Consider the following 57,671-nt stretch of genomic DNA (forward strand, 5'->3'; position numbering starts at 1 on the left):
CTTATTTAAAATAATTATCTCCCATTTCCTAACCTGCTCCCTTTCTTATCATTAAAAAAAGTCCTTTAGATGGACTTTTTTACCTTATTCTATTCGAAATATTTCTTTAATAAATATTTTTCTATTATTTCGGCACTGTCATGAACACATCCGTCACAGCTTCTGATTGGAGGTCTGTCCATACCTACGCTTTTTAATTCCTTACATCTAACTGTAGTATTCATTTCTTTAAACTTGTCAGCCAATTCCTTACCTAATGTAAGTGATTTGATTTTTGTTTTAGGTTCTTTTAAATTCTTATCGCTGTTTAAAAGTCCGGCAAGCATGATCATACCGCACACACTTCCACATGTTTCCTGCATCCTTGCAATACCCGTTCCGAAAGCTTCAGACATAGCAAAGGCTGTTTCTTCATCAAGCCCAAGCAAATCACAATATGTACATACTACCGCCTGCGCACAGTTATAACCGCTTTTAAACTTATCTACCGCAATATCAACTCTTGATTTTTCCATAAACTTTTTACTCCTTTTCAATTGCCCTTTTTAATATTCTATACCTATTTAATAAAATCTTCAAATATTTTATAATAATAATTTTTGTATTTACTGTTTTTTCTCCAAATCAAATTAAAATCATGTTCTATCTTAAAGTCTTTGATATGTAATTTAACAAGTTCATTATTCTTGAGTTCATTTTTGACAGCGGCTTCATACAAAAAAGTTATACCAATATTACTTTTTACTAATTCTTTTATTGTATTAATGTTATTAATCTCAATCGTATTACTAAAATCATTTATACTTATACTTCTGTTTTCCAAATATTTTTCAATCAGTTCTCTGCTCCCCGAACCTGTTTCTCTTATTATAAGTCTTTGATTTAATAAATCCTCCAAAGATAAGTTTTTACTATATATTTTATTCTTTTTACTGCAAACTCCTATATAGTTTTCAGCAGATACTTTTATATAGTCAAACTCATTTTTCGGAAAATTACCTTCGATAATCGCAAAATCAATATTTCCATTATTGATATAATTTAAAAGTTCATTCGTATTAGCAACGAGAACCTTCATATTTACATTATCATTATCCTTTAAATACTTCCTTATCTTATCCGGCATAAGATATTCGCCGATTGTCAAAGTTGTACCAAAGTTTAATTGTAAATTTTTATTACCAATCAAACCTATTTCACTTCTTAATTTCAAATCATCATGCTTAAGAGTTGTTATATAATTTAGGAATACTTCCCCTTCTTTCGTTAAAGAAAGCTTTTTAGATTTATAGTTAAATAGTTTAATATTATAACTGCTTTCCAAAAATTTAATATGCTGAGTAGCCGCAGGCTGAGTGATATTCAAACTTTTAGCCGCCTTGGTTATGTTCATTTGTTTGCAAACTTCCAAAAAAGTATCAATCCTAAAATCTAACATTTTATATAATTCTCCTTTAAAATATCATAACATATTTTTATATATAAATAAATATTTATAATTTTAAATTATTTATAAATAATGGTAAAATATCAAAGTAAATCAAAAATCATATTAAAATAATCAAAGGAGAAAATATGGCATTTATAAAACAAAACATCAAAGGAATAATTTTATGTCTGATCATTGCTGTTCCCGCCTGGTTTTTGGGAAAACTTGTTCCCGTAGTGGGAGGTCCTGTATTTGCAATACTTATGGGAATGGTGATAAATTATGTTATAAAAGACAAATCTTCATATAAGTCGGGAATAACTTTCACATCAAAGAAGATACTTCAGTACGCGGTTATACTGCTTGGATTCGGCATGAACTTAACGGATATATTAATGAAAGGAAAACAATCCCTTCCAATCATTATAGCAACTATCACAACTTCACTTGTCATTTCATATGTAATATGCAAACTACTGAAAATACCTTCAAAAATATCTACTTTGGTAGGTGTGGGTTCTTCCATATGCGGAGGTTCTGCAATTGCTGCAACGGCACCTGTAATAGATGCAAACGACGAAGAGATAGCCCAGGCTATATCAGTAATATTTTTATTTAATGTGATAGCTGCCTTGATATTCCCAGCACTGGGGTCATTTTTAGGCTTATCCAACGAAGGGTTCGGATTATTCGCAGGTACCGCAATAAACGATACATCATCGGTAACCGCGGCTGCCGCAGCATGGGACGGGATACACATGAGCAATACTTTGGAAGCGGCAACGATAGTGAAACTAACAAGAACGCTTGCAATAATTCCTATAACATTAGTACTGGCTTTTATAAGAACGAGAAAAGAAGAAAAAGCAGAAGGCGGAAATGTAAGTCTAAAAAAAATATTCCCATTTTTTATTCTTTACTTCGTTTTAGCAGCTGTTGTTACCACTGTGTTCAATCTATCTCCGGTAATAACAACTCCTCTGAAAGAACTAAGCAAATTCTTTATAATAATGGCTATGGCTGCTATAGGGATAAATACAAATATAGTACACCTAATAAAATCAGAAACGAAGCCTATTTTCATGGGTGCCTGCTGCTGGGTAGGAATAGCTGCAGTAAGTCTTATTATGCAGCATATACTGGGTATTTGGTAAAATAAAAAAGACGCTAAAAGCGTCTTTTTTATATATAATCTTTTATAAATCCTTCAAATAACGTTCCCGCTTCTTCCATAACTTTAAGACATCCTCTTACCGGATCCATATATCTCGGTCTTATGTATGAACAGTTTATGGAACCGAATTTTTCAGTGTAAACTTCAACCCACTTTTTTACTATTTCTTTCATCTTTTCATTTGTGGAAGGTTTATCTTCGGTAAACATAAGTCCTATTGCGGCTACTCCTCCGGCAAAAGCACCGCAGGTATTTCCGGTCTGAATACCAAATCCGTAAGGAGCAAGCATTTTAAATACCTTATCGTCAATATCCAGTTCATACTTTATTTTTAAAGCCTCAATCAAAGTCTCACCGCAGTTTTTATGATATAAAGCTTTTTCACTATCCGATTTTAAATTTTCCTCTTTTTTGATGTCAGCAATGACATCGACCATACTTTTATCTATCATATTTTACTCCTACATTTTTTCGGGAGCACTTACACCTAATATATCAAAAGTATTTTTAAGGACATCCCTTGCTCCGGTAATGAGAGCAAGTCTTGCATTCATTAATTTTTCATCATCTACTATGACTCTGTGTGCGTTATAGAAAGAATGGAACGAACCCGCTAGATCCATTGCATATTTGGTAATTTTACTTGGATCTAGATCCTTGCTTGCTTTTAAGATTTCATCGCTGAAATTAGAAATTAGTTTAAGCAAGTTTATTTCTTCTTTTTTATCGAGAAGTTCAAAGTTTTCTGTTTTAACTTCCTTACCAATATTTCTTATGATACTGCAAATCCTTGCATGAGCATACTGCACATAGAAAACAGGATTGTCGCTGGATTTCTTTATTGCAAGGTCGAGGTCAAAATCCATATGAGTATTAGGCTTATTATAATTAAATACAAATCTTGCGGCATCTTTGCCAACTTCGCCTACCAAATCGGAAAGAGTATAAATATTTCCCTTTCTCTTTGACATTCTGAAAGCTTCATTGTTCTTAACCAAATGTACAAGCTGCATTAAAATCACATCCAGTCTGTCTTCGCTTACGCCCAGTGCAACCATTGCCTTTTTAAGTCTTGCAACGTGACCGTGATGGTCTGCTCCCCAAACATTTATTGCATAATCAAAATTCCTCTTGACTAATTTATCATAATGATAAGCTATATCCGCAGCATAGTAAGTAGGCACTCCGTTTTGTCTTATAAGTACTTCGTCTTTTTCAAGTCCGTAATCAGTACCTTTGAACCATAACGCTCCCTCTTTTTCGTATACACTGCCATCTTTTTTCATCTTAGAGATTACGTCATCTATCGCTCCCGAATTATGAAGAGTTCTTTCGCTGAAGAATACATCGTAATCAATTCCGTAATCCTTAAGGTCATTAACCATGTTCGAAACATTTTTATCAAGAGAATATTCCACGAGTTCGTGCTGTCTCTCTTCTTCACTTACATTTAAAAGCTTATCTTCGTTTTCTTCGATATAACTCTTTGCAAGTTCTGTGATATCCTCACCTTTATAGCCGTCTTCGGGGAATGTGACATCTTTACCAAGCTCCTGTAAATATCTGGCTTCCAAAGACTGACCGAATTTAATTATTTGATTTCCCGCATCATTCAAATAAAATTCCTTTGTAACTTCACATCCTGCCCATGTAAGGATATTGCTTATCACATCACCTATAGCTCCTCCTCTGGCATTCCCTATATGAAGAGGTCCGGTAGGATTAGCACTTACATATTCAACATTTACTTTTTTAGGATTTTCTTCTATGATTTTTCCATATTTATCTTTTAAAGTAATAACTTTCTTTAACTCGTCATAAAGCCATTTATTATCCAAAGTAAAATTAATAAATCCGGCACCTGCAATAGAAATATCTTTTACATAAGAATTTTTCGTATCAATATTTTTAATTATATTTTCGGCAATAATTCTTGGGTTGCATCTGGCAGCTTTTGCAAGCTGCATAGCAGTATTTACACTAAAATCCCCAAACTTTTCTTCCCTTGGTACTTCGACCCTGATTTCAGGCACATCTTCTTTTTTTATTTCAAGCAGCCCTTGTTCAATACATTTATCTATCGCATCATCGACTAATTTAATAATTTCTTTTTCTCTTGTTATTTTCCCGAACATTATTTTCTCCCATATTATTCTTTTATAGTTAATCTATGTTTTATTTCATATCTTTCAAAACCTAAGTCAATCAGTCTTTCAATCAAATCTGAATAACCAATGCCCATATAATCCCACATTTTAGCATACATACTTATATTTGTAAAACCGGGAAGAGTGTTAGCCTCATTTAAATAAATATCTCCGCTATCTCTGTCAAGGAAAAAATCAACCCTTGATAAACCGCCGGCACCTACTGCTTTAAATGCTTTTACCGCATAATTCCTTATCTTTTCGATTATCTTATCATCTATTTTTGCGGGGATATCTATCCTGCTTCCGTCCCCTGAAAGATATTTAGCTTCATAATCATAGAATTCTTTACACGATACGATTTCTCCCGGATAAGAAGCTTCGGGATGAGAATTACCCAGTACCGCAACTTCGATTTCCCTTGCGTTTATACCTTTTTCAACTAATATTTTAGTATCAAATTTAACTGCTTTTAGAAGTGCTTCTTTAAGGCTGGCTCTATCTTTAGCCTTTGATATACCAACACTTGAACCCATGTTAACCGGCTTTACAAACATCGGATAAGGAAGGGTTTCTTCACATCTGTCAAGAGTATCCGTAAGCAGTTTATCTGTTTCTATATCCGTGTTAAAAACAAGAACATCGTCTACGACGGGAATACCAACGCTTCTGAATATCCTTTTTGCTATATCTTTATCCATACATACGCTAGAAGCGAGGACTTCACAGCCTACATAAGGCTTATCCATCATTTCAAAAAGACCTTGTATCCTTCCGTCTTCTCCGTTTTGTCCATGCAAAACAGGGAAAATAATATCAACTTTATTTATTATATCTCCGTCAAACAATGAAAAATCGCTTATTAAATTTTCACTGTCGTTTATCCATTCGTTAGTCTTTATTTTCTCAACATCACCTTTATAAATATAAAATTTCCCTTCCAATGTGATACCTATCATAGTAATATCGAACTTTTCCTTGTTTATGCCCTTTATTACATTATAGGCAGATAAAAGGGAAACATCATATTCTCCGGATTTACCTCCGAATACGACGCCTACATTTTTTTTCTCACTCATAAAACGTTCTCCTCTTAAATTATTTTTGTACCGATGCAAGTAAATCTTTCTTTATATCAAATAATTTATCAGAAACATCTACATGATATTCACTTGGATTTATAAGTCTTAAGAATTCAGGCCAAAATGTACTTCTGGCAACCATGTGGTTTTCTCTGATTTCAGAAAGCTTAGGTGAATAATATACTTGTTTTCCATCTACAAATATAGGTTTTAACAATTCTTTTACATGAAAATTTTCTATCGTTCTCTTTTTCCAGGTGTGAACAGGATGATATATTGTAAGCGGTTTTGTATCGTCGATTACTTCATCATTTAATGTTATTAAATCCGCTATGGCAACATTCGTAAGATTGTCATAAAATCTTAAAACTTTTTTATATCCCGGGTTAGTAATTTTTATTGGATCATTGGAAACTTTTATTTTAGGAGATAATTTGCCGTCTCTCTCTATTGCTGCAAGCTTATATACTCCGCCTAAAGCACTGGTACCGTCAGCGGTTATCATTTTGGTACCTACTCCGTACATACCTATTTTTGCCCCCTGATTTCTAAGGTCGGAAATAATGAATTCGTCAAGATCGTTTGAAGCACTTATAACGGCACTTTCAAATCCCGCCTCATCAAACATCTCTCTGGCTTTTACGGATAAATAGGTAAGGTCTCCGCTGTCAAGACGGATACCGTAACTGCCTTTCAATCTCCCCGCTTCTCTTTCTTCATTAAATACTTTTATAGCATTTTTTATCCCGCTGCCTAAAGTATCATAGGTATCAGCAAGGAGTATCAAATTATCGGGATTATATTTTGCATATGCTCTGAAAGCTTCAAGTTCACTGTCGAAGGCCATAATAAAAGCATGAGAAATAGTACCTTTTGATACGGTATCCCACTTATATTCAGCCTCAACGTTACTCGTACCTACACATCCGCCTATTATACATGCTCTTGAACCGTACAGTCCGGCTTCCGTTCCGTGAGCTCTTCTAAGCCCGAAGTCAAGCACCGGTGCATAAGTACCTGCGGCGGAAACTATCCTAGAAGCCTTTGTAGCTATAAGACTTTGATGATTGATTATTGCGAGTATCGCAGTTTCGATTATCTGCGCTTCAATCAAGTTTGTCTTTACTCTAAGTACAGGTTCCGATGGAAAAAATATTTCTCCTTCTTCCATTGCATATATTTCACCGCTGAATTTAAATTCTCTTAAATAATCTAAAAATCCGTTTGTAAGTTCGGGATGATTTTCTCTAAGTAAAGCTATATCATCTTCTTCAAATCTTAGATTATTGATATATTCTATTACCTGCTCAAGTCCCGCAAAAACAGAATATCCTCCTTCAAAAGGATTTCTCCTGATAAAGACATCAAATACGGCTTTTCTGTCTTTAAATCCTTTTTCGAAATATACATTGCTTACGCTCAACTGATAAAAATCAGTAGCTAATTGAAGTTTCCTTTGCTCTTCCATTTGTTACTCCCAATCATTACTTTTAAATGTTATATTCAATTTATTATTATAACACTTTTTACAGAAAAATCACTAAAAATAGTATATTTTTCCTCATTATACCAATACTTATAATATGTTTAGAGATACTTTAGAAAAAAGAATTAAAATGTTATCTATTTTTATAATATTTCTATTTATATTACTTACAGCTTTTGTGATAAAAGCATTCATGTTTCAAGACGAGGATAACATAAAAAAACTTGCATCGCAATACGAAAAGACAATACAGACATATTATCCGAGAGGAGCAATACTGGACAGGAACGGCATCAATTTTGCGGATAATTCCGCAAATAAAAAGCTGAATGTAAGTCTTCAAAACAATACTTCTTTTAATGTTGGAAAAACCTTTATAGGAAACATAAGAATAAATGAAGACACCACTACAAAAGATGCGGTAGAAGGGCTAAGCGGTCTTGAGTTATATTATAATGAACTTCTAAACGGAGGGACACCGATAAATATAATTTCAAGCATAGACGCCACAGGAAGTATAATCAACGAAGAAAATTATACTGCGGTTAATGACCATTTAAATGAAGGGAATACTGTAAATACAACCGTGGATTATCATCTTCAAAAATATACAGAAGAATATTTAAAGAAGTTCCTAAAGGAAAATAACTTTAAAGGCGGAAGCGTGGTAGTAACCGATGTTAAAACCGGAGAGATACTAACCATGGTATCAAGTGACGAAACGCTAAATAAAAATGTTCTATCTTATCAGCCGGGAAGTGTGTTTAAAATACTTACTTTGGCACAGGCACTTGAAAATAACGCAGTAGATTTAAAAGAAGAATTCAACTGTACAGGAAAAATCAAAATCGACGGAGTTACAAGATATTGTCATGAAGGAGAAGGTCACGGGAAAATAACCGCATTGGAAGGCTTAAGTAAATCATGTAATGAAGTTTTTTACAGACTTGCAAAAAGATTAAATATTAAAGATGATAAAGGAAATATAATTTCAAACAAAGTAATCGATTATGCCAAAGAGCTCGGATTTGGAAGTAGTGACGATAAAACAAATAAGAACAAAAAATTTATTTTGGAATACGATGACTATTATTCCTTTGTTCCGGATAATATTTACAATAACTTAGATACTTTCAACTTGGCTTTGGGACAGGGAAAAGTCCAGGCTACACCTTTAATGTTAAATACTATAATGAGCGCCATAGCAAACGGAGGGATAGGTTATCAGCCTTATATCGTTGAAAGTGTAAAAAACACGAGTGATGATATAGTTGATATAAAACAAAACCAAATATTTGATTTAAAACTTAAAGAAAGTACAGTAAAGACACTTCAAAAGGCGCTTAGAATGGTTTGCGTCGACGGTACGGCAAAAAGTAATTCACTGGACAGTTACGGAGGACTTGCCGGTAAGACGGGAACAGCAGAAAATCATGAAAAAGAATCTCCTCATGCATGGTTCTCGGGATATTTCCCATATAACAATCCCAAATATGCTATGACTGTTTTCATAGAAAACGGAGGATACGGTTCGGGACCTGCCCTTAAAGTATTTGACAGCGTCGCCCTTGAAATGATGAATATAGAAAATGATAAAGGAATTTAAATGAACGAAAAAAAGAAGGGGATCCCCTTCTTTTTTACTCTTCCTTAATACCTGTCATCAAGTACATAAGATTTTTAACGGCTTTTACTTTTTTTCTTGAACAAACACTGGTAGCATAATTAGTTTCTTCGGCTATCTTAACCATACTAATTTTTTCTATATAATTAGATTCAATAATATTCTTATCCATATCTTCAAGTGAATCTAATGCACTTTCAAAAAATGAAAGTTCTTTGGAAATCCTATCTCTTTCGTTTAAAATTTCCTCATCTAAAGAATCCAATTGTTCAAGAAGAGATAATCTTTTCTTTTTAGAATTTACATCTTTTAATTTTCGTTCAAAAATCTTATAATTTTCGCTTTTTGCCATAAGTCTAAATCTCCCCTTAAAAATTAAAAAGATTAAGTAAGAATATTAAAGATCAATACTTTCAAATTCTTTATGTATCAAATAAAAATAATACTTTTAAATCAGGTCCCACATCCAGTCATATACCCTTTAATATCCCTACTATGCAAAAAAGGATATCCTTAAAGTTAATGTAACTTAATCATCAAAAACAACAAACAACAAATATAGTTACAATAATTTAAAAAATATTCTTTTCCTACATAATCCTGTAACTAATATTATATATAATAAAAAGAAAAATACAAGGGTATATTTCCAAAATTTTCATACTATTTAATACGACATTATATTATATATATGGTATATAACATATGTTAATTTACATATAATTTTATTTTATGTTTCAAATAAAAAAGAAAACCCTTATGAAAGGATTTTCACATCATCACATATTCTTTTAAATAGGTTTGATATATTTAGTAATGTTTTTCTGTTCGGAGCCTTAAATTCATATTCTCTGATTTTACCAAGCAGTCTGTACATATATTCATTGGTATTATTATAACCCTTAATGATTATGCCCTCAAGTTCAAGTTTTGAAAGAAGAGATACAATAAGTTTAAGTTCATCCATATTGCAGTTTACTTCGCTTACGAATGTAACATTTACAATAACCTTCGACATACTGAAGGATACCTTTTTTAAATTTTCTATGATAAGCTCATTACTGACACCGGTAAATCTCTTATGTACATCATCATTTACCAAGTCTAAATTATATAAAAAATAATCCGTATAAGGTATCAATTTTTCAAATACTTTATAATCGACATAACCGTCTGTCTCTATTGCAACATTGACATCATTTTCTTTTAAAAGCTTAATCACCTCAAGTAAAAAATCAGCCTGCATCAAAGGCTCTCCGCCTGAAAATGTAACACCTCCCCCGCTTGTTTTATAATACTCCATTTCAGGCATTATTCTGTCAACAAGCTCCTTCGGAGTAATATATTCACCTATCAGCTCTCTGGCTCCGTTTGGACATGCTTCTACACATTTACCGCACTTTGTACATTCAAATACCTGATGTTCAGCTTCTGCTACTATCCTTTGATTACATGCCTGTGTACATTTATAGCACATTTTGCATTTTTCTTTATCAAAAAGCATCTCTATATCATTTTCCTGTGCTTCGGGAAATTCGCACCATGGATACTCAAGAGGTGTACCTTTCATATATACGACGGTCCTAAATCCGGGACCGCACTGAGTGGTATATTTCTCTATTTTATATATTAACCCTTTCATTTTATCTCCTTACAGTATTATGTTCATTTATTGATTATTATTTTTATTATTAATATCGATCATTAAACATAGATCATTTTCAAAATTATTATTCTTTTATTTAAATTATATTGCATATTCCATACTATTATAATACATTTCGGGAAAATATCAAATAAATTAACTAAACTACTTATTTATTGCAAAAAAATGTTTTAAAATATATTCCATTTCAAAAAATCTATTACCAGAACTATAAAGTAATAAATGTCTAAAGTCCATATCATATAAATACCTCACCTTTTCTATAATGTCCAGAATATCTTCATTTCCAGCATTATTTAAATTAAATCCCGCTACAACTTTATTTTTATCAAAAACAGAGATTTTATTTAAAAATGAAAGATATTCATCCTTTGAAGTATATAAAACATCACTTATAAAATTTGGCAAAACAAATACTTTATTTGCATTTTTATTTATAATTTTTATTATTTCTTCATTATTTGAAATACCGGAAAATAAATATTCATCCAGCAATATATTTGTTTTTATATTTTTGCTGTTCAATATGTCAAAAAGTAAATTTAAATCTATTCCCGCTAAATCATAATATAAAGTAACGTCGTCATAATAAATACTTTCAGTTATATTCTTACATATATAATCAGCCAAAAATTCATAAGTATCACATTTTATGCTATTGATAATCAGACTTGTAGAGACTTTATCCACATCATGAATCATCCTTAAATAATAGTCCTCTACATACAAGGGAGCATCCTTATTTCCAATCCCATTATACCCAAGTACGGAATTTACATATCGGCTTTCCAAATCCAGCTCTATAAAAGCATTGCTCTTTAAATTTAAATCTACAAGAGAATACACTTCAAGATCCTTCTTATGCGTATCTATCCTTAGCCTTATACTCCCGTCATTAAAACATAAAGGATTTATATTATTTTTATAAATTTCTTCCTTTGAAATATTGAATTTTTTTCCTATGTCTTCCAAATTTTCTTCCTTTCTTTTAAAATAATAAAAATCATCGATGGGGATTATTATTTTCTGTCCTACTTGGATTTTACTATTCTCATTCATTCGATTTATTTTTAAAATTCTTTCCTTGCTTATCGAATACAATTTACATAAATCTTCTATATTTTCATTTTTTCTAAGTATATGAACTAACATTTTTCCTCCTAAATAAAAAAGACTACTCATAAATACTTATGAATAGTCCTAATATTTTATTTAACTTATTTTGTTATAACAGGTCTTCCTCCTCCGAATTCACACCCTCCTTCGCAAGGAATGACGCAAAGGAAATTGTATTCACTTTCACCGTCCAATATTCTTTTAACTTCCTCTTTGGAAGCCTTAAGTCCGTTTACAACGGCACATTTGATTTCCTTACCGTCGGATAAATCAAATGAAAATTCTTTGATATTTCCTTTATCATTTTTTATTGACGCTCTTTCACCAAGCCTTATAATAGCATATGCGGTATTTACGCTCAAGAAATATGGATTGAATACCCCCGTATAATCCAGGTTATCAAGTGGTTTATTATCAGCCTTGTTCAAATCAATACCGCTTGTTTTAATAAGTTTTGCAAGCTGTCTTGTAGTTATCGAAATATCGATACCCGATGTCTCATTGGTTTCGGGGAGAAAAGCTGTACAGTTTTCAACTCTCGTTAAATGAACGTCCTTGTCGATATTCCTGTCCAGATAGCCTTCTTTAAACCTAGTATTTATATCCTTTCTTATTTTAGAAAGATTAACAAAAAGATTATCAGCCTCAGGATAAACATCTTCGATTTCTCTACGTATGCCGGATGAGCAGGAATAAATCAACGGTTTTCCTTCAAGCATATTTTCTTTAAGCAAATATGCAACGGCATTCATTTCCTTTATCAAATACTCTTCATAATCTATTACTTCAGAAAATCCCAGCTTATTTAAAACATCTACGACCTTTGCCTTCATAAGCGCATTATCTACACCAACACCTTTAGCTAACGTTTCATATGCACCGTGTGACAATAAACAGATATTATAATATGTATCTTCACCAAGTAAATCGTACAATTCTTCCGTAGTACCTCTCTCAATCAAAGCACCCGTAGGGCAAACCGTTATGCACTGTCCGCAGCCGATACAATCACTGTGAATGATAGGCATATTGAAAGGAGTTGCAACAGTGGTTTCTTCACTTCTGTTAATAAGTGAAATTGCTGACGCACCAACCTTATCTCTGCACATGCTGACACATCTGTTACATTTTATACACTTGCTTAAATCCCTAGTAACAGCACTTGAACTGTTATCTATCCCCTTTTCGAACTCTGTTTCGAACTCACTTGGACCTGTAAGATATTTATTTGCCATAGTCTGAAGCTTGCAGTTCCCGCTTTTTTCACAAGTCGTACATTCACAGTTATGATTGGCAAGAGTAAGTTCAATTATAGTTTTTCTTATATTTCTAAGCCTTTTGGTATGCGTCTTTACATTCATACCTTCCGCAGCATGAGTTACACATGCGGGGAATAATTTACCTCCCACATCTACCATGCACATCCTGCATGATGCGGGTCTGTTAAGATCTTTTAAATAGCAAAGTGTAGGGATTTCAATTTTGGCTTTTTTTGCGGCGTCTAAAATCGTCGCCCCTTCCTTTACTTCTACTTTTATATTATCAACAGTTAAATTAATCACTTTTATTCCTCCCTCTTAAGTGCATTTTTGAATTCTTGAGAAAAATTCGTATACGCACTGATAAACGGAATTATTTGAGTTTTGCCGCTGCCGCATAAAGAAGCGTCAAGGGCATTTACTATTCTTACATAATTTTTAAGATCCGCTAACGTTCCTTGTTTTATCTTAAATCTATCCATTATTTTCTTTAGTTGTCTGTTACCTTCCCTGCATGGAACGCATTTACCGCAGCATTCATGAAAGAAGAAATCTTCAACGACAGATAAATAATCTATTACACCGTCATCTTCATCCGCTACTACGATTGCTCCCGAACCGATATTTCCTTTTACTTTCTTCATACCGTTATAAGTATAAGGGATATTTAATTTTTCATATGGTACTATTACTCCGCTTGCCCCTCCGATTTGTACAAATTTAGCTTTTTTACCGCCTTTTATACCGCCTGCGATTTTTATTATATTTTGTACGGTGGTTCCGAACTCAACTTCGTAAACTCCCGGATGTTTGACTTTTCCGCTTACACATACCATTTTTGTTCCCGGACAGTCTTCCACTCCGTATTTAAGCACACTTTTAAAACCATTTTGCATCATAGTTGCTATGACACTTACGGTTTCCACATTTATAACAAGAGTAGGTTTATTATGAAGCCCGCATTCCTTTACGTAAGGCGGTTTACTCCTTGGTCTACCGCTCTTTCCTTCAATACTTTCGCACATGGCAAAACCTTCACCGCAAACATAAGACCCGCCTCCTGAAAATAAAGACAAGTCAAAATCAAACCCGCTCGATAGGATATCCTCACCTAAAAATCCTTTGTCATAAACCTGCTTGATTGCAAATTCGATGTCTTTATGCATGAAAGTATATTCTTCTCTTACATATATATAGCCTTTATTTGCTCCCGCACAAAATGCAGAGATTATTATACCTTCTATGACTTTATATATCCCGTTTTGAAGAAGATATTTATCTTTAAATGTTCCGGGTTCACCTTCGTCGGCATTACATAAGATATATCTGTCCCCTGTCCCTTTAGCTTCTCTTGCCTGAGCAAGTTTTACTCCGGTTGGATAATTTGCACCGCCTCTGCCCTGAAGTCCGCTGTCTGAAACATTTTGAACGGTTTTCTCATATCCTTGAAGTATAGCTTTTTTAAGTCCCTTAAAACCGCCTCTTTTTATGTATTCATCTATATTAAAACCGTCATAAGTCCCATAGTCTTTTGTGATATATTTTACCGTTCCCATTATTTAGCCCCCCTCAGCTTAGATAACAAAGCTTTTATTTTTTCTTCGTTCAATCTTCCGACCACATTATCATTCACTCTTACCGCAGGAGCTATATCACATGCACCGAAACAAGGCACAAGTTCGAGAGTAAATAATCCGTCCTCTGTGGTTTCACCTTCTTTTATCCCAAGTTCTCTTTCAAAAATTTCTTTTATCTCATCTTTGCCGTTTAAACTGCAAGATGTCGCATTACAAAGACCAAGAATATATTTCCCTCTTTTTTTAGTACTCAATGCGTCAAAATAAGTAACGACTTCAGAGACATTACTTAGTGGGATTTTCATTTCATCTGCTATGTATTTTGCAATATCGAAATTTATAAATTTCCCGGGGATCTGTCTTTGTATTTTCAAAACTATCTGCAGTAAATCAGATGGATTATTGTCATAATATTCAATGATATTTTTACATACCTTTTTAATTTCTTCTGGTAACTTCAAAATAGTATACCTCCCAGTATATAGTTTAAGTATTATATCAAAAAAGCGTCAAATATTCAATTAATACATTTTGGTAATAAATTATTTTTACTTATAAAAATGTTTAAAAAAGCAAAATACTTAATATAACATTGATTTTTAATTAATTTTACTTATACTTAATATATAAAACAGTTAGGAGAAATATATATGTTAAATATCGGAGCACACATGTCCATAGCAAAAGGTTATGAGGCAGCGGGAAAAGACGCACTAAGCATCGGAGCAAATACATTTCAGTTTTTTACACGTAATCCAAGAGGCGGAAAAGCAAAAGAACTAAGTGAAAAAGATATTGACGGGCTGAGAAAAATAATGGAAGAAAATAATTTTTCTGATATACTTGCTCATGCACCATATACTCTTAATATGGCGTCGGCCAAAAAAGACACAAGAGAATTCGCCAAAGAACTATTCAGAAAAGACCTTGATATAATGAACAAAATACCTTCACATTTATATAACTTTCACCCCGGAAGTCATACCACAGATACTTTGGAAGAAGGTATATCAAGGATACAGGAAACATTGAATGAATGCATAAAGGAAGATGATGACACCTTCATACTGTTAGAAACAATGTCAGGTAAAGGAAGTGAGATTGGAAAAACATTTGAGGAGTTAAGAGAAATTTTAGATAGAGTAAATTTAAAAGATAAAATGGGCGTATGTCTTGATACATGCCATGTTTACTGTGCAGGATATGATATAGTAAGTGATTTGGACGGAGTTCTTACAAAATTTGATAATATAATAGGTCTTGATAAATTAAAAGCTGTACATCTAAATGATACTATGAATGACTTTAACACAAATAAAGACAGACATGCAAAAATAGGAGAAGGATTTTTAAAGACAGAACCTCTTATAAACTTTATTAATCACCCTGCAATAAAAGATTTACCTATTTTCCTCGAGACACCCAACGAACTGGAAGGTTATAAAAAAGAAATAGAACTTCTTAGAGAAAATTATAAATATTAGAGGACCAAATGGATAAAGTAACACTCAGAAATAAGATTTTAAAAATACTTAATAATATCGATACAGACGCAAAAAATAACAAAAATATCGAAATTTATAATAAATTAATTTCCAACGAAGATATCATAAATGCAGAAAATATAATGTGCTTTGTGAGTTTCAAAGATGAGGTCGACACTCATAAATTTATAAAATATTTAATAAAAAACAATAAAAATGTCTATATTCCGATAATAGACAATAAAAATAAAGCAATGCATATTTCTAAACTTAATTCTTTCGATGAGCTTGAAACCGGTTTTTATAATATCTTAGAACCTAAAAAAGAATATGTAAGGATCTGTAATCCCGAAATATTGGATGTGATTATCACTCCGGGAGTTGTATTTGATAAAGATAATTACAGAGTCGGTTACGGAGGAGGATATTATGATAAATTTTTCTCAAATAAAAATCTTGATGCCAAAAAAATCGGACTTTGTTATAAGGAGCAAATAACCCCCAAAGTGCCGAGAGAAGATTTTGATATCCCTGTAGATTATATTATCTCGGATTAAAACAGTTATTTAATATACCAATAAAACAGACGGAAGAAAAAAATTCATGTCTGTTTTATTTTTATTCTATTATTGATTATTTAAGTTCGTAAATCATATATTTACCGGTATTAACCAAATATTAAAGATTTATCCTGCTTTACTGATTTTATCCATTCTTCAATAGCCTCAACCAACATGATTTGTTGGTACAAAACAGCCTTTCCCATTTCGGGTACATTTGAAAGATTTTTTTTAGCTTCTAAATTCTCTCTCAAATATGATTTTAAAGTCGTAACATTTGCTTCTATTCTATTTATACATTCCTTTTGTTTATCTATTGGAAGATTATCTAAATTTACGATTACCGAATTAAAATCTAATAATATATTTATTGGTTTTGAAGAAATATCAAACATCAAATTTTCAAATTCTTCTTCGCCTTTCGATGTTAAAGTATAAACCGCTTTTTCGGGCATATTCCCTTCTTTGGTTGTCTTACCTAAAATGTATCCCTTTTTCTCCAGCTGAATAACCTTTTTGTATATTGAAGGTATACTGATTTTAACCCATTTTGATATATTTCTATATTCCACAAGTTTTTGAATTTCATAAGCACTTAAAGGTTTATCCTTTAACATTCCAAGTACGATTAAATCAATAGTAGCCATAAAAATAATTCTCCAATCTAAAACATTATTGACAATTACTATATTTTATAGTAGTATGTATTATTGTACTATAATTTATAGTAATTAACTTTATACTGATATAAATTATGGTAACTTATATAAATATATTTGTCAAGAAAAGGAGAGTAATAATGAACGAACGAAACAAAAAAACAGAATTACTTGGAAATGCACCAATACCCAAAGCATTATTAGCATTAGGACTACCTACTATGATAGGTATGATGGTCAATGCACTTTATAATCTAGTGGATGCTTATTTTGTATCGGGGCTTGGAACAAGCCAAAACGGAGCTATTGCAGTTGCCTTTCCGTTAGGTCAGATAATAGTAGGACTTGGATTATTATTTGGAAACGGAGCAGCTTCATATATTTCAAGATTACTTGGAAAAGGAGAAAAGGATACAGCAAATAAGGTCGCCAATACCGCGCTGTTCAGCAGTATTTTCGTCGGTACGGCAATTATCATTTTAACTGTTATTTTTCTAAATCCTATATTAAAACTTTTAGGTGCAACAGAAAGTATTCTGCCTTATGCGGTTACATACACGAGTATCTATATAATTTCATGTATTTTTAATGTTTTCAATGTCACAATGAATAATATAGTTACCAGTGAAGGAGCGGCTAAAACGACAATGTATGCACTACTATCCGGTGCGGTTTTAAATATCATATTAGACCCAATATTGATATACACGTTTAATTTAGAGATTGCTGGTGCGGCAATAGCAACTGCCATTTCACAAATGGTTTCAACGTGCGTATATCTGTATTATATATTAAGTAAAAAAAGCAATTTTACTTTTAATATTAAGGACTATTCTTTATCAAAAGATATCATGGCGGAAATTTTTAAAATAGGTATTCCCACATTAGTATTTCAATTATTGACAAGTCTTTCCATTGCACTGATAAGCGCCATTGCAAAAACAAACGGATACGGAGATTCCGTGATTGCAGGAATGGGTGATGTTACAAGGATAGTTTCTATGGGAAGTTTAATGGTATTTGGTTTTATCAAAGGCTTTCAGCCCATTTCAGGATATAACTACGGGGCAAAAAAATATGAAAGGTTATATGAAACTATAAAAACAACCATAATTTGGTCAACAGTATTTTGTGTTATTTTCGGTTCGACTGTAGCAATATTCTCTTCCGGTATCATGTCGGGATTTACAAAGGACGATATGGAGCTAATAAATGTCGGAAGAAAAGCACTAATAGCAAACGGACTTTCTTTCTTTATTTTTGGTTTTTATACAGTTTACTCCTCCCTCTTTCTTGCCTTGGGAAAAGGAAAAGAAGGTTTTATCATCGGTGCATTAAGACAGGGACTATGCTTCCTTCCCGTCATTTTAGTTCTTCCGCTCATTTTCGGTCTTGACGGTATAATTTATTCACAGCCGTTAGCAGATATACTTTCCGGTGCCGTTACGGTATTTATGGCATCAAGACTTCGCAAAGAATTAAATAAAGAAAAAGAAAATTATCTTATAAATGAAATATAAATTAGTCTAATAATATTAATAATTTATAAAATAAAAACCTCTTTGAATATATCTTATTCTTAGAGGTCTTTATTTTTATTAAATCCCTATTTTTAAAAGTTCCACAAATTGCTTCGCAGTCCTTGCACTTCTTCCGTTGTTTCTTATGGCAAATGCTTCTGCCTTTGTAAATAAGTCTTTTTCGTCGATTTCCACTTCGTATTGTTTTGCAAGATTTTTAACTATATTTAAATATTCATCTTTGCTTGGTTTTTGGAACGTTATCGTAAGCCCAAACCTTGCAGCCAGACTCATGGTTTCCTGAAGAGTATCATTCAAATGAAGTTCATCCCCGGTCCTTTCCGACATGGTTTCCTTGACCAAATGTCGCCTATTGCTTGTTGCGTATATAACTACATTACTTCCCAGAGCAGCTACACCGCCCTCCAAGATTGCCTTTAATGCGGAAAAATTATCATCATTCCCGGTAAAACTCAAATCATCTATAAAGATTACAAACTTAAGAGGATTTGCGGAAAGTTCATCTACGATGTTAGGTATCTTATAAAGCTGATTTTTCTTTATCTCCAAAAGCCTTAAACCGTCATTTTTAAAATGGTTGCAAACAGCTTTTACGCTTGAACTCTTCCCTGTCCCCGCATCTCCGTAAAGAAGCATATTGCTTGCACCGCTTCCGTCAAGCAAAGCCTTCGTGTTCTTTATTATAAGATTTCTTTCTCTTTCATAACCATACAAATCATCAATACTTTGTCTGTCCGGATACTTAACGGGAACGATTTTATCATTTTTAAGAACAAATGCATTATACTTCGCATATATGCCATAACCGGTAACGGAAAGAGAGTTTATCTTCTTTTGATATTCTTCTTTTAAATTGAGCATAGTATTTTCCCACGCGGGAAGAAATCCGTCATAATCCATATATTCCTTTATTTCAAGAGGTGTAAGCTTACTTAGATCATCAAGTATATTTAATTCCTCATCTACACATTTTTCAATTAAATCGGGAATTTCCCTTCCGGCGGCTTTTGCCTTAACATAAAAATTTTCATCATTAAGTATAAAATTATATATGTATCTTGAAAAGTCAAAATCATGTTTATATAAACATGAAACGAATTCGCCGTAAGTGTATACTGCCTTATCGTCGGATAGCTCATCCTTTAAAAGTAAATCGAGTAAGCGTCGTAAGCTTTTTATGATATCGGTATTTAGGATATTTCTAAATACCGCAAGTGAATCTAATTTTTCATTCAAACCTTTTAATGTATGTTGCATTTTATTTCTCCTTATATTTGGATTTAATAAAAAGTATATCACTACTAAAGCCTATTTTCAATTATCCCAAATAAAATTAACAATAATTATTTGCAATATTCAGAAAATAGGAATATAATAAAATTTAATAAGTTTCAACCATAAGGAGGGCAATATGTTAACATTAGACAAAGTATATCACGCAGCGTTTACACTTAAAGACGCAATAAGGAAGACGGATTTGATTGCGGCTCCGCCTCTTAGTAATAAAAATAAGATATATTTAAAAACAGAAAATTTACAAACCACCGGTAGTTTCAAAATCAGAGGTGCGTATTATAAAATAAGTCAATTAAATGACGAAGAAAAGAAGAAAGGTATCATTGCCTGCAGTGCGGGAAATCATGCACAAGGTGTGGCATTAGCCAGCGAAAAGAATAAGATACCATGCATTATCTGCATGCCCGACGGCGCTCCTATAAGTAAAGTAGAAGCTACAAAGAGTTACGGTGCTGAAGTATGCCTGGTAAGTGATACTTATGATGATGCATATGATAAAGCAATCGAACTTCAAAAGGAAGAAGGATACACTTTCATTCATCCTTTTAACGACGAAGATGTGATAGCGGGACAAGGAACGATAGGTCTTGAAATATTGGATCAACTATCCGATGTAGATGCTGTTGTAGTACCGATAGGCGGCGGCGGACTCATAAGCGGAGTTGCATATGCAATCAAACATTTAAAACCTACATGTAAAGTTTACGGAGTTCAGGCAGCGGGTGCACCGAGCATGTATAAATCAATGAAGGAACATAACAGGGTTGCCACCGAAACGGTAAATACATTTGCAGACGGTATCGCAGTCAAAGAACCTGGAGATTTGACATATGAACTTGTAAAAGAATACGTAGACGAGGTGATTACCGTTACGGAAGACGAAATAGCTGCGGCTATACTTATGCTGATGGAGAAACAAAAACTCGTAGCAGAGGGCGCAGGAGCAGTTTCTGTTGCGGCGGCAATGTTTGATAAGATACCTCTTAAAAATAAAAACGTCGTATGTATTGTAAGCGGCGGAAATATAGATGTTAACATTTTAAACAGAGTAATAGACAGAGGTCTTGTAATGAGCGGAAGAAAAACATCTCTTACAATAGCTCTTACAGATAAGCCGGGACAGCTCGTAGCGGTAAGTTCCGTAATAAGCAAATGCGGAGCAAATGTTGTAGAGGTACAATACGATAACGGAGACCCTGAAATGCCTATCAACAGTTGCTTCATAAAAATAACCATGGAAACAAAAGACAGCAGTCAAGCCAAAGATATAGAAAAAACTCTAATTGAAAGCGGATTTAGCATCGTAAGCGAAAGAGTTTAAAAAAGTATTATATTAGTTAATGATTAATACTACTTATTATTATTTTATATCACTAAAAAAAGTATATATATATACTTTTTTTATTTTATATGATAAAATATAAAATAATATATTATAATATTATCTTATATTTAATGGAGGTTAATTTGTGTTACGAAAATTAAAAACTAAATTAATAAAAATAAAAGATCAAAAAGAAATTGAACATTTAGAAAAAATTTCAATACCTGATATTGAAGAACAAGATAAAAATAAAGTTTGGGCTTTTAATGCCGGAAATAGATTTTTAGGTAATCCTAAATGGTTATTTATCTACATAAATGAATACAGAAAAGACATTACTTCTTATTGGATATGTGATAGTGATGAAACGATCGAATTGATAAGAAATCTTGGATATAGGGCATATAAATTTGGAACACTGGAAGCTGAAAAAGCAAAAGATAAAACCGGCGTTTTTGTTGTTGAGAATGCAAAAGAGCAATTACCCGCTGGAATGCTCCATGTAAAATATTTAAATTTATTTCATGGTGTTGGATGTAAACCTATTGAAAGAAATTTAAGATATGGAGTTTTAAGTGAAGGCATTGCAAAAAAATATATAAAATACAATCAGTTTTTTAGAAATAATCAATTATTTTTAGTAACATCGCCAATGTTGGAGGAAAATTTTAAGTTTCAATGCGGTATAGATGATGATAAAGTTATAAAAGCAGGATATCCTAGATGCATATATCAAAAATATAACAAAAGATTCTCAACATATGATACATCATTTATTAACGATAAATTTATTAATGATGATACTAAAATAGCTGTATATGCTCCAACATATAGATATAAATCTTTAAATAATTTTTTTAATAAGGCAATTCCAAATATGAGAATGCTAATAAAAAAATTAAAAGAAAATAATATGATATTAATTTTTAAGGTTCATCCTTTTATGGAAGAAGATCCGCAGTATATTAATGCTAAAGAGCAATATAAAGATAATGAAAACTTGATTTTTTGGGATAATGAACTTGATTTCTATGAAATAATGGATAAAGTTGATTTAGCAATTATAGATTATTCATCAATATTTACAGATTTATTGGCAGCCGGAGTTAAATATTTTATAAGATATGTATTCGATATAGATAATAAAGAAAACACAGGTGATCTTATTTATGATTATGATGAAGTTACTTTGGGTCAAAAAGCTTTATCTTTTGATGAATTATTAATAGCACTGGATAATTATAAAGAAGATTACGGGAATAAATTAGATAAAATTTATAATATGTACTGGGAATTTTCAGGTAAAGATACATTTGAAAAAATTATTGATCAAACATTAGATTTTGAAATCGAACAAAGAGAATTACCTAATTTATACTCATTTGACATATTTGACACTCTAATAAGTAGAAAAGTACTTGATCCGAAAGGGATATTTTATTATGTAAAGGAAAGAATGGAAGAAAATAATTCATTCCCGTCCTTTTTAGTTAAAAATTACCCTAATCTAAGAATGCAAGCCGAAGAAAATGTAAGAGAATATTACAGAAAAACGTTAGAAGAAAGAAATTCCGAAAGAAGAGAAATAACTTACGATGAAATATTAGAAAGAATGGAAGACTTGTATGGAATTACGAAAGAGCAACAAAAATTATTAAAAAAATGGGAATTTGAAGCTGAACTAGAAAATGTAATACCTATAGAAGAAAATATAAAATATATTAAATCATTAATAAATAAAAATCAAACTGTAGTTCTGATAAGTGATATGTACCTTCCTAAAGAATTGATCATACAAATGATCAAAAGGGCAGATCCGATTCTTGAAACGATTCCTTTATTTGTTTCAAGTGATATTGGTGTACAAAAAACAACGAAAAAATTATTTTTACATATATATAATAGTTTTGATTTTTATGATTTTAAACATTGGATACACCATGGAGATAATATTTTTGCAGATGAAAAAATGCCTAATCAACTTGGAATACAAACAATAAGACATGAAATACCAAAATTCAATGATTATGAACAAGCACTGGTAAATCAATTAGAAAGTTATGATTCATATTTGGTGGCAGCCAATATGGCAAGATTTAGATTTAATAATCCTTCTAAGAAAGATATTTTTGCTTATTCATATATTTCTATGTACTTTATACCTTATGTTTCTTGGGCTTTAAAAGATGCAATAAAAAAAGGTAAAAAGACTTTATATTTTATATCAAGGGACGGATATCACCTTAAAAGAATCGCAGACAAATTGATTGAAATAAAAGGGTATGATATTAAAACAAAATATATTTACGCATCTAGAAAAGTTTGGAGGATCCCTTCATATATAAATAATATTGATGATGGCTTTTGGGGAGGGTATGGTAATTTTGTAGAAATTGAAACTTTTGATAAGTTACTTCAAGCCCTCGATATGGACGAAAAGGATTTTAATATATATTTCCCCGATTTACAATATCTAAAAGAATTAGAACATATAGAACCTAAAGAATTATCATCTTTAGTAGAAATTTTTAGAAATGATAAAAGTTATCACGATTATTTATTAAACAAAGCAAAAGAAGAAAGAAAAATCGTTAGCAAATATCTTGAGCAGGAAATAAATAAAGATGAAGAATTTGCTATTGTAGAATATTGGGGAAGAGGTTATACACAGGAATGTTTCCAAAGATTATGGGAAGACATAATAAAAAAAGATTATAATTGTGAGTTTTATTATGTAAGAACAGTTTTACCTACCATAGATAAAAACATAAGATATAATTTTACGTCCAATCCTACACCTATTTTATTTATTGAGGCAATATTTGCAAATATTACTTATAAAACAGTATCAGAATATGTTTATAAAGATAATAAAATTGTACCGGTAAAAAATACAGCAGATTGCGATATTGAATTATTTAAATCAATGGAACAATATTTACCAAAATGTGTAGAAGATATTTATAGCGATCGTTTTAGAGATGAAGATACTCTTGAAAAATCACTATACGACTTTGCTCTTGATTATTATTCAAATAATCAAGACAATCAAATATATTCTGAGTGCCTCGCTCATTTATTAGATTCTGTTTGGATGAACGGGCAGGTAAGAGAATTTGCACCGGCATTTACAAATGAAACTATGCAAGAAATATTTGGTGGAAATATACTAGGTAAATATACAAGATCCAGAGAAATGAGCGTAAACAGAACTAGGGGACATGCTTTAGAGTTATATAATAAAATGTATCAAATAGATCCTAATATGGGCTACGATAAATTCGGACCTAAACTAAATGAGAATGATTTAAATAAATGCAATCTTATAAAAGAAGAAATAGATAAATTTGAATCTGTTTCTGTAGAAAAACAAGAAATGTATAATAAAATGTTACATTTCCCTGTTGATGATAATAAAATAGTCTTTATCTCTAAAATTAAAAAAGTTGAAAAAACGGAAACTCTTATTTTAAAAAAATTATTGAAATCACATAAAGGAATAAAAACTGTCGATATAGAAATAAAGGATACAGATATTACAGAATTACAGATGAAAGATTTGGCTACAGCAAAATACATTATTATGTTCTCACCTATGGATCTAATGGCTATGTTAAGTATAAGAAAAGAAACAAAGATTATTCAATTATGCGATTTTGCTTTTGCTTTTACAAAATTTGGATTGAGTAGAAACTTTAAAATAAGATATAATCATGATTTATTAAAATTAAAATTAAGAAACGAATATGATCTTGTTAGCGTTTCTGCAAATTCATTAATTCCTATTTTTGCGGAAGAATGGGACATAAAAAGTTCAATGAACATAAAAGCATTAGGTTCATGTCAAACAGATGTATTTTTTGATGAAGAATTTAAGAATAATTCTTTTACTAAACTATATGAAGTTTTCCCTGAAGCTAGAAATAAAAAAATAATTTTTTATATGCCGCTTCATAGATATAGAAACAAAGCTGCAAAATATGTTGAGTTTTTAGATATATCATTGCTTAGAAAAAAGTTGTCAGATGACTATGTTATTATAATTAATAACAATGCTAAACCAAATGATAACAATTATTTTATACAAAAAGATGATAGAATTTTTGCTAAAGACTTAACTAATATACTATCAATGAGAGAATCAATGATTGTATCAGATATAATCATTGGAGATTACAGAAGAACATTATTTGAAGCTGCATTATTAGATAAACCAATTTTTTTGACAGCTCATGATTATGCAGAAACAACAAGAAGACTTCAAACTAGATTTAAATATTTAGATATAAAGTTAGGACCTATAATAAATAATGCTGAAGAATTAATAGAGCATATCAGTCATTTAGATAAATATGATTATTCATTAATAAATTCTTTCAAAGATAAATATTTAACAATGTGCGATGGAAATTCTTCACAAAGAATTCTTGATTATATTTTAAATGATATGAACCAAAATAAAAAAGACCAATAAGGTCTTTTTTATTTTATATATTTCTTTAATTCTTCTTCGTTTTTAAATTCATATTCCATTCCTACTGAATAGTCCTTTATTATTCCCTTGATTTCATTGTTATCATTAAAAACCATGATCCTTATTAAATAGGACAAATGTGTTGTCATATTTATGATTTCTGACATATTATAACACTTACTTTTCAAATTATAGTTTAATTCCTGATATAGTTTTTTTAATTTAAGTATTAAATCTTCTACTCCATTAAACTCAATATAACTTTTCATATAACAATTAAAAATTTTACCTTTACAGGTATTTTCACCAATATCTATATACATTAAATTTTTATCCCATCCATCATATGAAAAACCAAATCCAACTGTTTTATTATCCATAGATCAACCTCTTTCAGTAAAATTAAGTTAAAATGCATATACATATATTAGTTACGATAATTACACATTTTGTAACAATTATGATATTATAAAATACGAGGAAAATGTTACATATTTATACACAATAATATGTTTTTTTGCGTTTTTTCTTACACAAAGTGACAAATTACAAATTGTATTATATTGTTACAAAATGTGTACTTTTTTTGACAAATTAATATAAAAAAAGACTGCTATTTAAGCAGCCTTTTAATTAAACTAAATAAATTTTTTCTTTAAAACAAATCCAAAACCGCCAAGGCTTACAAGAGAAATCAATATGTAAGGAAGCATACCACTATCACCTGTCTTAGGATTTGATGTAACTTTTGTGTTATCCGTAGCTGAATTCTTATTATCATTTTCTGTATTTTTATCAGGAGCAACCGCAGGTTTATCATCAGGTTTTACAAGCATTGGTATATATTCGATCTTTGTGTGAGTTGGGTCATTAAGACAAGTATATTTTATTTCGCCCTTTTCAGTATATGTAGCTTCTTTTATAACTTCTCCCTTATTCCATTTATGCCCTAGTTTAGGAATGACTTTTTCAGTTACTCTTTCACCGCAAATCTTACATATTCCGACTTTTAATCCATCTTCGGTACAAGTAGCAGCTTTTTCTACTTTAAATTCTATATTACCTTCATGAGTACAAACATCTACTTTGATATTTTCATCGACATTTGTGATTTCACCTTGTTTAAAATCAAGATTTACATTTTCATTATTTGTCATAACTATTTCGGTATTATTGCTTTTACCCGGAGATAATGTTCCTATTTTACCACCGTCAATAGTAGTCTTGATATTAGAAATAGAACCCGTTACATTTGAGTCTCCGGTTTCACCGCCTAAATAAAGGTCTTTTATAGTTCCCCCTGTAACTTCTATTTCTGCACTGTCCATACTTCCTCTATTAACACTTTGAACAACATTTAAGTCTCCGCCTTTAATAGAAAGTTTAGCAGAACCGGTATAGCCGTTAGAACCGCCTGCGGTTACCCATGCACTTCCAAGAGAACCGTCATTAATCGTAAGTGAAGAATTTTTTGTGCAACTTATGCCTTCACCGCCTCCGAATACTAAAGAGGATACACTTCCTCCGTTAATTGTAACATTGGCATTTTCAACTTGGCAAGGAGAGTCCTTTGCATTACCATTATACCATGAAGAATTTGAACATCCACAGTCCTTAGTTAAAGAGCTTGCTCCGCCTCCTTGAACCGCTACCATATTTCCTCCATTTATAACAATATTCGTACTTGAACAATTACTTTTATGTAATCCACCGCCGATAACGTTTCTTACAGTTCCGCCGTTCATAGTTATTGATGTCGAAACGGATGTAGCATCATCATGCATACCGCCAAGGACATTGGCATTCTTACCTACATTCTGCTCTCCTCCGTCCCATTTTATGAGAGCACCTTCACTTCCGTCTTCTCTCGCTTCGATAGTAATAGCTACACCGTTAGCAAAGAAATACTCCGTTCCGCCAAAGGTTTTAAGTTCAGGTTCTACTTTATCAGCCGCAAAAGATACCGGAGCAAAAGATGTCAAAATCATTATACATATCATTGCAATACCGGATATTTTACCCAATGTTTTTTTCATAATTTAATTTCCTTCCTTTAATTGTGATTTTCGACAATAGTTACTTAAAGTTTACTTTTTGTCACAAATTTGATAATATTAAATATATACAAATTTACTAGATTTTCGCTAAACACTAATGATAATTTTTACGCAAATCAACAAAATACATTACATATTATTATTTCTAGTGCACGTTACATAAAGTAAACCTTTTTTAACAAAAAAACACGATAAAGTAGGATTATAATAAAAATTTTAATAAAAAAAGAACCTCACAAATGTGAGGTTCTTTAGGTAAACATTATAAGTCAATGATTTTTATTCTTTTAAATCAAAAATACCATGTTTTTCTTCTTCGTATAATCCGAATGCATCAAGAGCAGCTTTAAGTTCCGGATATTGTTTTACGGTTTCTTCATCATTTAAGTGTCCGCCGTTCATAACTATATCGATACCTTGTCTGAATGCTTTACCGCCTGCAACTGCTCCGTCAGGATGTCCGATAACAGCTCCGCCTGCTGCGATTACTACGTCTGTACCGAATTTAGTCATAACTTCTTCAATATGACCTTGAGTCGTTCCGCCGCCAGGCATTGGAAGTGAACGCTTGATATTATGATATGGAGCCAAGTGAGTCATACAAACTTGTTGGAATTTATCTTCTATCATTGGGAATTTTCCGTATGGGCTAAGTACGATACCCATATCGAAACCCGCAAGTCTAGGTAATTTAGCTTGGATCAATTCAGTAGATAAACCATAATCATGAGATACATACAATGAACCTGTCAAGTCCGGATGGAATAAGAACGGTACATCAAATTCTTTAATGATGTCTCTGCAGGCATCAAGTCCTAATGTCCAGCAGTTGAGCATTAAACCGTTAGCTCCTGCTTTTATTGCCTTTTCTGCATTTCTCTTAGCTTGGTCAGGTGTATCTGTGATATTAAATGTATAGATAGTTTTTTCACCTTTTTTATCATCAGCTCTTTTTAATGCGTCCATTACTGCACTTACTCTGTCTTCGATCTTTGAATATGCAGCATTTGCGATAAGTTCATCGTCTTTGATTAAGTCAACACCGCCGAGTGCTACTTCATATGCGATATCAGCTGTTACTTCAGGAGTAAGTCCGCAGCAAGGTTTAATCATGTTGTTAACCAAAGGTCTTTCTTTTACACCAAGAAGTTCTCTGACACCTTCAACACCGTATTTAGGTCCGTCAAATGCTTCAAGCCAGCATTTAGGGAATGAAATATCTACGAGTTTAAGTTTACCGCCTCCGGAAATGTTACCGACAGTCGCTGTAAGTAACATAGCAAATTGAACTGAGAAGTTTGCAACAGGGAATCCGATTTGGATTATCCATGCTCTTTCCTTTGTATCATCAGGTATGCACCAAGAATGATTAGGAACTTCATATATTCCGCAAACTCTGGCTACGTGTTCTTTTCTTACTTCCGGAGTTTCTTCGGGTACAGGAAGCCATGTTCCCGTTGATTGCTCTACTGCAAGAGCGAATGATTGTTTAAGTGCATTTGTCGTTGTTTTTCCTTGATAAGCATATGTAGCGATAATAAAGTTATCTCTATCGATGTTATCAGATAATTCGAACATTGTTGGGTCATAAGTCATTTTTACATTTGACATAATTTTGTTCCTCCTAAAATTACATATCTTTTCTATGACTTTAGTATATTATCCTTTTTTAATTATCACAATATAGAAAATTTTTGCAGTAGAGTGAAATTTTTTGCACTAAGAAATTAATATGGTTAAATGTATATTATCCGTAAAGTTGCTTTATTTATAGGATTTCTTAAAAAATTTTAGCAAAAACATTATTTATAAATTAATAATCAAATAATAAAAAGAATATTTTTACAATTGCTTTCTTGAAATATTATTTAATAGATTTATAATAAGATATATAAAGATAATTTAAGGAGTGTATATGGATCCAAAAGTATACAGACAGTCAAATTCTCTTATGATGAGGACTACATATCTATATTATGAAATGGGTTATTCTCAAAGTAAAATCGCCAAAAAGTTCAATATTTCCGTTTCAACGGTTTCAAGACTTTTAAACAATGCAAAGAAAGAAAAAATGGTTTCATTTGTAGTTGATGAAAGAGTACTTGAAGTTTCTGACCTTGAAGATATTATTAAAGATAAATACGGACTTAAAGAAGTAATAATAGCAAGGTGGATGGAAGAAAGTTACGAACCGAATAAGGACGATATAAAACAGCTCGTAGCCTTTGAAGGTGCTCAGTACATACAAAGAGTAATAAAAGATAATGATATCTTGGGTATCACATTCGGGAGGACCATGTATCATATGATAAATTTCTTCAATCCCTGCAAAAAAACAGATACTCAGTTTGTAACTCTTCACGGAAGCCTTTCTCAGATACATAGAGACTTTAATGTTGACACTCTAACAAAAAGGATGGCAATGTCTTTCGGAGGCAAAAACTACTGCATCAAGGCTCCCGGACATGCCAAAACAGAATACGAAGCAGACATGCTTATACACAGAATTGATAACAGCGAAGTATTCGATAAATTCAAACACGTGAATATTGCAGTATCGGGAATAGGTTCCTTCTATCCAAACAAAGATTCTTATCTATGCAGTGAAAATTATTTTAACGAAGAAGAACTTAAAGAATTTGATGAGCATAAAGTATATGCAGATGTCGGACTAAGGCTTATAAATAAAAACGGAGAAGAATGCAGCACGAGCCTTAAAAACAGGACTATTGGGATATCTTATGAAGACTTTAAAAATATTCCTACAAAAGTCATAATGGTAAGCGGTGAATATAAGAAGTATAGCGTAAAAGCTGCACTTAACGGGAATTTAGCAGATGTTCTTGTCATTGATTATGAACTGGCAAAGGGACTGTTAAATATTTAAAGTGACTATAATACGGGGCACTACGCCTGCTACGCAGATTCCGCGCCCCTTACATCACATTAACAAAACAAAAAAGAACCTAGTTTATAGGTTCTTTTTTACAATATTTTTATATTTCACATTTTTTATAATACTTTATCTAATCCAAAGTATTAAATTCTCCGCTTTCTTTTGCTTTTTCAATTTCACCTAAAATATCAAGACCTTTTTTTCTCATAAAATATTTTTGTAGATTTTCGGCACTTGCATTGATTATAAGTTCTTCGGGGAAGTCAGCCGCTTCAATAATACCCTGAGCTCTGTCTATTTTACCCACACCGAGACAGAAATGAGCATCGGAATTAACAGAAATTGGCACATCATACTTTTTACAAAGCTTGGCTATTTCGAGACAATTTTCTTTACTGCCCTTTCTTGCATAGAAAGAATTATTATTTACTTCAACAACTTTATCATATTCATTGCATTTTGAGATCAATGTTTCATAATCAAATTTAAAGATAGGAGCCCCTAAATGTCCCAAAATATCTATTCTTGGATTTTCGAGAACCTTTAACATTATTTCAGTGATCCTGTCGGGATCCCTTTCAAGGAATGTTTCATTATGAATAGAAGCTACTACATAATCAAGGGTATCGAGCACATGGTCGGGAATATCAAGCCTGCCGTCAGGCTGTAAAATATTAGCTTCTGCACCTCTTAAAACATATACCCCCTCCAAAATCCTTGGGATAAACATTTCCAGAGACTGAAAATGCCACTGATGAGCACCGTCCTGAAGAGCCGGCCCGTGGTCGGTCGTCCCGAGAGCTATATGACCTGCTTTTTTGGCACCTTTACACATTTCAACGATGGTAGAATAAGCATGATGAGATACGCTTGTATGTGTATGTAAATCCGCTACTATATTCATTTTTATCACCCTACTTTCTTTACGTTTATTTATATTTTAATTATAATACTAATTCATATTTTTCTCAATAAAAGAATTATTCTATTAATGTAATTATCTGATAATAATATATTAAAATCATAAAAAAATTTTTAATTTATTAATAATAAAATGTTAAATCAATATTTATAAATACTACAAACCTAATTAAAAAGCCCTGCATTGGCAGGGCTTTTATAACTTATATACTTTATACTCCTAACAAATCATTCAAATGATTTTCAAAATTAAATGTAAATGTTTTTTAGCCACCGCTTAGGCACCGCGCCCAGCGGAGATTTTTGGTTCTTTTTATCTTTAAAAAGAACTAATCTATTTAACAACAATATTATAAATTCTTCCCTTAACATAAATTTCTTTTACTATTTTTTTATCTTCAGGGATATTTAAAACCGCATTTTGTTTATGAACGATAGCTTTAACCTCTTCCTCACCGGCTTCTTTTCCTACAGAAACTTTTCCTTTAAACTTACCGTTGATTTGAATAGGGATTTCTATTTCATCCGCAACGGTTTTTGCTTCATCGTATTTGGGCCACTTAGCGTCATGAAGATATCCTTCAAAACCCGCTCTTTGCCATAACTCTTCCGTCAAATGAGAAGCTACCGGATTTAATAGAATAAGGAAAGTCCTAAATTCAGCTCTGTTTATTTTACCGTTATCGTAAACATGGTTTGTAAGTTTCATCAACTGTGCAATAGCTGTATTGAATTTTAAAGTTTCAAAATCTTCGCTTACCTTCTTTATCGTTTGGTGCATTAAAGTAACAAGTTCCTTTGAATATTCATCACCGTCAATGAGCATATCTTCCATTTTAGAAACTCTGTCTAAAAATCTCTTACAGCCCTTAACTCCGTTTTCGCTCCATGGAGCTACCTTTTCAAAGTCTCCGATAAACATTTCATAGGTCCTTAAAGTATCCGCACCGAATTCATCTATAACTTCATCAGGATTTACAACATTCCCTTTGGATTTAGACATTTTTTCATGGTTTTCACCTAAAATCATACCATGACTCGTTCTCTTTTGATAAGGCTCTTTCGTATTTACTACACCTATATCATATAAGAATTTATGCCAGAAACGTGAATAAAGCAAATGAAGTGTAGTATGTTCCATACCACCGTTATACCAGTCAACATTCATCCAGTAATCAATAGCTTCTTTGCTTGCAAGCTCTTTATCATTGTCAGGGTCCGTATATCTTAAATAATACCAGCTTGAACCTGCCCACTGAGGCATAGTATCGGTTTCTCTCTGTGCATCCGCACCGCATTTAGGACATTTAACATTATACCACTCAGGCATATTCTTAAGCGGACTTTCACCGTCATCCGTCGGTTTATAATCTTTAACATCAGGAAGTGTCAAAGGAAGTTCACTTTCATCCAATGGGACAAAACCGCAGTGAGGACAATTTATGATAGGAATAGGCTCTCCCCAGTAACGCTGACGAGAGAATACCCAGTCACGAAGTTTAAAATTGGTCTTTCTCTTACCTATACCTTTTTCCTCTACGATTTGAGTCATTTTTTCTTTTGCTTCTTTGATTCCAAGTCCGTCGATCAATGGAGAATTTACAATCTTACCGTCTCCTGTGTAAGCTTCTTTTTCAATGTCTCCGCCGCTTACTACTTCGATTATAGGTAAATCAAATACTTTCGCAAATTCGTAGTCTCTTGTATCGTGAGCAGGAACAGCCATAATTGCACCTGTTCCGTAAGTCATAAGAACATAATCAGAAGCAAAAATACTTATTTCTTTTCCTGTTATAGGATTAATAGCTGATATACCCTCTAACTTGACACCTGTCTTTTCCTTATTAAGTTCGGTTCTTTCAAAATCGGATTTTTTTGCTGCTTCTTCTTTATACTCAAGAACTTTATCTAAATTAGAAATTTTATCTTTTAAAGTATTTATTACAGGATGTTCAGGAGAAATAACCATATATGTCGCACCGTAAATAGTATCCGGTCTTGTTGTGTAAACAGTTAGCTTCTCGTTTGTGTCTTTTATATCAAAATTGATTTCAGCACCGTAACTCCTGCCTATCCAGTTTATCTGGCTCGTTTTGACTCTGTCAATAAAATCAACATCTTCAAGATCATCAATTAGTCTATCCGCATACTCAGTAATCTTTAACATCCATTGATTTTTTACTTTTCTTACTACTTCTCCCCCGCATCTCTCACATACACCGTTGACTACTTCTTCGTTTGCAAGACCTACTTTACAGCTTGTACAGAAATTAATAGGAAATTCTTTTTTATATGCTAAGCCTTTTTTGAATAATTGAAGGAAAATCCACTGTGTCCACTTATAATATTTAGGATCTGTAGTATCAACTTCTCTTTGCCAGTCAAAAGAATACCCCAAAGATTTAAGCTGCCTTTTGAAATTATCTATGTTGTTCTTTGTAACAATTGCGGGATGTACACCTGTCTTTATGGCATAGTTTTCCGTAGGAAGTCCGAACGCATCAAAACCCATTGGGAAAAGTACATTGTAGCCTTCCATCCTCTTCTTTCTCGAAACGATATCAAGAGCGGTATAAGGTCTCGGATGACCTACGTGAAGCCCTTGTCCCGAAGGATAAGGAAACTCTACCAATGCATAATATTTAGGTTTATCTTCCCCCGTCACAGCATGGAAACATTGTTCCTTGTCCCAAATTTCCTGCCATTTTTTTTCTATGTCTTTAAAGTTATAATTTTCCATTTATATCTCCTCATTTATAACTATTTCGAATTTAAATTAACATTTTTATTATAGTTAATTTTAGGTAGTTAAGTCAACCAATAAATTAAAAAAGACAGTTAATTCTGCCTTTTTATTCTATTTATTCATAAACTTATCATATTAAAACTATTTAATAAAGAAAAATCTTAATATAACACTCATCTTATTTTTTTAAGGCTAAACTTTATTTTTTCAAATGTACTGTCAGTTATAATTCTAAAATCATTTTATAATAATTTTTGTCTTGTAAATAAACCAATTTACAATCTTTCAAAATCCTATTTAAAGAATATAATAAACTTTATTTTCTCTTTATTCTAAGATATATATACTTTGTTAGATATAATATATTTCAATGTAAGTAACAAGTCTAAACAACAGTTTTTTATGTGATATTTAATAAAATAAAAAACACCTTTAAAAGTGCTTTTATCATCTGAATATCATTATAAATAATGAGACCGTTTTAAAATTTTTAATTTTAAGAATCCGGTCGAATATTTGCCACCACGGCTAGTGGCGATTTTTGGTGCTTTTAATCGTTTAAATGCACGGTATTTACTTGATTTCATAATCATCATAGCCCAAAGTATTTTTATCAGGCATGATACAAGCAAGTATTATATAAAGCAATAAAAATGGAAATCCCGTGGTTACTACAGCTAGGAAAACATAAATCACCCTTACCAAAGTCACATCAACTTCCAAATATTCGCTGATACCTTTAAGTACTCCGCTTATCATAGCTCCGTTTTTTGTTTTATAAAGTTTTTTATTCATTTCTACCCTCTTTTTTACATAATATCATAATCAGTATATCCGCTTTCATTAGAGCTTGGCATAATAACAGCTAAAAGGATATACAAAATAATCGCAGGAAAACTATGAACAAACAATCCAAGAATTATATAAATAAGTCTCACAACTGACGCATCTACGCCTAAAAAATCCGCAAAGCCGTTTAAGACCCCGCATATCATAGCTCCGTTTTTCTTTTTGTAAAGCTTTTTCTTCATTGACTCCCTAATCCTTATTTATCTTATACTGTCATAATATATAATATACATTATTTGGTGATTATTATATCATTAAAATTTTATTAAAACAAGCATATATTTTGATGTACAAAGTAATAAAGGCATTAAAGCAGAAATATTTTATAATATCATATTAAAACGAATTTAAGTATTCATTTAGTAACTCATAAAATTTACCTACATGGACACCGTCAACAAAAGAGTGGTGAGCATGGACGGACATAGGTATAATTAATTTCCCCCCTTTTAACTCATATTTACCAAAGTCAAAAATAGGTACTGCATTATTTTTATTTCCTGAATTTGTGTGAGATATATTTAAAAAAGAAATCCACGGGAAAGGAGAAAACTGAAATATATCATTCCCCGGAGGAGATACAAAATATTCTTCTTGTTTATTTGCTTTCTCATATGCTTTTTTAACATATTCATCTATTGTATCGGTAAGCTCCATATCTACCATTTTAAATAACTCTGTCTCTTTATTCAAATATGTAAAAGAAGTATCTATTTTATCGTATATGACAACCTTTTCGTCTAAAAATCTATACCTGAACTCTTCTATCTCGTTTGCACACTTTGCCAAAGCATAAATAAAAGCAATGGTAAAAGAATAATTATTACTTTTTACCATACTTAAAAACTTTGTTATATCAACTTCAAAACTAACGCAGAAAAAGGGTTCTACACTGTTTCTAAAAATATCATGATGCATCTTCCTGTCCCAAGTATTTAAATCAACTTCTCTGTAATTATTTGACATGACCTTACCTCTAAAAAATATTATATATTTGATTTTACCATAAAAATAGCTTATGATAAAATATATTTCTATCATAAGCCATTCACTAAATAGTTTATCAAAAAATATCTATTATATCTTTTGCTCCGCCGGTGACACATTCTCCGCCGTTTTTAGTTACTATAAAAGTCTCTTCGACACCGACTACTCCTCGGTTTTCCACTCCGTATTTAGGCTCTGCTGCAATGACCATATTTTCTTTAAGAGGTTCATCAAATCCATTTGCAATGACCGGATAACCGTCAAGGAACAACCCAACGCCATGTCCTAAAAAAGATACTTTTCTATCTTTATAACCCATAAAATTCTTTTTTAAATCATTGCTTATACCATTTATGACTTCATTATAAATCTCGCTTGGTATACTTCCCACGGTAAGAAGTTTACTTACCTTGTCCAGTATTTCCATACATTCATGATGAAGTTCTCTCTCTTTATTTGAAACTTGCCCCTTAAAATTATAAATCTGAGCCTTATCCGTCTGGTATCCTTTATATATCGGAGAGGTATCCACAAAGACGAACTCACCTGCATTCAGTTTATCCTCTGAACCTATAATGGGAATAACAGGACTTAACCCTTTCATTCCTCCCGGACCGTCATGATTTGTATTATAAAGAGAGTTTACTCCAAAACCGAATTGCCCCATAGATCCCTCATTATATGGATTATAAAACCTTAAAAGACCGTGAGAACCTGCCTTAATAAATTCATTATACAACTCTCCCTGAAATTCTCTTTCGCTTATCCCCTCTCTTAAAAGTTTTGGAACCACCTCATTTAAAACATGACCATGGATTTCTCCGCATTTTTTTATACATGCAAGCTCATATTCGCTCTTAACGCTCAGTAATCTTTCCAGTATACTGTCCGCGTCAAAAAGCTTTTCTATATCAAAATATTTCTTTATCCTGTTCATGACTAGCATACTCATTTGAGACATTTCGATATAAGTTACACCTAAATTACTGCCAAAAAATTTAAGTATCCCGCCATATGATTTGATTTTATGAACTTCTTCGATGACCGCTTCATCTTTTGCTCTGTCATAATCTCTTCTGACGAATAAGTACGGCTTTCTTGATTTTTTGTTAAATATCAATAGTCCATCCTGCATCGTCCCCGTAAAGTAATATTGATGAACTCTGTTGATTATAATAACATTATCCCAATCCCCTATTTCATCCATCATATTTAAAAATTTATCTATTCTGTTTTTGCTTTCTTCTTTAGGTAATAATTCGTACATAAATAATCTCACTTCACTGTTTATAATGTTATATTATGAAAATTTTGTTTTATTATAACTATTCTTTTATTTTATTGCAATACCGAAAGTATATAAATAAATTATGAATAATTAAATATTATAGTAAATAAAAAAATGCAAATAAACAAAAAGAACCTCTAAGGTTCTTTAATTTATTTTTTTGTCCATTTAATTTCAAATCCGATAATATCGGCAATTTCTTTGACTTCTTTATATTTAATTGTACCTCTGGTAAGTTTATTTGAAATATTCTGAGGAGTTACATTAACGTCAGGATTTTTCTTATTCATTTCATCCGCTACATCTGTAAGAGTCCACCCACTTGCTGCAATATAAGATTTAATTTCATTTCTTATATTATTTACTTCTTCATTATTCATCTTAGCACCTCTACTAAACTATAGTATATAATTTTATACTTAAACGTATATTTTTATCTATTTAAGTATTGACTTTTGTTTCATTATAGTGTAAGATAAAACTATAAAAAAACAAATATTACTATACCGTGTATTATAACATTTTTTTGATTAATATTACAAATATTAATTATATTTTATTACTTAATTTTAATATAGAGGTAAAATTATGGACACAAACTTAAAAAATATAGGAAATAGACTAAAAGAAATAAGGAAAAGAGAAAGATACACACAAGAAAATATTGCAGAGTTTGCAGATATTTCCACAAGCCATTATAGCCATATAGAAAACGGAACAACAAAACCTTCATTAAATACACTTATTAGAATAGTCAATGTACTAAATGTAAGTATGGATGAAGTATTGGATATTGAATTAAATAAAAAGTCCTTATACATAACGTTGGAAGAAATAAACAAAATATTTAGAAACTGCAATATTAAACAAAGAAATCTATTAATAAACAATATGATTTATTTACAAAACAATAAATTTCCCGAATGTATTATAGAAGAAATACAAAATAGCAGAAAGCCTAAATGGCACAATAGATAAGTAAGTATGTATAATAAATACTTAAAATAAAACTAAACAATAAACTTCTGAGACTTTAGTGACTGAAATTTATAGGATTTTTATTTAGTTAAAACTCTAAATATTAAAATAAAAAAGTCGCTTAAAGAAGCGACTTATAATTTTATCCCCAGCGGTTCTACAGCTCTTTTAAGTATCCCATTCATATATGCAATCAATATCCCGTAGTTAACGATATTCACATCATTATCAACAGCATATTTTATCCTATGCTTCATTTCCTTTTCATTCAGCATACACCCTCCGCAGTGAATGACAAGAGCATATTTACTTAAATCTCTCGGGAACTCCGTTCCGCTTGAAAATTCAAACTTAAGGTCTTTACCCGTAAACTCTTTAAACCATTTAGGTATCTTCTCGCTTCCGATATCTCCGCACTGTCTGTGATGAGTGCACCCTTCGCTAATCAAAATGGTATCTGAGTCATTTAGGTCTTTTACCTTTCTAACCCCGTCAATCAAAACATCTATTTCTCCTTTAAATCTAGCAAAAAGGATTGAAAATGAGGTAAGAGGGATATCTTTTGGGGTATCTTTATCCACATTTTTGAATGCCTGAGAATCTGTTATTACAAGTGCGGGTTTTTCTTTTAGAGAATTAATCGTAGTCTTAAGCTCGTCTTCCTTACACATAATAGAAACCCCGCCTTTATCCAGTATATCTCTTATGGTCTGCTGCTGAGGTAAAATAAGTCTTCCTTTCGGAGCCGCCTTATCTATGGGAATGACTAAAATGACCTTATCTCCTTTATTTATTAAATCCGATACGATTACCTTTTCATTTTCCTTAGGAGTTTTCTTTGCAATCAACTCTTTAAGTTCTTTTATGTTTTCCCCGGTCTTTGCACTTACATATATAAACTCATTATTTTTCTTATCATCACTTAAAATATCCGCTTTATTCATTACGACGATATAAGGGATATTCTTTTCCTTTATGAGATTTAAAAGTTCTTCATCTACATCTGTAAGTCCATATTCGCTGTCCAAAATAAGCAATGCTATATCCGTCTTATTTAAAACCTGATAAGCCTTTTCTATCCTCTTTTCTCCGAGACTTCCAATATCGTCAAGCCCCGGAGTATCGATTATAACAACAGGTCCCAAAGGAAGAAGCTCCATTGCTTTACTTATCGGGTCTGTGGTAGTACCTTTCACATCGGAAACTATTGCCAAATTTTGATTGGTTATTGCATTTATAATGCTGGATTTCCCTGCATTCCTTCTGCCGAATATACCTATATGAATTCTCTCTCCCTTTGGTGTATCATTAAGTCCCATAAAATACTCCTATACCCTAAAGTCTCTTTTGCCTTCTCTTATGTTCTTTAAATTTTTTCTTACTAGTTCTCTCATTTTATCATTTGGGATTTTTTCTATTTCTTTCTTAATAAGTTCATAACCGTCTTTTTTTGTCTTTTCGCTTGCATAATCTTCAAGATACTCGGCTAAAGTCATTATTGCATTAGGCTGACAGCAGTTTGCTATTTGTTTGCTTTTTACAAGCTGCATAAACCTATCCCCTGTCCTGCCCTCTCTGTAACAAGCGGTACAGAAACTTGGGATATAATCCATACCAATAAGCCAGTCTACGACTTCATCGAGAGGTCTGTTGTCGCTGAGTTCGAATTGAGCCGAGTTTTCGTCTTCCTCTTCTCCGTCAGCATACCCTCCTACACTGGTTTTGCTTCCTCCGCTTATTTGAGATATACCAAGATTTAAAACTTTTTCCCTGCATTCCTTGCTTTCTCTGGTAGATATTATCATTCCCGTATAAGGAACCGCTATTCTAAGACACGCCACGATTTTTGCGAATGTATCGTCATCAATTCCGTTATCAAAATCATCAGGGTCTATATCATCAGCACTTCTAAGTCTCGGAACTGATATCGTATGGGGTCCCACTCCTTTATACGCTTCCAAATGCTCTGCATGCATAAGTATTCCGGTAAAGTCATATCTATATAGATTAAGTCCGAAAAGAACCCCTACTCCCACATCGTCTATACCGCCGTCCATTGCTCTGTCCATTGCTTCGGTATGATATGCATAGTTATGCTTCGGTCCTGTCGGATGAAGCTCTTCATAAGCTTCTTTATTGTAAGTTTCCTGAAATAAAATATATGTACCGATACCCGCTTCTTTAAGCTTTCTGTAATTCTCCACGGTAGTAGCGGCAATATTTACATTTACTCTTCTGATAGAACCATTTTTATGCTTTATGGAATAAATAGTCTTTATACTTTCCAAAATATATTCTATAGGATTATTTACAGGGTCTTCTCCCGCTTCAAGAGCAAGTCTTTTATGCCCTAGATCCTGAAGAGCGACCACTTCTCTTTTTATTTCTTCCTGAGTAAGCTTTTTTCTGCAAATATGTTTATTTTTATAATGATATGGACAATATGTACATCCGTTCACACAGTAGTTTGATAAATATAAAGGTGCGAAAGTAACTATCCTGTTGCCGTAAAATTCTTCTTTTATTTCCTTAGCAAGCTTGAATATCTCTTCATTCTTTTCTTCGATATCGCAGTCAAGCAATACCGTAGCCTCTCTGTGAGTAAGACCTTTTTTCTTCCTTGCTTTTTCAAGGATTTCATCAATCAATTTTTCATTATGTTTATTTTCTTCAGCAAACTCAAGAGTTTTTTGAATTTCTTCATCATTTATAAACTCTTCCGCTGTTGGTGACATTACGTCATATTTTATACTCATATTTTTTCTCCTTATTTACATTTAAATATTTACATATTAAATTACAAATTATTTTTTTAACACTGGGAGGGGTAGCAACTGTTCCAAAATTTTCGGGAAGAAAATTTTAGTAAATCCAGTTGCGTTCAAGCCCTAGTGGCGTTTGAACGTAAAGCCTTTTTGGGTTCTTTTGTGGCTTTGGACAAAAGAACCTCGCTCTCTAACATTATCTCCTCTGTCAACAACGACCTCATATCCTATCTTTTTCATACTTTCCTTAAGATGATTTAAACTTTCCGCAGCTTCATCTCCTGTACTTACTTTTCCGTCATAAAGCATATATTTTTTTCTTACATTCATAGGAGATAAGTTCGGCATAACTACATTCGCCCCCGCCAAAATCCCCTTTTCTCTGCCCATTTTATCGATGGTTGCAAGAGAAGTTGTCGCGGGAAGGAGTACTGTAGGTATCATAAGCCTTATAATTCCTAAAAGAAACAATGTAAGTTCAAAACTTCCGTTTTTCTTATCTTTAAAAGGTGTATCTTTGTGTGCTATAAATGGTCCTATCCCTACCATTTCCGGATTTAATTCTTTTATAAACAGCAAATCGTCTGCAAGATTTTCTGCACTTTGATAAGGAGACCCCACCATAAATCCCGTACCGACCTGATAACCTATATCCTTTAAATCATAAAGACATTTTTTTCTGTTTTCTAATGACAGACTTGCCGGATGAAGCTTTGAATAATGATTACTATCGGCAGTCTCATGACGAAGAAGAAATCTGTTGGCTCCCGCGTCATAATATTTTTTATAGCTGTCATAACTCTTTTCACCGATGGATAAGGTTATGGCACAGTCGGGATATGATTTTCGAAGCGTAGATATTATATCTACCATTTTCTCATCGGTAAAATATGGATCTTCACCTCCCTGAAGAACGATAGTCCTAAAACCTAGATTATAACCTTCTTTTGCACAAAGAAGTATCTCTTCTTTTGTTAGTCTGTACCTATCCGCATTTTTATTTGAACATCTTATACCACAGTAATAGCAATCATTTTTACAATAATTGGTGAATTCAATAAGTCCTCTTATGTAGACATCTTTCCCGTAATATTCTTCCCGCCTTTTCCTTGCGAGATTAAATAAATATTCATCTGTCTCTTCATTTCTGTTATTTATAAGATATATAAATTCATCTTTTTTTAAAGTTTGTTTATCATATAATTTATCGATTATTTCTATCAAACATACCTCCGAATAAAAAATCTCATACCTAAAGCATGAGATAAATATACATAAATTATTTTATATAAATTTCATCTTTACCTTTAGAATAACGCTTCGGGTTTAGAACTATATTTAAATGCTCATTATCAGAACTTGTCTTCTAACTTGCAAAAAGATTATAACACATAGGAATTTCATTTACAATGGATATAATTTGGCATAAAAAGAAGAAGCCTTTTATATAAGACTTCTTTAAACAATTTTAATTAAAGGATTTTATTAAAACATATCAAATATGTTTTATTGCACTTATTATTTTTTTAGTGTCCTCTTTATTAAGACACTTTCCGAAACGTATCTTCCTAAGTTTATTTTTCTTATTTAATATATTTAAACTTATCCTTCCTCTGTCGTAATAAAATATATATCTGTTATGCTCCAAGGCATTAAAAAGTATTAAGTCTTCAGAACTTGAAAATATCTTTTTTACTTTTTTTCTATCAACTTTATAAGATGTAAAATTAGATTTTATAATCATTTCACCGTTTGATATCTTTATGTATTCATTTTCGCATACCTGACTTATAAAGCCCTTAAATAAAGGATAAAAAATCACCATAAGCCATATAAAAGCAACAAAACTTCCGGGAGATACAGCCTTTTGATAATTAAAAGACCAGTAAAACAATAAATATATTAACGATATGATTAGTGACATACCAACAATAAATATAAATATCTTCTTTTTATTTCGTTCACTTTCAATATTTATATCCACTTCATTTCCATTGGAAATGATATTTACCCTGCTATTCATGTTTAACCTCCTATTTGACACTCTAAACCATTTTCTTCAAACATCTTTAAAATACTATTCATTTGATCATCTTTAGGAGGAGTTATATCTTTTAGTTCATACTCCTTTTTTAAAACTTCGTATTTATATAAACCAAGTCTATGATAAGGAAGTAAATTCACTTCATATTTATTTTTTAAACTCTTTATAAGCTTTATGATATATAACATATCTTCTTTGCTGTCATTTAAAGAAGGTATGACAGGAACCCTTATAATGATATTTTTATTATGTTCATCAAGATATCTTAGATTATCATGGATTTTATTATTGTCCACTCCCGTCAGCCTTTTATGTTTATCATTATCGACAGCCTTGATATCAAACAAAAATAAATCCACATACTTCATTATTTTATTGATATTTTCTTTACTAACATATCCCGTCGTTTCGATTGCCGTATTTATATCACGGGATTTTAATCTCTTTAAAATTTCATATGCCGCTTCAAACTGAAATAAAGGTTCTCCTCCCGAAAGAGTTACTCCTCCCTTTGAGGTTTCATAAAAAATTTTATCTTCCATACATTTAGTAATGATTTCATCTATGGATAAATTTTTGCCATATACTCTAAGAGCAGTAGCGTAGCAGTTATCTACACACAGCATACATTTAGTACACTTATCCTCATTTATATTTATACCTTCTTTATCAACGGTTATTGCACCCTTGGGACAAACTTTTTTGCAGTTCAAATCTCCGATACATTTATCTTTAAAATAAACGATTTTAGGTTCTAATAATTGTGATTCGGGATTTGCACACCATGGACATCTTAATGGGCAGCCTTTTAAAAATACAACCGTCCTTATACCGGGACCGTCATGTATACTATATTTTTGTATATCAAATATAACAGCCGATTTTTCTCCCATATTGGTTACCTATCCGTATCCAGACCTTCGTCTTGTTTGTATATATCCAAAGCTCCTATAGATTGAATAAACTGCCTTCTGGACCTTGGAGGACATCCGGGGACAAAACCTCCTCCGTAAATATGACTTCCCGCACAATTACCGTAATAAATATGCATCCTTCTGTCAGACGGATGTTTTTTATCTTCAAAATATTTCCCTACATACACATTTATAGGAATTTCCATTTTTTCTATATCATCTTTATGCCTGCTTAAAACATAAGTTATCGTCGATAAACAAGCTTTGCAGTTCTTACATCCGTTTATAACAGTAACGTTACTTGGAATGCCATTAAGGGAAGTATTATAGGACTGATTGATATCAAATTTAAAATCCGATATTTTATCTCCTACTACCTCGATTTTATCTAAGTCTATTTCTCCCATGCCCCTGTTATAAGAGTTTCTTATATGATGAACATCCACTGCATCATGACCTAAGATCTTACTTCCAACACTGTCAATACTTACTCTGTCAGGAGAAGTCATGATCAAATTAGTATTGATTTTATCTCCAAAAAGAGGTGCCCCCTTTCCATGAAGACCATATATGCCGTCGACTACAGTAAGCGTAGTCTTTGTATTCGAGTTTATATCACATATAGCTTGGTCTAACCAAGAACCGTTTTCTTCCATTTCATCGCTTAAAGGAGGATAGAGCCCTATCCTGTGAAGTGAATGCTGTTTATCTTCATCGGAAGAAATCCCTACAGACAAATTTTTAATTCCTATGGTTACTTTAGTCATGGTGTGTGCTTTAAGCACGGGACAGTTTATAACAGCGTCAGCATCACATAATACCTTCGGTATATTGATACTCTTAAGGACCAAGCCGTCAATATCCTTTTTAACGAATTCACCTTTTTTTAAATCCATTAAGACGATTTTTTCTCCGTCAGCAATTTTATCATATCCGCATTCTTTCATTGCTTCCATTGAATCTATTCCCCAGTTGGAACTCTCCGCAACTATAACCTTTTTAGCTCCGACATCAAGACACATATCCGCAATTGTTTTTACCAAAACGGGAGATGTTGTCGCTCCCGTTTCGTGGTCTTGAGCACAAAGAACATTAGGTTTTATAACTACCATATCATCTATTTTAACAAAATCAGAAATACCCCCGAGTAAATCTAATGCTTTATGTACTTTGTCTTTGATTTGGTTCGGTTTACACTTTAGTAATGCTACTTTTCCCATAATTTACCTCTTTATGATTGTTTTTTAGCTAGAAAATTAGTATAATTTAATATATTTCTTTCAATATTCTTATATTGATTGACATAAAGGGAATGTTACGCATATTAACATTTCCTTTTTTATTTAAAAGATACTTGATATACCTTTGAATATATATCCAAGTAATGTACCCCATACACCAAAGTCACTTTCACCCCATGTAAGTCCGGTACCAATACATACGCTTCCCGTTAACGGAATAAGTAACTGTATACCAAAACTTAGGATAAGTGAAGAAACTATTGATGCAATAACAGCACCCTTGACACCGCCTGTCGCATTACCGTAAACAGCTGCAGGTCCGGAACCAAAGAAGTGAGGGATAACACCGGCAATAAGCACATACTGTACGCTTAAAGGTCCCGCAGAAATCAATGTACAAATAATACCTATAGGGAAACTTATCAAGAAACCTAAAAGCCAAGCAGTAGGAGCGTAAGGCATAACTATCGGACAGTCAAGCCCCGGTTTGGCGTTAGGTACGATTTTATCCGCAAAACCTTTAAATGCCGGTACGATCTCTGCAATAAGCATTCTAACACCGGATAACAAAATAGTTATTCCGGCACCAAAGTTAAGACCGTTCATTACAGCCCACATAAACCTGCCTTGTTCGCCTACCTGCTCTAATATGTAATCTTTCGGAGCTATAAAAGCTACGACCAAGAATACCAAAAACATCGTTATTCCGGTAGCAAGTGTTGCATCTCTGAAAATACTCGCCCATTTAGGCAGTTTTAAATCTTCTGTAGATTTGCTTGGATCTCCAAACCTTTCACCTATCCAACCGCCTATAAATGCCTGCAAACATGATGAATGAGCAAGCCCAACTCCGGCATTATTTGTAACTTTATCGGTGTACTTCTGACAAAGAGCAATAGCTAACGGACAGTATATACCGCTTATCAAACCGCTTAACAGTACTATCTGCCATGTGCTTGTAATACCTAATTGTACTTCTATAAGTACACATACCAACATATTTATGAATAGTAACATGTGACCTGTTAAGTATACATATTTAAATTTGGTAAATCTCGCAACGATCAAATTTACCATAAAGCATACTACCATCGATAGAACAGCTACTTTTCCGTAAGTTCCCATTACAGCTGCGATTATTGATTCGTCGTTAGGGAAAAATCCTTGAAAACCAAATACTTCGTTCATTATGCCCCCAAGGGGTACCATGCAGCTTACAAGTATTCCTGCTCCCGTACTTAAGATCAAATACCCCATAGCTGATTTCATCGTTCCCGACAAAATATCAGGCAGAGATTTTTTTTGAGCAATAAGTCCTATCATAGAAACAAGAGCAATCATAATAGCCGGAACGCCCAGAACATAATTTGCCATATAATCTACAAAATTTATTAAAAAATTCATTTTGACCTCCTATTTATATTTTATTTTTCATTTTCTTCTAAAAATTTTTTCACAATAGGTAATACTTTTTCTCTTACGCCGTTTTCATCAAATACACTTTGTACGGCAACATAAGTTTTGCCTGAATCTTCAAATGCACTTATCATATCTACCGAAATTGCAAATAAATCAGCATTTAAAGCTTTAGCCGAACCTAAATCCGAATGAACTACTTCTGCACTCAATCCTTCTTTTTTCAGTACAGATTCGATAGTCATCTTTAAAATCAAAGACGTACCCATCCCCATTCCGCAAACTGTAATAATTTTCATATTTTCAACCTCCTATAATTCATATTCCATTCTGCTTATTATGTCGTCCTGAGTAATTTTGTCCAAAGAAGTAAATAAAGCACTATATCCTGCAACCCTTACAACTAAATCTTGATATTTCTCGGGTTCTTTCTGGGCCTTGATTAAAGTATCCGTGGATATCATGTTAAACTGAACATGCCATCCGTTCTTCTTGAAAAATGCTTCTATCAGTGCATAGAATTTTTCTTCATCTTTTTTAGTCTTTACCGTAGTCGGATTAAATCTCATATTTAAGAGCTGTCCTCCGGTCATCTTTCTTGTTTCCAATTTGGAAACAGAATTGATAACACTGGTCGGACCGTTTTTTTCTGTTCCGTGCATAGGCGACACGCCTTCCGCAGTAGGTTCTTCATCTTTTCTTCCGTCGGGAGTCGCACCTACTTTTGCTCCGTCGGGAACATTTGAAGAAATAGTAACGGTGGAAGGAATGAACATACCCCCTATAGGACCTCTGCCAAATCTGGTATTTTTATATGAAGCTATATTATCTATGTAAGGCTTATAAATCTTTACGACCATATCATCCGCTTCATCATTATCATTTCCGTATTTATCTATTTTGTTTTGAAGAAGCAGCCTTATTTTTTCTCCTTCGATACCTTCATAATTGCTTCTTACAGCATTTTGAACATCTTCCAAAGTCAGCAACTTATCTTCAAAGACAGCTTTCTTTAAAGCATATAGAGAATTACCTACATTAGGTCCTCCGACCAACGCTCCGCTTATCATATCGTAAACGGCACCGCCTTCTTTTATGGTCTTTCCTCTTCCTATACAGTCCTCTACAAGCCCCGAGCAAAACGCATCCGGAACAAGCTCTTCCATAGCAATGTCATTGATATTATCCGCAGTGACCTGAAGACGCATATAATGTATCATTGCTTTACAGTAAGCTTCATACACTTCATCAAAATCAGTAAACTTTGTAAATTCGGGAATACCTTTTATTGTCTTGATACCGCTTTTGGGATCTACTCCTCCGTTTAGTGCAATTTCCATTATTTTTAAAACATTTACTTTAGTCTTACCGTTCGCTCTGTATCCCCATTTACCAGGAACCTGAACTTCAAGACAACCCATTGTGGAATAGTCATAAGCGTCTTCTTTGCTCACACCCCTATCGATTAAAGAATTTATGATAACATCATCATTTACAAGAGCCGGCATACCAAATCCCATTTTTATAACTTTTATCATTAAATCCACAAAATCTTTAGGCATATCTTCATGACACCTTATATAAAAGTTAGGTTCGGATAATTTGATATCTCCCAGAGCTTCGAGGAGTATATACGACATTTCATTCAAATCACTTTCTCCGTCTATATTCTTCCCGCCTATAATAATATTTTGATATGTAGGATATCCGGCAACAAACCTCGTGTGAGACCAAGGTCTTATCTTTATTACTGTGAATAGTTTTAAATAAAAACACTCTATATATTCTTTTGCTTCATCTCTGTTTAAAATCCCTTTATCGATATCTCTCTTGTAAAACGGATAAATATATTTATCTACCCTGCCCATCGACATTGAATGACCGTTTGCTTCTATCTGAGAAATCAGCTGAACGAACCAAAGGAGCTGAACCGCACTTTTGAAAGTTGTAGGAGGATTATATTCAATATTTTCTATAGTTTTCTTTATTTGCTTTAGCTCCTTCTTCCTCTGTTCATCCTTTTCTATAATAATTTTCTCCTGAAGCAAATCTATATATCTTTCAACAAATTCGCTTGAAGCGGAGTATACTATTTTTACAGCCTTATAAAAAGATACTTTTCTTAAATCATCAGGGTCGGTATAGTCAAGGTTTAAAAGTTTATCGTCGGCTTCATTTACTATACCTCTGAATCCAACTTTTAACACTTTTTCAAAGTCCATGATTATATGTCCTTCTCCGGCTGTTACATTTCCCTCCCAACCGAGGACTCCGACTTTTTTATCTTCCAAAACTTCTTTTGTCTGAGTTTTGAGAACTCTGTCTTTTAGTGTCATACCTTTCCATAAAGGTAATATTTCTCTCATTATTTTTTTATTTTCTTCGCTTACATAAAAGACATCGCTTGGTCTTTTTTCAAATTCATCTATTTCTTTAAAAATCCAGTCCCAAGAATATTCGGGAAACAACGGAGCTCTTCTGATTCCCGAGGATTGATTGCCTATGATGAGCTGTTCATCTTCCAGATAAATACTCATATTAAGAAGTATATCTCTAAGTGACAATGCTCTTTTTACTATGATAGGTTCATCTTTGTATTTTTCATAAGACTCCGTTATTATTCTCAGTCTCTCGGTACATACTTCAGGTTTTACACTGACCACACTTTTCTTGATTTTTTTGATTCTGTCATTCATTCTTATCACTCTCCTCACATATTTGTTTAATATATTTTGATATTTCCTTTTTAGACTTAAGTGAAATTAAAGTTGAAAAATTATCTTCATTAACGGCAAACTTTCCAAGATCCGAAAGAGCCCTTAAATGAGTATGATTATCAACGGCACAAAGTCCGAACACCGCCTTTACCGGATCGTTGTTTTTATTACCGAAATTTATGGGATTATTTAATATCACAAGACTCATTGCAACTTTCAATGCTCCGTCTTCAGGTCTCGCATGGGGTAAAGCGATCCCCTTTGTTATTACTATATATGAACCAAGTTCTTTGACGGTATCGATCATTTTATCAACATACCCGTTTTTGGCACATTTGGTATCCACCAATAGTCTCCCGGCCTCCCTCACCGCGTCCTCCCAATTTTTTGCGTCATAAAATGAAATTCTCTTTTCGTCAATCAACTCCGATAGCATAGGTAAAATCTCCTCTCCTGTATTGTTGTTATCTATTAATATTTCATATAAAACATTTTTAAATTTAATTTCATCTAAATTAGTACTGTTATCTTTTGCTGCTTTTACAATTATGTCTATTTTTTTATCTAAATCACCAAGTATTTCATAGTTTGGAACTACCCTTTTTATATCAAGGAAATCTTCTATTTTTTTTATATCTTTACTATCAAGTAAAGGCGTTACCTTTATAATAGGAATCTCGGTTTTTATATAAGTATCTATGGTTGAAATGATTACATCTGCTTTTTTATATTTGGAAGCATCGAATATTGATATTTCTCCTATGATTTCTATCATAGGGAATTCTCTTTGTATCCTGCTGGAAAGCATTTTGGAAGTCCCGAGACCGCTAGCACACATGGTTATTGCTTTTATCTTTTTATTTTTAATAACTCTGGATTTCTCTAAACTTGCCCCGATATGCATCGTTATATAAGCTATCTCGTCATCAGGGATATTATCTATATCATATTTTTCTTTTATGATAAAACATGACTTTTCCACCGCCGAAAATATATCCATATATTTTCCTTTTATGGTATCCAGTATGGGATTTTCAATCATTAAAGAATTTTTAAGCCTTGATATTGCCGGTTTTAAATGAACAGTCAAGTCTTTTATCAAATCATCGATATACTTATCATCAATACTTTTATTTAAAATCTTCTGAACGTTATCTATGATTTTTATTACAACTTCTTTTAACCCTTTGTCATCATTTGCCAAAATAAAAAATCTTCTTGCCCCCATAAGATGTATGGTTATATAGCCTATTTCTTCATCGGGAATATCAATATCGAAAATGGTATTTAAATACTTAGCAAAACTTTTGGAAACAGGATATTCATCTTCATTTTTAAGCTGCTCAAGCTGTTCATTCGACATTAAAATCTTGTTCCCGTTTTTAAGCCTTTTCATTGCTATTGCTAGATGTATCAATAAAGATACATAACTGGAATCATCAAATTTTGTTTCAAGTAAATCTTCTAAATAAGAAATCGAATCTATGATTTTAAATAAATCGTCTTCATCAAATAAAGCTTCTTTATATAGCGGAAGAATGTAATTGGTGGGGTTTAAATAATTATCGTCACTGTCATTGGATACTTTATGAAGAAGACTGTAAAAGTAACCTCGGTGTTCTTTGTTATTGCTTAATTTTATTACCGCCTTTCTCCATCTGTTTTCCGAACAATTTAACAGTATCCCGTAATTGGTTTTACTTATAACATTTATACCTTGTTCATCGAACCATTCATAAACCTTTTTCATAGTCTTATTCAAAGAACTTCTGCTTACGTAAAGTTCTTCGGCTATGGATGAAATCGTTATTGGTTTATTTGCCGTTAGAAGTTTTATAATTATATAATTAAACCTGTCTTCTTCCGTAAGATAAACATCCGTAACCGCAAAATTATTTATCTCTTCTTTTAACTTGAATATATCTTCTTCTTTTATATTTAAAATAAAATTTCCATTTCTATCTTTATCTATAAAAGCATTGATACTTTTAAGAAAATAATTTATATTATCAATGTCATATCTTATCATTCTTTCCGATACCTTGAATTTATTTGTCAAATCCGATATTTTGATACCTTTATCGGCTAACATCAAACTTTTGAGTATCAATAGTTCTCTTCTTTTTAGAAACATTTAAATCACCTTATTTATTGATTCTTCCTTAAATATATCTTAGCATATATTCTCTAAAACGATTTCAACACTTTCTTTCAAATTTTTACTGAAATAATTGTCTAATTAATTTATTATTTTCTTCCCTTTTATGATTTCCAAAATTAAACTGTTGATTGCATAATATTTAAAAATTAAAACGTTTTAAAATATAGTAATAAAAGACTTTTTGTGATAAAATGTGAAAATAATATTTTATATAAACTTATTAAACTTTTAATAAGAATTAAATCTTTAATAAGCTTATATAAGTAAGGAGAATTAATAAATGGGTTACAAATTAAGATATGATAAAACAGAATTTGATGTAAATTTAAAGGATGAAAATATTAAAGAAGTCCTTGAATCCAACGATTTGGGACTAATAAAAAAGACACCCAAAGAACATATAAAAGACGCTTTAAATAATCCGATAGGAAGCGATAAACTAAATGAAAAGATAGATAAAGATGATAAAGTCTGTATTATAATATCCGATATAACAAGAAAGTGGCAGTCATCTAAAATGTATCTTCCAATTTTGGTGGACGAATTAAACAAAGCAGGAGTAAAAGATGATAATATAACCATTTTAAGTGCAACGGGAACACATAGAAAACAGACTGAAGAAGAGCATAAAGAACTTATAGGTGAACTCTACGGAAGAATAGAAATAATAGATCATGTTTGTACTGATGATAAAAACATGGTTTATATGGGAACGACTTCACATGGTACACCAATCAAATTAAATAAAATCGCCGTAGAAGCTGATAAGGTTATTATAACCGGCGGAGTAGTATATCATTTTCTTGCAGGCTTCGGAGGAGGCAGAAAAAGTATAGTTCCGGGGATTGCAGCAAGAGAAACGATAATGAAACACCATTCACTATCATTAAATAATGGACTTGGGAGCGGTTCAAATCCATTTGTCAGAAGTGCAAACATGAGCGAAACAAATCCATTCCATATGGATTTAATGGAAGCGGCAGAAATGCTTAAACCTACATTTTTACTGAATGTCGTAGTGGACGGAGATTTTAATATAATTAAAGCATTTGCCGGAGATTATGTTGAAGCCCATAGAGAAGCATGTAAAATGGTCGATGAAATGGAAGGAGTATATGTAGATAAAAAATATCCTTTTGTTATTGCTACTGCGGGAGGGTTTCCAAAAGACATAAATCTTTATCAAGGTTCAAAGACTCTCTGCAATGTTATGGAAATAATAGAAGACAATGGAACCGCTATCATATTATTTAAATGCGGGGAAAAATTCGGAGATGAAGACTGCGAAAAACAAATTAAAGGTTATGATAACATGTACGACAGAGAAGTTGCACTCAGAAATGATTTTTCCATAGGTGCATACGTAGGATACTTATTCGCCGATTTCGCAGATAAATATAATTTGATACTCGTAACAAGCATACCAAAGGAAGAGTTTAAAAATACAAAAGCATATGTAACAACAACATTAGATGAAGCACTTGAAATAGCAAAAGACTTAAACGGAGGCAGTCTTGATATGGAAACAGTATTACTTCCTCACGGAGCAAATACACTTCCCAAAATAAGAAAATAGTTTTATCCCTGATTAATATCAGGGATTTTTTATATTAATATAAATTTGTTAATTGTCTTTTAGGATATTAAATACTATAATTAATATAATTTTATTAATTAAACATTGAGAGCATAACATTGATAATAAAAAAAGCCGATAAAAGCGATATAAAAGAACTTATAGATATAAGGATTAAATTCCTTAAATACGGATTTAAAGAAACTATTAAAAATAATGAAAGCAATATAAAGAGAGAATTATTATCATATTTTAAAGAACACTTAAACAAAGACTTTTATGCTTATATAGCACTAGACGAAAACAAAATAATTTCATCTGCATTTATTTCCATTTCCAATATTCCCTCAGGAGTAAATTTTATAAACGGTAAAATAGGAACGATACTCAATGTATTTACAGTAGATAACTTCAGAAGGCAGGGAATTGCAAATAAACTTATAGAAAAATTAATAGAAGATGTTAGCTATATGAACCTTGATTATATCGAGCTAAACTCAACAAAAGAAGGTTATGAATTATATAAAAAACTTGGATTTAAAGAAATCAAGACAAACTATGTCCCCATGAGATACGATTTTAGCAACAAATAAGAAAAGGAATTAATAAAAATGAATAAACAGGAAACATACGAATACCTCAATAAATTAAATATAGATTATGAAGCAGTGGAACATGAAAAAGTATATACGATCAATGAAATTGATAATCTTAATATACCGGGAAAAGAAAAAATAGCTAAAAATTTATTTTTAAGAGACGATAAAAAGTTAAATTATTACCTTGTCACATTGCCCGGACATAAAAAAGCCGATTTGAAGAGTTTAAGAAAAGAAATCGGGAGCAGAAGACTAAGCTTTGCAAACAATAAAGATGTTGAAAATATATTAGGAGTGTCGGCAGGAAGTGTGACTCCGATTGCGGTAATAAACGACAAAGAAAATAAAGTGATTTCAGTATTTGACAAAGAACTTAAAAATAAAATAATAGGAATTCACCCAATGGAAAATTCAGCTACGATATTTATTTCTTTTGATGATTTAATAAAGTCAATAAAAGATCATCAAAACAGAATTATTATAAGTGAAATAAGATAAGGGAAACAAATATGATAGGGATTTATTTCAGCGGAACCGGAAATACAAAATATTGCATTGATAAATTTATAAACAATATTGATAATAATTCAGATATTATATCTATAGAAAGCAAAGATATAAAAGAAAAGTTACTAAAAAATAAAGATATAGTATTTGCTTATCCAATATATTACAGCAATCTACCCAAAATAGTCAGAGAATTTATCATAAATAATAAGGGATTATTTAAAAACAAGAATGTAATTATTATTGCAACTATGGGACTATTTAGCGGAGACGGTGCGGGATGTTCTGCCAGATTGCTTAAAAGATATGGTGCGAACATTATAGGAGGACTTCATGTAAAAATGCCGGATTGTATTGCAGATGTTAAGGCATTAAAAAGAAGTGAAGAAAAAAATAAACAAATAATATTAAAAGCAGAAAATAAAATTATCAGTTCAGCTCAAAGATTGAAAAACAATAATCCAACAAAAGAAGGGCTAAATGTATTTTATCATATAGCTGGGTTATTAGGACAGAGACTTTGGTTTTATAATAAAACTAAGGAATATTCATCAAAGCTTAAAGTGGATAATAACAAATGCATAAAATGTAAAAAATGTATTTCTTTATGCCCAATGAATAATTTAGAAATTATTGATAACAAAATAATTACAAAAAACAAATGTACCATGTGCTACAGATGTATAACTAATTGTCCTGCCAAAGCCATAACGCTTCTGGGTAAAAAAGTTATCGAACAAAATAAAATAGATAATTACATAGATTAAAAGAAGGTTTTCTCCTTCTTTTTTATGTACAATTTTATTATAATTTTTATTTGTTTTTTATTTGAATAATAACATAACCTATAATATATCCGATTATTCCGAAACCTATCCCCCATGCTCCCATATTATTTACTCCAAAATCTCGGAATAAAAATCCCAAGACTAACCCTACTCCTACACCTGCACCCGCAATCTTAAAACAAAAACCTTCTTCTGTAGTTTCGATATCTTCTTCATCCCTGATAAGAGAATCGATAGTGACATCAAATATCGAGGCAATCATCTTTAAATTATCCAAATCGGGCATACCGTTTGCATTCTCCCATTTTGCAATGGCTGAACGCGATACATTTAAAAGTTCTGCTAAATTCTCCTGTGACATTTCATTACTTATTCTTAATTTCTTTAACTTTTCTGCAAATTTAATAACAAACCTCCTTAAAACATTATAACAAATTATTTTAAATACTGATGTTACTGCTCGTATCTATATAGTTACTTACAATAAAAAATATTACTTGAAGTTTAATCAAGTAATATTTTCTAATTTGTATCTATATCTTTATTTTTATTTTCGTCTTCAATATAAAGAATTTTACCGTCCTCTATCCCCGCAATATCTCTTCCTTCAATTATATGTTCCAATTTTATTTCTTCTTTAATATTTATATCCAGTATCGGCAAATCAAATATGCTATCTACTTTATATTTTCTTCTTACAATATAGAAAAACAATTGACCTATAAAGAAACAGGCAAGTGCATAAAAAATTATCAAAAATAATAAAAATAGATGAGTCCCATTAAAAATCACCCTTTTAAGAGCATAGAATAAAGATATGAATACTAAAGCTGATTCAAATGAAAAACATATCCCGAGTATTAAGCTTATCATTATACCCTCCTTATTATGTAAAATACATTATATCACATAATTCGACAATATCAAATTTTTTCAAAAAGTTAAACATCACCACCTTAATATATTTTTTCATAAATTTTTAAAAAATACTTTACAAAAAGGTAATTACCTGTTATTATAAAACCATAAAAGATAATGATGTTTATTCATCGGAGGTTAAATAATGAAAAAAGAAGTAGATTTAAAGAAAATTAGCAGAATGATTGATGTCAGTACGGTAAGAACTGATATCGTAATGGATGAAGTTGAAGAAATGATCGATACAGTCATTAAGTACAATTGTATTTGTGCATCACCAATGCCTTGGGTAACCAAGTATACTATCGACAGATTAAAAGATTATCCGGATATAGTAACGACAGGTGTCGTAAGTTTTCCAAGCGGTGCTGCAACAACAGCAAATAAGATAATAGAAGCTAAAGAAAATATTGCTATGGGCTGTGAAGAACTTGACATGGTAAGTAATGTCAGTGCACTTAAATCAGGTAAATACGATTATTTCGTTGATGATATCAAAGCAGTAGTAGAAGCAGCAGACGGAGTACCTGTAAAATCAATTATTGAAATTTGCTATCTTACAGATGATGAAATCAAAAAGGCAAGTGAATTATGCGTAAAAGCCGGTGTTACATACGTTAAAACAGGTACGGGATGGGGACCAAAACCAACAACAGTGGAAACTATCAAACTTATAAAAGAAACTATCGGTGACGATGCGTTAATTAAGGCTGCAGGCGGAGTAAGAGATTTAGATACTCTTATTGCTATGGCAGAAATCGGATGTAACAGATTTGGTCTTGGAGTAAGATCAGCGGGAACAATTTTAGAAGAAGCAAAAAAAAGAGTTAACGGTTAAATTATTTAATTAAATGATACAACTAAAAAAGACCACATATAAGTGGTCTTTTATTTTTTATTATATAAAACTATTTAAGTCCGCCTTTACCTGCACATCCGAATACTTGCATTTTATGAGCAACCATATCCTTAACAGCAGTTCTTGCAGGTTTTAAATATCCTCTTGGGTCAAATACTTCAGGTTCTTCTACGAATACTTTTCTGATAGCAGCTGTCATTGCTAAACGTATATCTGTATCTACGTTGATTTTAGCAACACCTAATTTAGCAGCCTTTGCTAACATTTCTTCAGGGACACCTTGAGCTCCAGGTATTTTTGCACCATATTTATTGTTAAGTTCAACAAATTCCTGAGGTACAGATGAAGCACCGTGAAGTACTATTGGGAAGTTTGGAATAAGTTCGCAAACTTTTTCAAGTCTTGCATAGTCAAGACTAGGTTCACCTGAGAATTTATAAGCACCATGAGAAGTACCGATAGCTATAGCAAGTGAGTCAACACCTGTTTTTTCTACGAATTCGGCAGCTTCTTCGGGATCTGTGTAAGTAGCATCTTTAGCAGCAA

51 protein-coding genes (1 of these 51 running past the window's edge) are annotated in these 57,671 nt (G+C 32.1%); 14 read left to right on the top strand and 37 right to left on the bottom strand.

Annotation, left to right across the window (positions count from 1 at the left end; translation table 11 throughout):
• Positions 1-89: 89 nt before the first annotated feature.
• Positions 90-515, bottom strand: a complete 426-nt coding sequence (locus tag NSA01_RS06995) for a C-GCAxxG-C-C family protein (RefSeq protein ID WP_257480772.1) — start codon at positions 513-515, stop codon at positions 90-92.
• Between the two features lie 44 nt (positions 516-559).
• Positions 560-1,438, bottom strand: a complete 879-nt coding sequence (locus NSA01_RS07000) for a LysR family transcriptional regulator (protein WP_257480773.1) — start codon at positions 1,436-1,438, stop codon at positions 560-562.
• A 137-nt stretch (positions 1,439-1,575) separates the two neighbouring features.
• Between NSA01_RS07000 and NSA01_RS07005 the strand changes: the two genes are divergently transcribed.
• Positions 1,576-2,583: a YeiH family protein gene (locus NSA01_RS07005; RefSeq protein ID WP_257480774.1), complete on the top strand. Its 1,008-nt coding sequence runs from the start codon at positions 1,576-1,578 to the stop codon at positions 2,581-2,583.
• Between the two features lie 28 nt (positions 2,584-2,611).
• Here NSA01_RS07005 and NSA01_RS07010 read toward each other — a convergent pair whose 3' ends face one another.
• Genes NSA01_RS07010 through NSA01_RS07025 form a run of 4 tightly spaced genes read right to left on the bottom strand, consistent with a single transcriptional unit; the run spans position 2,612 to position 7,300 of the window.
• Positions 2,612-3,055, bottom strand: a complete 444-nt coding sequence (locus NSA01_RS07010) for a C-GCAxxG-C-C family protein (protein ID WP_257480775.1) — start codon at positions 3,053-3,055, stop codon at positions 2,612-2,614.
• 9 nt (positions 3,056-3,064) lie between these two features.
• Positions 3,065-4,738, bottom strand: a complete 1,674-nt coding sequence (argS, locus tag NSA01_RS07015) for an arginine--tRNA ligase (protein ID WP_257480776.1) — start codon at positions 4,736-4,738, stop codon at positions 3,065-3,067.
• A 14-nt stretch (positions 4,739-4,752) separates the two neighbouring features.
• Positions 4,753-5,829: a D-alanine--D-alanine ligase family protein gene (locus tag NSA01_RS07020; protein ID WP_257480777.1), complete on the bottom strand. Its 1,077-nt coding sequence runs from the start codon at positions 5,827-5,829 to the stop codon at positions 4,753-4,755.
• Positions 5,830-5,848: 19 nt separating this feature from the next.
• Positions 5,849-7,300 (bottom strand): nicotinate phosphoribosyltransferase, encoded by a 1,452-nt coding sequence (locus tag NSA01_RS07025; RefSeq protein ID WP_257480778.1) that lies wholly within the window; start codon positions 7,298-7,300, stop codon positions 5,849-5,851.
• Between the two features lie 148 nt (positions 7,301-7,448).
• Between NSA01_RS07025 and NSA01_RS07030 the strand changes: the two genes are divergently transcribed.
• A complete protein-coding gene (locus NSA01_RS07030; RefSeq protein ID WP_257480779.1) occupies positions 7,449-8,924 on the top strand; it encodes a peptidoglycan D,D-transpeptidase FtsI family protein in 1,476 nt (491 codons plus the stop codon).
• A 34-nt stretch (positions 8,925-8,958) separates the two neighbouring features.
• On the opposite strand, the gene NSA01_RS07035 is transcribed toward NSA01_RS07030, so the two are convergent.
• The 6 genes from NSA01_RS07035 to NSA01_RS07060 form a co-directional block, all read right to left on the bottom strand.
• A complete protein-coding gene (locus NSA01_RS07035; protein ID WP_257480780.1) occupies positions 8,959-9,294 on the bottom strand; it encodes a hypothetical protein in 336 nt (111 codons plus the stop codon).
• A gap of 405 nt (positions 9,295-9,699) precedes the next feature.
• On the bottom strand, positions 9,700-10,584 hold the full coding sequence (locus tag NSA01_RS07040) for a glycyl-radical enzyme activating protein (RefSeq protein ID WP_257480781.1): 885 nt from the start codon (positions 10,582-10,584) through the stop codon (positions 9,700-9,702).
• 168 nt (positions 10,585-10,752) lie between these two features.
• Positions 10,753-11,760 (bottom strand): LysM peptidoglycan-binding domain-containing protein, encoded by a 1,008-nt coding sequence (locus tag NSA01_RS07045; protein ID WP_257480782.1) that lies wholly within the window; start codon positions 11,758-11,760, stop codon positions 10,753-10,755.
• 65 nt (positions 11,761-11,825) lie between these two features.
• On the bottom strand, positions 11,826-13,286 hold the full coding sequence (locus tag NSA01_RS07050) for a [Fe-Fe] hydrogenase large subunit C-terminal domain-containing protein (RefSeq protein WP_257480783.1): 1,461 nt from the start codon (positions 13,284-13,286) through the stop codon (positions 11,826-11,828).
• 2 nt (positions 13,287-13,288) lie between these two features.
• Positions 13,289-14,539, bottom strand: a complete 1,251-nt coding sequence (locus tag NSA01_RS07055; protein ID WP_257480784.1) for an NADH-ubiquinone oxidoreductase-F iron-sulfur binding region domain-containing protein — start codon at positions 14,537-14,539, stop codon at positions 13,289-13,291.
• On the bottom strand, positions 14,539-15,021 hold the full coding sequence (locus NSA01_RS07060) for an NADH-quinone oxidoreductase subunit NuoE family protein (RefSeq protein WP_257480785.1): 483 nt from the start codon (positions 15,019-15,021) through the stop codon (positions 14,539-14,541). Before NSA01_RS07060 ends, NSA01_RS07055 begins: the two co-directional genes overlap by 1 nt.
• A 189-nt stretch (positions 15,022-15,210) precedes the next feature.
• Between NSA01_RS07060 and NSA01_RS07065 the strand changes: the two genes are divergently transcribed.
• Positions 15,211-16,044, top strand: coding sequence for a deoxyribonuclease IV (locus NSA01_RS07065; protein WP_257480786.1), 834 nt, complete (start codon positions 15,211-15,213; stop codon positions 16,042-16,044).
• Positions 16,045-16,052: 8 nt separating this feature from the next.
• Positions 16,053-16,601, top strand: a complete 549-nt coding sequence (locus tag NSA01_RS07070; RefSeq protein ID WP_257480787.1) for a 5-formyltetrahydrofolate cyclo-ligase — start codon at positions 16,053-16,055, stop codon at positions 16,599-16,601.
• 110 nt (positions 16,602-16,711) lie between these two features.
• Here the strand turns inward: NSA01_RS07070 and NSA01_RS07075 are convergent, their stop codons facing one another.
• The gene (locus NSA01_RS07075) at positions 16,712-17,251 is read right to left on the bottom strand and encodes a PadR family transcriptional regulator (protein WP_257480788.1); all 540 of its coding nucleotides are present in this window, start codon (positions 17,249-17,251) and stop codon (positions 16,712-16,714) included.
• Between the two features lie 152 nt (positions 17,252-17,403).
• Here NSA01_RS07075 and NSA01_RS07080 point away from each other — a divergent pair, with 152 nt between their 5' ends.
• A complete protein-coding gene (locus NSA01_RS07080) occupies positions 17,404-18,783 on the top strand; it encodes an MATE family efflux transporter (protein WP_257480789.1) in 1,380 nt (459 codons plus the stop codon).
• 78 nt (positions 18,784-18,861) lie between these two features.
• Here the strand turns inward: NSA01_RS07080 and NSA01_RS07085 are convergent, their stop codons facing one another.
• The gene (locus NSA01_RS07085) at positions 18,862-20,061 is read right to left on the bottom strand and encodes an ATP-binding protein (RefSeq protein WP_257480790.1); all 1,200 of its coding nucleotides are present in this window, start codon (positions 20,059-20,061) and stop codon (positions 18,862-18,864) included.
• Positions 20,062-20,215: 154 nt separating this feature from the next.
• On the opposite strand from NSA01_RS07085, the gene ilvA reads away from it, so the two are divergent.
• Positions 20,216-21,421 carry a threonine ammonia-lyase gene (ilvA, locus tag NSA01_RS07090; RefSeq protein ID WP_257480791.1) on the top strand — a complete coding sequence of 402 codons (1,206 nt, stop codon included), beginning with the start codon at positions 20,216-20,218 and terminating at the stop codon, positions 21,419-21,421.
• A 148-nt stretch (positions 21,422-21,569) separates the two neighbouring features.
• Positions 21,570-25,898, top strand: coding sequence for a CDP-glycerol glycerophosphotransferase family protein (locus NSA01_RS10095; protein ID WP_257480792.1), 4,329 nt, complete (start codon positions 21,570-21,572; stop codon positions 25,896-25,898).
• 8 nt (positions 25,899-25,906) lie between these two features.
• Here NSA01_RS10095 and NSA01_RS07100 read toward each other — a convergent pair whose 3' ends face one another.
• The 3 genes from NSA01_RS07100 to NSA01_RS07110 form a co-directional block, all read right to left on the bottom strand.
• Positions 25,907-26,278 (bottom strand): hypothetical protein, encoded by a 372-nt coding sequence (locus tag NSA01_RS07100; RefSeq protein ID WP_257480793.1) that lies wholly within the window; start codon positions 26,276-26,278, stop codon positions 25,907-25,909.
• A 258-nt stretch (positions 26,279-26,536) separates the two neighbouring features.
• Positions 26,537-27,934 (bottom strand): LPXTG cell wall anchor domain-containing protein, encoded by a 1,398-nt coding sequence (locus NSA01_RS07105; protein WP_257480794.1) that lies wholly within the window; start codon positions 27,932-27,934, stop codon positions 26,537-26,539.
• A 300-nt stretch (positions 27,935-28,234) separates the two neighbouring features.
• The gene (locus tag NSA01_RS07110; protein WP_117532474.1) at positions 28,235-29,566 is read right to left on the bottom strand and encodes a RuBisCO large subunit C-terminal-like domain-containing protein; all 1,332 of its coding nucleotides are present in this window, start codon (positions 29,564-29,566) and stop codon (positions 28,235-28,237) included.
• 304 nt (positions 29,567-29,870) lie between these two features.
• On the opposite strand from NSA01_RS07110, the gene NSA01_RS07115 reads away from it, so the two are divergent.
• The gene (locus NSA01_RS07115; RefSeq protein ID WP_257480795.1) at positions 29,871-30,842 is read left to right on the top strand and encodes a sugar-binding transcriptional regulator; all 972 of its coding nucleotides are present in this window, start codon (positions 29,871-29,873) and stop codon (positions 30,840-30,842) included.
• Positions 30,843-30,981: 139 nt separating this feature from the next.
• On the opposite strand, the gene NSA01_RS07120 is transcribed toward NSA01_RS07115, so the two are convergent.
• The 7 genes from NSA01_RS07120 to NSA01_RS07150 form a co-directional block, all read right to left on the bottom strand.
• Positions 30,982-31,755 (bottom strand): phosphatase, encoded by a 774-nt coding sequence (locus tag NSA01_RS07120; RefSeq protein WP_117532476.1) that lies wholly within the window; start codon positions 31,753-31,755, stop codon positions 30,982-30,984.
• Positions 31,756-32,106: 351 nt separating this feature from the next.
• Entirely contained in the window at positions 32,107-34,512 is a 2,406-nt protein-coding gene (leuS, locus tag NSA01_RS07125) for a leucine--tRNA ligase (protein ID WP_257480796.1), read from the bottom strand.
• A gap of 579 nt (positions 34,513-35,091) precedes the next feature.
• On the bottom strand, positions 35,092-35,313 hold the full coding sequence (locus NSA01_RS07130; protein WP_257480797.1) for a PspC domain-containing protein: 222 nt from the start codon (positions 35,311-35,313) through the stop codon (positions 35,092-35,094).
• 14 nt (positions 35,314-35,327) lie between these two features.
• Positions 35,328-35,549 carry a PspC domain-containing protein gene (locus tag NSA01_RS07135; RefSeq protein WP_257480798.1) on the bottom strand — a complete coding sequence of 74 codons (222 nt, stop codon included), beginning with the start codon at positions 35,547-35,549 and terminating at the stop codon, positions 35,328-35,330.
• A 154-nt stretch (positions 35,550-35,703) separates the two neighbouring features.
• Positions 35,704-36,333, bottom strand: a complete 630-nt coding sequence (locus tag NSA01_RS07140; RefSeq protein WP_257480799.1) for a CatA-like O-acetyltransferase — start codon at positions 36,331-36,333, stop codon at positions 35,704-35,706.
• A gap of 97 nt (positions 36,334-36,430) precedes the next feature.
• Positions 36,431-37,621: a M24 family metallopeptidase gene (locus tag NSA01_RS07145; RefSeq protein WP_257480800.1), complete on the bottom strand. Its 1,191-nt coding sequence runs from the start codon at positions 37,619-37,621 to the stop codon at positions 36,431-36,433.
• Positions 37,622-37,794: 173 nt separating this feature from the next.
• Positions 37,795-38,022 (bottom strand): LLM class flavin-dependent oxidoreductase, encoded by a 228-nt coding sequence (locus tag NSA01_RS07150; protein ID WP_257480801.1) that lies wholly within the window; start codon positions 38,020-38,022, stop codon positions 37,795-37,797.
• A 208-nt stretch (positions 38,023-38,230) separates the two neighbouring features.
• Here NSA01_RS07150 and NSA01_RS07155 point away from each other — a divergent pair, with 208 nt between their 5' ends.
• On the top strand, positions 38,231-38,620 hold the full coding sequence (locus tag NSA01_RS07155) for a helix-turn-helix domain-containing protein (protein ID WP_257480802.1): 390 nt from the start codon (positions 38,231-38,233) through the stop codon (positions 38,618-38,620).
• Between the two features lie 134 nt (positions 38,621-38,754).
• On the opposite strand, the gene hydF is transcribed toward NSA01_RS07155, so the two are convergent.
• The 10 genes from hydF to NSA01_RS07205 form a co-directional block, all read right to left on the bottom strand.
• Positions 38,755-39,939, bottom strand: a complete 1,185-nt coding sequence (gene hydF / locus NSA01_RS07160) for a [FeFe] hydrogenase H-cluster maturation GTPase HydF (RefSeq protein WP_257480803.1) — start codon at positions 39,937-39,939, stop codon at positions 38,755-38,757.
• A 9-nt stretch (positions 39,940-39,948) separates the two neighbouring features.
• Positions 39,949-41,376 (bottom strand): [FeFe] hydrogenase H-cluster radical SAM maturase HydG, encoded by a 1,428-nt coding sequence (gene hydG, locus NSA01_RS07165; RefSeq protein WP_257480804.1) that lies wholly within the window; start codon positions 41,374-41,376, stop codon positions 39,949-39,951.
• A gap of 132 nt (positions 41,377-41,508) precedes the next feature.
• Positions 41,509-42,609: a [FeFe] hydrogenase H-cluster radical SAM maturase HydE gene (gene hydE, locus NSA01_RS07170; RefSeq protein WP_257480805.1), complete on the bottom strand. Its 1,101-nt coding sequence runs from the start codon at positions 42,607-42,609 to the stop codon at positions 41,509-41,511.
• Positions 42,610-42,880: 271 nt separating this feature from the next.
• Positions 42,881-43,408 carry a hypothetical protein gene (locus NSA01_RS07175; RefSeq protein ID WP_257480806.1) on the bottom strand — a complete coding sequence of 176 codons (528 nt, stop codon included), beginning with the start codon at positions 43,406-43,408 and terminating at the stop codon, positions 42,881-42,883.
• 2 nt (positions 43,409-43,410) lie between these two features.
• Entirely contained in the window at positions 43,411-44,322 is a 912-nt protein-coding gene (locus NSA01_RS07180; RefSeq protein WP_257480807.1) for a glycyl-radical enzyme activating protein, read from the bottom strand.
• Positions 44,323-44,327: 5 nt separating this feature from the next.
• Positions 44,328-45,563, bottom strand: a complete 1,236-nt coding sequence (locus tag NSA01_RS07185) for a DUF362 domain-containing protein (RefSeq protein ID WP_257480809.1) — start codon at positions 45,561-45,563, stop codon at positions 44,328-44,330.
• A 123-nt stretch (positions 45,564-45,686) separates the two neighbouring features.
• Positions 45,687-46,988 carry a PTS ascorbate transporter subunit IIC gene (locus tag NSA01_RS07190; RefSeq protein WP_257480810.1) on the bottom strand — a complete coding sequence of 434 codons (1,302 nt, stop codon included), beginning with the start codon at positions 46,986-46,988 and terminating at the stop codon, positions 45,687-45,689.
• Between the two features lie 20 nt (positions 46,989-47,008).
• Positions 47,009-47,299, bottom strand: a complete 291-nt coding sequence (locus NSA01_RS07195; RefSeq protein ID WP_257480811.1) for a PTS sugar transporter subunit IIB — start codon at positions 47,297-47,299, stop codon at positions 47,009-47,011.
• A 12-nt stretch (positions 47,300-47,311) separates the two neighbouring features.
• Positions 47,312-49,696 (bottom strand): glycyl radical protein, encoded by a 2,385-nt coding sequence (locus NSA01_RS07200; RefSeq protein WP_257480812.1) that lies wholly within the window; start codon positions 49,694-49,696, stop codon positions 47,312-47,314.
• On the bottom strand, positions 49,689-51,851 hold the full coding sequence (locus NSA01_RS07205) for a BglG family transcription antiterminator (protein ID WP_257480813.1): 2,163 nt from the start codon (positions 51,849-51,851) through the stop codon (positions 49,689-49,691). Before NSA01_RS07205 ends, NSA01_RS07200 begins: the two co-directional genes overlap by 8 nt.
• 307 nt (positions 51,852-52,158) lie before the next feature.
• Between NSA01_RS07205 and larA the strand changes: the two genes are divergently transcribed.
• The 4 genes from larA to NSA01_RS07225 all read left to right on the top strand — a co-directional run bounded on the left by larA (position 52,159) and on the right by NSA01_RS07225 (position 55,327).
• Positions 52,159-53,454, top strand: a complete 1,296-nt coding sequence (gene larA / locus NSA01_RS07210) for a nickel-dependent lactate racemase (protein ID WP_257480814.1) — start codon at positions 52,159-52,161, stop codon at positions 53,452-53,454.
• 119 nt (positions 53,455-53,573) lie between these two features.
• Complete coding sequence (locus NSA01_RS07215; protein ID WP_257480815.1) at positions 53,574-54,047, top strand: GNAT family N-acetyltransferase; 474 nt, start codon at positions 53,574-53,576, stop codon at positions 54,045-54,047.
• An 18-nt stretch (positions 54,048-54,065) separates the two neighbouring features.
• Positions 54,066-54,551, top strand: coding sequence for a prolyl-tRNA synthetase associated domain-containing protein (locus NSA01_RS07220; RefSeq protein WP_257480816.1), 486 nt, complete (start codon positions 54,066-54,068; stop codon positions 54,549-54,551).
• An 11-nt stretch (positions 54,552-54,562) separates the two neighbouring features.
• Positions 54,563-55,327 (top strand): EFR1 family ferrodoxin, encoded by a 765-nt coding sequence (locus NSA01_RS07225; protein ID WP_257480817.1) that lies wholly within the window; start codon positions 54,563-54,565, stop codon positions 55,325-55,327.
• Positions 55,328-55,373: 46 nt separating this feature from the next.
• Here the strand turns inward: NSA01_RS07225 and NSA01_RS07230 are convergent, their stop codons facing one another.
• Together NSA01_RS07230 and NSA01_RS07235 are read right to left on the bottom strand one after the other, a co-directional pair.
• Positions 55,374-55,814, bottom strand: a complete 441-nt coding sequence (locus NSA01_RS07230) for a helix-turn-helix domain-containing protein (RefSeq protein WP_373887189.1) — start codon at positions 55,812-55,814, stop codon at positions 55,374-55,376.
• Between the two features lie 56 nt (positions 55,815-55,870).
• Positions 55,871-56,221 (bottom strand): hypothetical protein, encoded by a 351-nt coding sequence (locus NSA01_RS07235; protein ID WP_257480818.1) that lies wholly within the window; start codon positions 56,219-56,221, stop codon positions 55,871-55,873.
• 190 nt (positions 56,222-56,411) lie between these two features.
• Here NSA01_RS07235 and deoC point away from each other — a divergent pair, with 190 nt between their 5' ends.
• Positions 56,412-57,104: a deoxyribose-phosphate aldolase gene (gene deoC / locus NSA01_RS07240; protein WP_257480819.1), complete on the top strand. Its 693-nt coding sequence runs from the start codon at positions 56,412-56,414 to the stop codon at positions 57,102-57,104.
• Positions 57,105-57,174: 70 nt separating this feature from the next.
• Here deoC and fba read toward each other — a convergent pair whose 3' ends face one another.
• On the bottom strand, positions 57,175-57,671 hold the 3' portion of the coding sequence (fba, locus tag NSA01_RS07245; RefSeq protein ID WP_007049810.1) for a class II fructose-1,6-bisphosphate aldolase. The gene runs 439 nt beyond the window's last position; the window shows 497 of its 936 coding nt (coding positions 440-936); its start codon lies off the right edge, out of view; it ends in the stop codon at positions 57,175-57,177.

It is taken from the genome of Anaerofustis stercorihominis (genome assembly GCF_024623185.1).
In the GTDB taxonomy this organism is placed as follows: Bacteria; Bacillota; Clostridia; order Eubacteriales; family Anaerofustaceae; genus Anaerofustis.

What these genes read in the sequence shown, in the direction of transcription:
- NSA01_RS06995 (WP_257480772.1), bottom strand. Translation starts at nt 515, where the DNA reads ATGGAAAAATCAAGAGTTGATATTGCGGTAGATAAGTTTAAAAGCGGT.
- NSA01_RS07000 (WP_257480773.1), bottom strand. Translation starts at nt 1,438, where the DNA reads ATGTTAGATTTTAGGATTGATACTTTTTTGGAAGTTTGCAAACAAATG.
- NSA01_RS07005 (WP_257480774.1), top strand. Translation starts at nt 1,576, where the DNA reads ATGGCATTTATAAAACAAAACATCAAAGGAATAATTTTATGTCTGATC.
- NSA01_RS07010 (WP_257480775.1), bottom strand. Translation starts at nt 3,055, where the DNA reads ATGATAGATAAAAGTATGGTCGATGTCATTGCTGACATCAAAAAAGAG.
- argS (WP_257480776.1), bottom strand. Translation starts at nt 4,738, where the DNA reads ATGTTCGGGAAAATAACAAGAGAAAAAGAAATTATTAAATTAGTCGAT.
- NSA01_RS07020 (WP_257480777.1), bottom strand. Translation starts at nt 5,829, where the DNA reads ATGAGTGAGAAAAAAAATGTAGGCGTCGTATTCGGAGGTAAATCCGGA.
- NSA01_RS07025 (WP_257480778.1), bottom strand. Translation starts at nt 7,300, where the DNA reads ATGGAAGAGCAAAGGAAACTTCAATTAGCTACTGATTTTTATCAGTTG.
- NSA01_RS07030 (WP_257480779.1), top strand. Translation starts at nt 7,449, where the DNA reads ATGTTATCTATTTTTATAATATTTCTATTTATATTACTTACAGCTTTT.
- NSA01_RS07035 (WP_257480780.1), bottom strand. Translation starts at nt 9,294, where the DNA reads ATGGCAAAAAGCGAAAATTATAAGATTTTTGAACGAAAATTAAAAGAT.
- NSA01_RS07040 (WP_257480781.1), bottom strand. Translation starts at nt 10,584, where the DNA reads ATGAAAGGGTTAATATATAAAATAGAGAAATATACCACTCAGTGCGGT.
- NSA01_RS07045 (WP_257480782.1), bottom strand. Translation starts at nt 11,760, where the DNA reads ATGTTAGTTCATATACTTAGAAAAAATGAAAATATAGAAGATTTATGT.
- NSA01_RS07055 (WP_257480784.1), bottom strand. Translation starts at nt 14,539, where the DNA reads ATGGGAACGGTAAAATATATCACAAAAGACTATGGGACTTATGACGGT.
- NSA01_RS07065 (WP_257480786.1), top strand. Translation starts at nt 15,211, where the DNA reads ATGTTAAATATCGGAGCACACATGTCCATAGCAAAAGGTTATGAGGCA.
- NSA01_RS07070 (WP_257480787.1), top strand. Translation starts at nt 16,053, where the DNA reads ATGGATAAAGTAACACTCAGAAATAAGATTTTAAAAATACTTAATAAT.
- NSA01_RS07075 (WP_257480788.1), bottom strand. Translation starts at nt 17,251, where the DNA reads ATGGCTACTATTGATTTAATCGTACTTGGAATGTTAAAGGATAAACCT.
- NSA01_RS07080 (WP_257480789.1), top strand. Translation starts at nt 17,404, where the DNA reads ATGAACGAACGAAACAAAAAAACAGAATTACTTGGAAATGCACCAATA.
- NSA01_RS07085 (WP_257480790.1), bottom strand. Translation starts at nt 20,061, where the DNA reads ATGCAACATACATTAAAAGGTTTGAATGAAAAATTAGATTCACTTGCG.
- ilvA (WP_257480791.1), top strand. Translation starts at nt 20,216, where the DNA reads ATGTTAACATTAGACAAAGTATATCACGCAGCGTTTACACTTAAAGAC.
- NSA01_RS07100 (WP_257480793.1), bottom strand. Translation starts at nt 26,278, where the DNA reads ATGGATAATAAAACAGTTGGATTTGGTTTTTCATATGATGGATGGGAT.
- NSA01_RS07105 (WP_257480794.1), bottom strand. Translation starts at nt 27,934, where the DNA reads ATGAAAAAAACATTGGGTAAAATATCCGGTATTGCAATGATATGTATA.
- NSA01_RS07110 (WP_117532474.1), bottom strand. Translation starts at nt 29,566, where the DNA reads ATGTCAAATGTAAAAATGACTTATGACCCAACAATGTTCGAATTATCT.
- NSA01_RS07115 (WP_257480795.1), top strand. Translation starts at nt 29,871, where the DNA reads ATGGATCCAAAAGTATACAGACAGTCAAATTCTCTTATGATGAGGACT.
- NSA01_RS07120 (WP_117532476.1), bottom strand. Translation starts at nt 31,755, where the DNA reads ATGAATATAGTAGCGGATTTACATACACATACAAGCGTATCTCATCAT.
- leuS (WP_257480796.1), bottom strand. Translation starts at nt 34,512, where the DNA reads ATGGAAAATTATAACTTTAAAGACATAGAAAAAAAATGGCAGGAAATT.
- NSA01_RS07130 (WP_257480797.1), bottom strand. Translation starts at nt 35,313, where the DNA reads ATGAATAAAAAACTTTATAAAACAAAAAACGGAGCTATGATAAGCGGA.
- NSA01_RS07135 (WP_257480798.1), bottom strand. Translation starts at nt 35,549, where the DNA reads ATGAAGAAAAAGCTTTACAAAAAGAAAAACGGAGCTATGATATGCGGG.
- NSA01_RS07140 (WP_257480799.1), bottom strand. Translation starts at nt 36,333, where the DNA reads ATGTCAAATAATTACAGAGAAGTTGATTTAAATACTTGGGACAGGAAG.
- NSA01_RS07145 (WP_257480800.1), bottom strand. Translation starts at nt 37,621, where the DNA reads ATGTACGAATTATTACCTAAAGAAGAAAGCAAAAACAGAATAGATAAA.
- NSA01_RS07150 (WP_257480801.1), bottom strand. Translation starts at nt 38,022, where the DNA reads ATGAATAATGAAGAAGTAAATAATATAAGAAATGAAATTAAATCTTAT.
- NSA01_RS07155 (WP_257480802.1), top strand. Translation starts at nt 38,231, where the DNA reads ATGGACACAAACTTAAAAAATATAGGAAATAGACTAAAAGAAATAAGG.
- hydF (WP_257480803.1), bottom strand. Translation starts at nt 39,939, where the DNA reads ATGGGACTTAATGATACACCAAAGGGAGAGAGAATTCATATAGGTATA.
- hydG (WP_257480804.1), bottom strand. Translation starts at nt 41,376, where the DNA reads ATGAGTATAAAATATGACGTAATGTCACCAACAGCGGAAGAGTTTATA.
- NSA01_RS07175 (WP_257480806.1), bottom strand. Translation starts at nt 43,408, where the DNA reads ATGAATAGCAGGGTAAATATCATTTCCAATGGAAATGAAGTGGATATA.
- NSA01_RS07180 (WP_257480807.1), bottom strand. Translation starts at nt 44,322, where the DNA reads ATGGGAGAAAAATCGGCTGTTATATTTGATATACAAAAATATAGTATA.
- NSA01_RS07185 (WP_257480809.1), bottom strand. Translation starts at nt 45,563, where the DNA reads ATGGGAAAAGTAGCATTACTAAAGTGTAAACCGAACCAAATCAAAGAC.
- NSA01_RS07190 (WP_257480810.1), bottom strand. Translation starts at nt 46,988, where the DNA reads ATGAATTTTTTAATAAATTTTGTAGATTATATGGCAAATTATGTTCTG.
- NSA01_RS07195 (WP_257480811.1), bottom strand. Translation starts at nt 47,299, where the DNA reads ATGAAAATTATTACAGTTTGCGGAATGGGGATGGGTACGTCTTTGATT.
- NSA01_RS07200 (WP_257480812.1), bottom strand. Translation starts at nt 49,696, where the DNA reads ATGAATGACAGAATCAAAAAAATCAAGAAAAGTGTGGTCAGTGTAAAA.
- NSA01_RS07205 (WP_257480813.1), bottom strand. Translation starts at nt 51,851, where the DNA reads ATGTTTCTAAAAAGAAGAGAACTATTGATACTCAAAAGTTTGATGTTA.
- larA (WP_257480814.1), top strand. Translation starts at nt 52,159, where the DNA reads ATGGGTTACAAATTAAGATATGATAAAACAGAATTTGATGTAAATTTA.
- NSA01_RS07220 (WP_257480816.1), top strand. Translation starts at nt 54,066, where the DNA reads ATGAATAAACAGGAAACATACGAATACCTCAATAAATTAAATATAGAT.
- NSA01_RS07225 (WP_257480817.1), top strand. Translation starts at nt 54,563, where the DNA reads ATGATAGGGATTTATTTCAGCGGAACCGGAAATACAAAATATTGCATT.
- NSA01_RS07235 (WP_257480818.1), bottom strand. Translation starts at nt 56,221, where the DNA reads ATGATAAGCTTAATACTCGGGATATGTTTTTCATTTGAATCAGCTTTA.
- deoC (WP_257480819.1), top strand. Translation starts at nt 56,412, where the DNA reads ATGAAAAAAGAAGTAGATTTAAAGAAAATTAGCAGAATGATTGATGTC.